The following is a 55917-nucleotide window of genomic DNA, read 5'->3' on the forward strand; positions in this document are numbered from 1 at the left end:
CAGCGGCGACGGGGCCTCCTCGATGACCTTCTGGTTGCGGCGCTGGATCGAGCATTCGCGCTCGAACAGGTGGACGACGTTGCCATGCTTGTCGCCCAGCACCTGGATCTCGATGTGGCGCGGGCTTTGGATGAACTTCTCGATGAAGATCCGGTCGTCGCCGAAGCTCGCCTTGGCCTCGGCCCGCACGGCCGGGAAGCCTTCCTCGACGTCCTGGCGGGTCCAGGCCACGCGGATGCCCTTGCCGCCGCCACCGGCCGAGGCCTTGATCATCACCGGATAGCCGATCTCCTCGGCGATCTTCACCGCCTCGGCGGTGTCGGCGATCTCGCCGATGTGGCCGGGCACGCAGGACACGCCCGCCTTCTGGGCGAACTTCTTGCTCTCGATCTTGTCGCCCATGGCCTGGATGGCGCCGGGGTTGGGACCGATGAACACGACGCCCTCGTCGGCGCAGCGCTGGGCGAAGCCGGCGTTCTCCGACAGGAAGCCAAAGCCCGGATGCACGGCTTGCGCCCCCGTCGCCTTGCACGCGGCGATGATCTTGTCGGCCACCAGATAGCTCTGATTGGCCGGCGAGGCGCCGATATGCACCGCCTCGTCGGCCATCTCCACCGCCAGCGACCCCGCGTCCGCGTCCGAATAGACCACCACCGTCGCGATCCCCAGCCGGCGGCACGTCTTGATCACGCGCACCGCGATCTCCCCTCGGTTCGCGATCAGGATCTTGCTGAACATCCGGTGTTTCCCGCAGGGTTATCGTCTTGTTGGACACCGGTTATCAGGCCCGGACGGGTTTGCAACCTCGCCCCCGGAGCGCTACACCTCTCCTCGAGGCATGACACCGGTTACCGAGAGTAGGGTTCCGCGATGTCCGCCCACGGGAGGAGACGGTTCCGATGAAGGCGATTTTCCTGGGCTCGGCTTGCGCGCTGATCCTGGCCCAAGCGGCCAACGCGGCGCGGACGACCGACGAGCCGGCGCTGCTGTTCAAGGCCTCGGGCGACAAGGGCCTCGTCGCGGACGTGGCTGGCGGCGACCCGGTTCCCAACTTCGCCGACAAGGTCACGTCCATCCCGAACGGCAAGATCGGCAAGGGCTTCCACGCCGAGGACGAGGGGATCGTCGCCTGGAACGCGCCGGGCAATATCCAGGCCCAGCGCGGGACCCTGGCCTTCTTCTGGCGCTCGGGCTACCCGGTCGGCGTCGCTCCGTTCGTGATCTTCCGCGTCGGCTACGCCGATCACACCAGTTGGGACATGGCGTTCCTGCGCATCGACTGGAACGGCCACGGCTTCGACGCCTTCGTCACCGACAACGGCCTGGCGCGCACCCGCGTCTCGTTCAAGCTGGACAAGGCCCCCGCCCCCGACGCCTGGACGCACCTGGCCTTCACCTGGGACGAGACGACCGGCGTTCAGCTGTTCGTCGACGGCAAGCTGGCCGCCAAAAAGCAAGCCCAGGCGGTCTATGACGCGGGCCTGGACCAGTTCGGCGTCGCCGGCCGCGTGATCGCCCCGCACCAGGTGCAGAGCCGCTACAACTTCACCCGAGGCGGCGACCTGGACGAGATCCGGGTCTACGACCGCCCGCTGGAGGCAGCCGCCATCGCCGCCCTGTCCCACGGCGAGGCCCCGACCGCCTCGGCCGAGGTCCCGACCCTGGCCGATCCGGCCATCCACGCCGCCTGGCGTCAGCGCTACGGCTGGAACAAGAGCCCGCCGCCCTACCTGGCCGACGAGAAGACCACCATCCGCAAGGTCGAGTTCGCCGACGCCAAGGACATCAAGGAATGGATGTGGAAGGCCACCGACGGCATTTCCGAGACCACCTGGCCCGGCGTCTACAACCGCTCGCGCCTGCCCGGTCGTAACGACTATTTCCAGTTGCCCGACTGGAACGTCTATGTCGACGGCGGCAAGGCCCTGACGCTCAAGCTGCCCGACGAGCCGATCAACCGACTGGAAATCCAGGGAACCGCCTATGGCGACCTCTCCTGGGCGGCCAAGGCGGGTGAGAAAGGCGCCTCGGTGGGGACCCGCGCCAAGGACCAGGAGCGCACGGTCAATACCCTGGCCAAGCCGCTGACCGGCGGCGTGCTGACCTTCACCAACGTGGCTCAGGAGACCCCGATCCAGGAGATCTGGGCCTATGACGTCTTCGCCGGCGCCGAGCCGAAGGACGCGTTCAAGATGAGCTACACGGTCCGCGCCGACGTGGCGCCGGACTATCTGAACCTGGCCGCGCTCAACGCCTATATCGCCGGCCGCCACCCGGCGGGCGAGCGCGCCACGGTCGTGGCCCTGCCCGAGGGCGCGCCCAGCCGCAAACGGCGCGACAGCGATCTCTCCGGCTCGCCAGCCGTTCGGGGCCTGCCGATCGTCCACGTGCTGATCCCGTCGGGCTTCGGCGACGCGCCTCCGGCTCAGGCCCTGGCCCGCAACTGGGCCTATGGCTGGGAGAACGCCCGCGACGGCCTGGACGGCGTCGCCATCGACATCCCCGCCCTGCCCGGCGCGGCGGGGACGCTGATCCCGCTGAACATCCAGGTGAAGGATCCGATCTGGCCCGGGCGGAACATGATCGACGTCAGCGTCTCGGTGAAGGCCGGCGAGCCGCGCACCGTCTGGCTCGACCTGCGCGACCGCATCCTGACGCCCGACAGCCTGTACCTGACCCTGGCCGCCGACAGCGCCGAGTTCGGTCCCAAGGCCCTGGACGGCGCAAAGATCCGCCTCGTCTTGAAGGACCGCGACCAGGCCAAGGTCGAGCATATCCAGGATCGCCTGAACCAGGTGAAGGACAACTGGGGCTTCCTGGTCGAGGAGCACACGACCTCCAAGCGCCAGGGCCTCTATCGCCGCCTCTACGCCGACATCACCGACCTGCTGCGCGTCGATCCCGACAACAAGATCGGCCGCGAGTACTGGGGCGACATCACCTATGGCAGCCAGGGCTGGCCGGCGTTCGAGCAGCCGAAGCCCCCGGCGGGCGAGCCCCTGTGGGCCTTCCGGCAGCTCGAGGACCTGAAGCTGGTCAGCAAGTTCGTCAACTGGTGGGTCGACGAGCGCCAGTCCGACTTCGGCGACTTCGGCGGCGGCATCTCGGACGACACCGACCTCCTGCAGCAATGGCCCGGCCTGATCCTGATGGGCGTCCAGCCCGACAAGCTGACGGCCTCGCACGATCGGCTGGCCGACGCCGCCTACAAGAACGGCATGTTCACGAACGGCCTGTCGACCATCGTGACCGACGAACTGCACGCTTACGAGGACGGCATCAATTCGAACTCGGAGGCGATGTACATTCACTACGGCGAGCCCAAGGCCGTCGAGCGGCTGTTCACGACCGTCAAGGCCCTGCCTCGGATCATCGACAAGAACCCGGCCGGCCACATCCACTTCAACACCAACTGGTACAATGGCGCGATGTCGTACCGGGAAGGTCCGTGGGAGTGGCAGAAGCCCTATTCGTTCGGCGTCACCCATCCGCCGATCCTGATCAGCGACTTCAACAACGACCCGACCTCCCGCGCTCTGGTCCTGGGCCTGGCCGATGGCTATCTGGCCCACGCCAAGAAGGACGGCGCGATCCCCAACGAGATCAACTGGCGCAGCGACGCCGAGCGCGGCGGCACGGTGCTGCAAGGCTCGGGGGCCGACGGTCCGTTCCAGCTGTTCTGGCAGGCCTGGCGCCTGACCGGCGACCAAAAGTACCTGGCCCCGATCCGTTGGCGGATCGGCAAGGCAGGCGTCAAATCGCTGCAGAGCATCAACGAGAACGCTCTGATGGAGCTGGGTCTCGGCGAGGCCAACAAGGACGCGATCCTCAAGGCCTCGGGCAAGGGCGCCGGCGCGGAGCGCTACGCGGCCTGGAACCTGACCGGCGACAAGACCTATCTCGAGGCGCTGTATGCCGACGAGATCCAGTGGAACAGCCAGCATCTCTACATGCACACCGAAGGCCACTGGTGGTCGGACCGCGTGGAGCTGCCCTCTGACATCCTGCAACGCTCGCGCCTGGGCGGCATCGCCAACAAGCGCGGCCAGATGACGCCGGGCCACACCGTCTCCTGGCGGTTCGACGGCGCCGACGGGACGGACGTGGCGGTGCTGATCAAGGACGCCACGAAGACCGGCTTCAAGGTCATCGCCTACAACTCGGCCGACAAGCCGGTGACGGCGACCATGACCGGCTGGAACGTCGCGCCCGGCCAGTGGAGCCTGACGCAAGGGATCGACGCCAACGGCGACGACGCGATCGACGGCGCCGGTCAGACTCGCGCCCTGCCCTTCGAGCGCAGCCTCGGAACGCAGGTGGTGCTGCCCCCTCGCCAGACGACGATCATCGACATGAAGCAGGTGACAGCCGGCGACGATCCCGCCCAGCGCGCCGATCTCGGCGTCGGACGGGGCGACATCGCGGTGAACGGCGCCACCGTCACCGCCACGGTCCACAGCCTGGGGGCCCAGGACGCGACGGCGGCCCGGCTGGAGCTGGTCGACGCCTCGGGCAAGGTGCTGGACTCCGCCCCGACCCCGGCCCTCAAAGCCCCCAAGGACCTGCTGCCCAAGACCGCCTCGGTGAAGCTGAAGATCCCGGCCGGCGTAAAGGCCCAGGGCCTGCGGGTGCGGATCGTCACCAGCCAACCCCAGAACACCCGCCTGAACGACGAGGTCGTGCTGCCGTGAGGACAGGATCCCGGCTTCACACGGAAGTCGGGATCACCGACTCGAGAACTCCCGGGCGAACATCGCCTCGAAGCCCGCGAGCATCTCTTCAGCCTCCGGCGCGACCAGCCGCGCCACGGCGGCGGCGAAGCTCACCGGCGCCAGGCCCGAGGCGCTGACCACCTTGCCGTCGGTCACCGCGCGCGGCGTGTCCACATAGTGCTCCGCGCCGGGATAGTCGGCCACGGCCTTGGCCAGCCACTCCTGGCCGTTCGAGGTGTGCTTTCGCCCGTCGAACAGGCCGGCGTGGGCCAGGGCGGTCGTGCCGGCGCAGATGCCCGCCACCGGCTTGCCGTCCGCGAAGGCTTGGCGCAGCAGCGCGGTCACGGCCTTGTTCTCGCCCTCGGTCCAGGCGTCGCTGCCGATCGCGATGAAGAGGTCGGCGTCGCTCAGCACCGGATCGTCAAAGCGGTAGTCGGACGCGGCCAGGATCCCGCCGATCGAGGTCTCGGGCTCACCGTCCGGCGTGGCGATCTCGATCTGGACCTTCAGTTCGCGGCGCAGCAGGGCCAGCACCGGCCCGGCCTCCCAATCGGCCCAGCCCGGTTGCAAAAGTGCGACGGCGACGGTCATGGGATCTCCTAGAGCGTGAGGCTGAAAGTGGGAACCGGTTTCAGCTTATCTCACGCTCTAAACATTTGATTTAGAGCCTTTTTGACGCCTGAAATCGATTCCGATTTCAGGCTAAAGGCTCTAGGCTCTCTACCGGACGAGCGCTTGAACGCTTACATTGGCTGTCATGACAGATGCAGCCATCCTTTCAACCGCCGGTTTCGACTTGACGCCGCCGACGGAACCCGAACGCGAACGCCTGGAGGCCGACCTGACCGCCGAGGAGGCTCGCGTTCTCCTGCACCACGGCACCGAGGCCCCGTTTTGCGGCGGCCTGCTGGGCGAGAAGAACCCCGGCGTCTACGCCTGCCGCCTCTGCGGCTTGCCGCTGTTCAAGCACGAGACCAAGTTCGAGAGCGGCACGGGCTGGCCCAGCTTCTACGCGCCGTTCGCCGAGGACCACGTGGTCGGCGTGCGCGACACGTCCTACGGCATGGTCCGCATCGAGACCCGCTGCGCCCGCTGCGACAGCCACCAGGGCCACGTCTTCCCGGACGGCCCGGCCCCGACGCGGCTGCGCTACTGCATCAACTCGGTGTCGCTGCAATTCGTGAAGGCCGGCGATCCCCTGCCCGATCCGCTGCATCGGGGCGACAAGATCGGCTGAGGCGGGCGCGCCCCGCCCCAGCTTTTCTCAATCCCCATCGAATTGATATGAATTGAGACGAACGGCGGGAGCGGGCATCAGCGTTTCGACGGCCCAAGCCTATCGAGTTGCGCATGATGATGCCTCCGCCCTCAACCTTCGAGCCCGCCGAGGCCTTTCGCGGCTATCGCGAGGATCCGCCGATCCTGATCGTGCCGGGGCTTTACAACTCCGGTCCGGACCACTGGCAGAGCCATTGGGAACGGACGCTGCCGAACGCCGAGCGCGTCGAGCAGCAGCACTGGGAGCGCCCGCTGCTGGGCGACTGGACGATCAGCCTGGCCGAGGCCGTGCGTCGGCGGCCCGGCGCGATCCTGGTGGCGCACAGCCTGGGCTGCGCCCTGGTCGCCCACTTCGCCCAGGTGACCGGCGGACGTGGCGTCGGCGGGGCCATGCTGGTCGCGCCGGCCGACGTCAATCGCGAGGGCCCGGCCGGCCGCCTCTTGGTCGGCTTCTCGCCGATCCCCCGCCAGCGCCTGCCCTTCCCCAGCCTGGTCGTGGCCAGCCGCAACGACCCCTATGTCGAGATCGAACGCGCCGAGGCCTTCGCGCGCGGCTGGGGCTCGGAGTTCGTCGATCTGGGCCGCGCGGGGCACATCAATGTCGAGTCGGGCCACGGCGCCTGGTCGCGCGGGCGGAGCCTTCTGAACGGCCTGATCCGCAAGGTCGCCGTCCAGGAAAGCGAAACGCGCGCGCCAAGGCGCCCCTGAGGGCGCGGCCGGCCAGATATCGAAAGACAGTTGGTGCGGGCGGTCGGGGTCGAACCGACACTCCTTTCGGAACCGGATTTTGAGTCCGGCGCGTCTACCAGTTTCACCACGCCCGCAGGCTTCGCATCGGCGAAGGGTGGCCTTCCTAGCAGGCGTCGACGGCGATTTCCAGTGTCGCGATGCGCGGTCTACCATTTGCCGCGATCGGAGATTCCCCATGCTTAAACCCGGCCCCCGCAACCTGATCACCGACGTGCCTGGCCTTCTGGTCGGATGCGTCGAGGACGAGGCCGCGCGCACGGGGACGACGATCGTTCTCTGTCCCGAAGCCTGGACGGCGGCGGTGGATGTGCGCGGCGGCGGGCCGGCGGTGCGCGAGACCGATACGCTGCGGCCCGAGAACAGCTTCTCCAAGGCCCACGCCATCTGCCTGTCCGGCGGTTCGGTGTTCGGGCTAGGCGCGGCCGATGGCGCGACGGCGGCGCTGTCGGCGCGAGGGCATGGGCTGAGACTGTCGCCCGGAACCCCAGCCATCCCGATCGTGCCGTCCGCCTGTCTGCACGACCTGGCCAATGGCGGCGACAAGGCCTGGGGCCTAACCCCGCCCTATCGCGAGCTGGGCATGAAGGCCGTGGCGGCGGCCTCGGCGGACTTTCCGCTGGGCTCGGTCGGGGCCGGGCGCGGCGCGATGGCGGGGACGCGCAAGGGCGGGCTGGGCTCGGCGTCGATCGACCTGGGCGATGGCCTGATCGTCGGCGCGCTGGTGGCGGCCAATCCGATCGGCTCGCCCTACATGGCCGACGGCGAGACCTTCTGGGCCTGGCCGTTCGAGATCGACGGCGAGTTCGGCGGCCAGCGGCCGGGCGACCTGGCGGCGGCGATCGAGCCCATTCCCGACGATTCGAAGCTGGCCGCGCGCCTGAAGGCCGGCGCAAACACCACCCTGGCCCTGGTGGCGACCAACGCCGATCTCAGCACCGCCGAAGCCCAGCGCGTGGCGATGATGGCCCACGACGGCATGGCCCGCGCGGTGCGCCCCGCCCACACGCCGTTCGACGGCGACGTGGTCTTCGCCCTGGCCTCGGGCGCGGTCGCGCTGGGCGCCGATCCCATGCGCCGCCTGCTGCTGGCCAAGATCGGCTCGGCGGCCGCCGACTGCCTGGCGCGGGCGATCGCCCGAGCGGTCTTCGAAGCGGCCCGCTGACAGCGCCAAGGCGGTGGCTGAAGGCTTACGGCGGGCTGATCGTCTCGCCGCCGGTCAGTTGGATCGCCGCGGTTTCCAGGTGGTCCAGCAGGCGCTTGAACATCGCGACCTCGCTGGGCGCCAGGCCCGCCAGCAGGGTCGCCTCGTAGGCCAAGGCCAGCGGCGCGATCTCGGCGAACAGACGCCGGCCCGCGGCGGTCAGTTCCAGGATGTGAGAGCGGCGATCGGACCGGACCGTGGTGCGAGCCACCAGCCGACGAACGACCAGTTCCTGCGCCGCGCGGCTGACCCGGACCTTGTCCATGGCCGTGCGCGTGACGGCCGTGTGCTGGGTCAGCCCTCCCTCGGCCAACACCGACATCAGCCGCCACTGGGGGATCGTCAGGCCAAAGCGGTCCTCGTAGGCGCGGGCGATCAGGCGGCTGACCGCCGCCGAGGCCGTGGCCAGGCGATAGGGAACATAGTTCGACAGGCTGACATTGGCCTCGGGCGCTTCCAGCGCGCCAGACGTGATCGGAGAGACCGTAGCGGTCATGTCCCTTCCTTTCGTTCCTCCGGCGGCGCGGCCGCCTTCGGAGGAGCGGCCTTCGCCAATCCATTCGCGTCGAATCCAGCCGGAACCGACGCACAACCTGATCTGAGCCCGGACCCGCGACGCCTCAACGTCGCGGCGAACCCTCTCGAACGAAGTCACAGTTTCGCACGCCGCTTGGGCAGAGAATAGCCGTCTCGCCCACGTGAACGGCGTTCCTGTGCCTCGGGACCTCAGTGATGGTCTTCGGAGCCGCCCGGCTTGGGCTTCGACGCGGGCTTGGTCTCGGTCAGGACCTTCTGGCAGGCCTCCAGCTCGGCCAAGCAGTTGGGGCGGTTCCAGAAATCCGAGAACTCGGCCACGGCCAGGCGCAGCAGCTGCATGTATTCCTTGTGCTCAAGTCCCTTGGGCGCCTCCTCGCCGCGCTTGGGATGCTCCACGCGCGGCTTTTCGGGCGACGGCGCGTTGGCGATCACCACGGTCTGGGGCGCCAGGATGGTCACCTTGCGCGTCAAGAGGCCGATGTTCGCCGCGCCATCCTTCTTGGCTTCCTCGGCCTCATGCGAATCGTGGCCACCTCCCGCCGGCGCGCCATGGTCCCTGTCTTGGCCCTTGCCATGGTCGGCGCCATGGCCGGACTTGCTGTCGTCCGTCTTCTTCGCCTCGGGCGGATCGCCCTTGAGGGCGTCGCCCAGCAACTTGAAAGCCTTGGCGCAGGGGCCGCCAAAGGCCAGCAGCGGACCGACGCGAAGGTTCACCTCGTCGATCAGTTCCTGGGTCTTGACCACCAGTTCGCCGGAATGGGCGCTGCTGGCGGCGACGCATTTGGCCTTCACGGCCTCGTGGATGATCCTGGGAACATCGCCCCGCTTCTCGCCCTTGTCGCCCCGCCCGGTCAGGCGGCCGGCGAAGAAGGCCAGGCCCGCGATGGCCAGGCCAGCCAGAATCAACAGGAACAGCAGGGTCGGGTCGAAGACCGGCACCGGCTGATCCACCGGAAATTCAGACTGGTACACCGGAACCCTCCACGCTCGGCGTCACGACGCGAACATGGTTAACGCAACAGCGTTACGGATGCACGGCCAAGGTGCTCAGGCGTGGCGAGAAATGACCTTCGAAACGCGGGCGCCGTGGTCGTAGCGCGACGGCCCGCCATAGACGGTCACCTCGCAGAGGATGTCGCCGCCCGGCTCGGAGGCCCAGATGTAGCTGCGCTCGACCTCGACATAGCGACCGGCGGGCGAGACCCCCTCGAAGGTATCGCCCCACGGCACGATCCCTTTCAGGTCCCGCCAGCTCAAGGTCATGGCGCGCGCCAGTTCGTCGCGCGCCATCGCTTCGAGATCGGGATCGCTGGTCGAGCCGCTCACCGCGCGGATTTCAGGCTTCCGCGTCGTCGCGGAAATAGGGCTCGACCTCGCCCTGCAGCTTGATGGTCATCGGATTGCCCTTGCGGTCCAGGGTCTTGCCGGCCGCGACCCGCACCCATTTCTCGCTGACGCAATATTCCTCGACATTGGTCTTCTCGACGCCCTTGAAGCGGATGCCGATGCCGCGCTCCAGCAGGGCGGCGTCGTAGTACGGGCTGTCGGGATTGACGGAGAGGCGGTCGGGCGGCGTGTCGCTCATGGTCTTTCGGCTTTCGTCTGGGCGCGTCGGCCCTGATGTCCTGGCCGGCGGTGATAGCCACGAAACGCCGAAAATCCAAATCCCGCGACGAAAGCCGGTCTTTAAGCCCCTTATAGGGACAAGACCGGCGGCCGCGAGGAGTCTCAGTCCTTGTCGTCTTCCTTGATCGGGTCGGCTTTCGACACCACGCCGTCGTTGTTGGTGTCGTGATGCATGAACATGCGCCAGCCGGAATAGTCGAACTCGGCCTTGGTGATCCCGCCGCTCTTGTCGCTGTCGAGCACGCCGAACCGGACATCGGCCTGGCGCATCTGGCGCGCGCGCTCCTCGGCCTTGTCGGCGGCCGAGTCCTTGGAGGCGGCCAGGCGCGCTTCGAGCCGGCCCTTGAATTCGCCGATATATTCTTCGCGCGACAGAACCCCGTCCTTGTTGGCGTCGATGCGGGCGAACTCGGCGGCGCGGGTGGCGGCGAACTCGTCCTTGGTGACGACGCCGTCGCCGTTCTGGTCCTGCTCCTTGATGAAGGTGTCGCGGTCGTGCGAGGCGGCGTGGGCGACGCCGGCGAACAGCGATGCGGCCAGCGCGGCGGCGACCAGAATCTTGGTCATGGGGCTATGTCCTAGCGGAGGGATTCGAAGGTCAGGGCGTAGGTGAAGCTCTGGGCGGGCTGGCCGGCCGGCGCGACGCGGTAGCGGGTTTGGATCTGGTAGATCCCGGACCGACCGACCTTGACCGCGAAGCGGCCCTTGGCGTCGCTGGTCACGGTCCTCGGCGCGACCTTGGCGTCGGCGTAGCGGTCGTCGGCGGCGCTCAGCGTGATCGGCTGGCCGGCTAACGGATGGCCGTCGAACAGCACCTCGAACACCGCGTCCTGGCCGGTGGCGATCTTGCTGGGATGGGTGATCGGATGAAATTCCAGCCCCTTGCCGATCGGCGCCAGGGCGGCGTCGTTCGGCGCGCCGCGCGAGACATAGACCTCGGCCAGGGTCATGCTTTGCATGTCGATCGCGTCCGGCGGAGCCTTGCCGTCCTCGAAGAACCGCCACTCGCCCGCGACCTTGGCGGCCTTGGCGACGCGTCCGGCGCGCTGTCCGCTGGTGATCCGATAGGTCCCAGGCCTTTCGACCGGCGCTTCGACCAGGGCGACCTCGTTCAGATAGATCGGCTTGAGCGGAACGCGCGCGCCGTCCGGGCCGATCACGGCGTAGGCGTCCGATTTCATCGCCACCTCGGGCGTGAAGAAGCTCTCGGTGAAGGACCCCTGCACCATCACGACCTTGCGGTCCGAGGCGTCGAACACGGTGGGCAGCAGATAGGGCGAGTGGGCCTCGGCGGCGGCGGCCAGGCCCAGCAGGAGCGCGCCGCCCAGCAGGCCGACGCGAAGAGAACGGATCATCGGGAACACCCCAGGGCGCCGCGCCAAACCGCGGCGGCTTCGAGATATTGCGATTAGTTCTGAGAATCAATTGCAAATAACTTGACCAGCGAATCGCGTCGCCTTAGGCCCTCGCCATCAATTGCGAATAATTCGCATCTAGACGCTATCGAAGGGGATATCGATGTCTCGCCTGAAGCTGGCCGCCCTGGCGGCCGCCTCGACCGCCGCCCTGCTCTCCGCCAACGCCCACGCCGCCGACATCGCCGCCCCGGCCGACGCGACCGAGGTCGACAAGGTAACCGTCACGGCGACGCGATCGGAGAAGCCGGTCTCCCAGGTTCCGGCGACGGTCACGGTCTTTTCCGCCGACGAGATCGAGGACGGCCTGGTCAAGGACATCAAGGACCTGGTGCGCGACGAGCCCGGCGTCTCGGTGCGCGCCGCACCCGCCCGCTTCACCGCCGCCGGCGCCTCGACGGGTCGCGACGGCGACACCGGCTTCAACATCCGAGGCCTGGAAGGCAACCGCGTACTGATCATCGTCGACGGCGTCCGCGTGCCCGACGGCTTCGCGTTCGGCGCCCAGGCGACCGGGCGCGGCGACTATGTCGATCTGGACGTGCTGAAGTCGGTCGAGATCGTGCGCGGCCCGGCCTCGGCCCTCTACGGCGCCGACGGCCTGGCCGGCTCGGTCAGCTTCATCACCAAGGATCCGTCCGAAATCCTCAAGGCCGGGCAGACGGTCGCTGGCCGGGCCCGCGTGGGCTACGCCTCGGCCGACCGGAGCTGGGCCGAAAGCGCTGTTCTGGCCGGTGCGCTGTCCGACCGATGGCAGGCCATGCTGGCCTACACCCGCCGCGACGGTCACGGCCAGAAGACCGCCGGCTCCAACGACTCGGCCAACACCGACCGCACCACCGCCAATCCCGAGGACGACACGTCCAACGCCGTGCTGGGAAAGCTGATCTACAGCCCCAATGACCAGAACCGCTTCCGCCTGACCGTCGACCACCTGGACCGCGACGTCGACTGGACCGTGCTGTCGGCCATCGCCAAGCCGCCCCTGGCCGCGACCAGCGTCTTGGGCCTGACCGCCTTCGACCGCCTGAGGCGTAACCGGGTCGGCCTGGACCACCGCTTCGACGGCGGCGACGGCCTGATCAAGGCCGCCCGCACCACGCTCTACTGGCAAAAGAGCACGACCCGTCAATTCTCGGCCGAGGACCGCAACACCGCCGCCGACCGCACCCGCGACGCCACCTTCAACAACCGCGTGTTCGGGGCCGGCGTCGAGCTGCACAGCCGCTTCGGGACCGGCGCGTGGACCCACGAGGTCGTCTGGGGCGGCGACGCCTCGATCACCCGCCAGGACGGGACGCGGAACGGCACGGTCCCGCCGGTCGGCGAGACCTTCCCGACCAAGGCCTTCCCGACCACCGACTTCACCTTGGCGGGCCTCTACGCGCAGGACGAGATCAAGTCCGGCGCGGTGACCATCTATCCGGCCGTTCGCTTCGACTACTATAAGCTGGACCCCAAGGCCGATCCGCTGTTCCCGGCTGCCGCGTCGGGTCAAAGCAAGTCGCACGTGTCGCCGAAACTGGGCGTGGTCTGGGACGCCAACGATGTCGTCACCGTGTTCGCCAATGTGGCGGCCGGCTTCAAGGCCCCCTCGCCGATCCAGGTCAATACGGGTTTCGCCAACCTGGTCGCGAACTACAAGTCGATCTCGAACCCCGACCTGAAGCCCGAAACCAGCGAGACCCTGGAAGGCGGCGCGCGCCTGCATCAGGGACGTTGGCGCGCCGCCGTGACCGGCTTCACCGGCAAGTACCACGACTTCATCGACCAGGTTCAGGTCGGCGGAACCTTCTCGCCCAGCGACCCGGCCGTCTATCAATACGTCAACCTGTCGGGCGTGAAGATCAGCGGCGTCGAGGCCAAGGGCTCCGTGGACCTGGGCGGCGGGTTCTCCGCGCGGGCGGCGGTCTCATACGCCAAGGGGTCGTCGAAGACGAAAGGCGCGCGCGCGCCGCTGGCCACGATCGATCCGGTCAAACTGACCGGCGGCCTGGCCTACCGCGACTCGAGCGGTCGTTTCGGCGGTGATCTCTCGGTCATCCACGCCGAACGCAAATCGGCCAGCCGGGCCGGGGTCGCCTGTACGGGCGGCTGCTTCATGCCCCCGTCCTTCACAGTCGCCGACCTGACCGCCTGGTGGGCGGTGACCGACGCGGTCACGCTGCGCGGCGGCGTCTTCAACCTGACCGACCGGAAGTACTGGTGGTGGAGCGACGCGCGCGGCCTCTCCGACAGCTCGGTCGTCAAGGACGCCTATACCCAGCCCGGCCGCAACTACGGGGTTTCGCTGGCGCTGAAGTTCTGACCAGGAACGCGGATTCCTGTCCGAACCCGTTCGCGGACTCGGGCCGGAGGCGGCGCGCGCGGGCCGGGAAGCCGCGCGCGCCGACATCCTTGCGGACAAGCCCCGCTGGCCCTGCTAGCTAGACGCGTCACGTCATCGGAGTCCGCATGCTGCGTCGCCTCTACGACTGGGTGATGGGCCTGGCCGCCTCGCGCCACGCCCCGCTCAGCCTGTTCGCCGTCTCGTTCGCCGAAAGCTCGTTCTTTCCGATTCCCCCCGACGTGATGCTGGCTCCGATGGTGCTGGCCAAGCCGGAAAAGGCCTGGCGCTACGCCCTGCTCTGCACGATCGCGTCGGTCCTGGGCGGCATGTTGGGCTGGGCCATCGGCTATTTCCTGCGCGACTTCGGCCTATGGATGATGTCGATCACCGGCCACGCGGGCGGGCTGGAACAATTCCAGTGCTGGTACGGGAAGTATGGCGTCTGGGTGATCCTGGCCAAGGGCCTAACCCCCATCCCCTACAAGCTGGTGACGATCGCCTCGGGCCTGGCCGCCTTCAGCTTCCCGATCTTCGTCGCGGCGTCGGCCGTGACGCGCGCCGCGCGTTTCTTCTTGGTGGCCTTCGTCGTCAAGCGGTTCGGCCCGGCCATGATGCCGGTGATCGAGCGCCGGCTAGCGCTGTTCGCGGCGATTTTGATCGGTCTCCTTGTCATCGGCCTCGGCGCCAGCCACTTCCTGGGAGGCGGCGGCCACGGCGGCGCCTGCGGGGCATGACGATGACGAGCACCGATTCCGAAACCACGAGCGGCGACGCCCCCTCTCCCATCACGCGGCTGATCGATTTCTTCACCCGCCACTGGCCTTTGACGGCCTTGCTGAGCAGCGCGCTGATGCTGGCCATCGCCCATGCGTTCGAGCGCTTCGGCGGCCTGGCGCCCTGCCACCTCTGCCTGAAGCAGCGCGAGGTCTATTGGGTGGCCGGAACCGTCGGCCTGGTCGCCGTCATCCTGCAGCGCACGCCGCTATGGCCGCGCGCGCGCCGCGTCGCGGACTTCGCTCTGGCCGCGATCTTCCTCTACGGCATGGGCCTGGCGATCTATCACGCCGGCGCCGAGTGGAAGTGGTGGCCGGGCCCCGCGACCTGCTCGGGCGGCAGCGCCGCGGCCGCGTCGAACCTCGAGGCGATGCTGAAGGGAACGGCGACGATCAAGGCTCCGGCCTGCGACAAGGCCGCCTGGGTGTTCCTGGGCCTGTCCATGGCGGGCTGGAACGCGCTGATTTCGCTGAAGCTGGCGGTCTGGTCGGTGATGGCCGGTCTGCGCAAGCCGGAGGTCGTCGAATGAGCCGCCCCATCCCTCCCCGCCCAGGCCAAGGCGCCCAACGCGCGCGCCTGGCCGAAATGCTCCGCGTCGATCAGGCCGGCGAGCTGGCCGCGGTCCACATCTATCGCGGCCAGGCGGCCGTCATGCGCCAAGCGCCCGGTCGCGAGCGCATCGCCAGCCAGTTGAAGGAAATGGAGGGCCACGAACAGGTCCACCTCAGCCGTTTCAACGATCTCCTGAGCGAGCGCGGGGTTCGCCCGACCCTGATGTCGCCGGTCTGGCGCGCCGCCGCCTTCGCCTTGGGCGCCGGCACCGCCCTGCTGGGCGACAAGGCCGCCCACGCCTGCACCGAGGCCGTCGAGACGGTGATCGAGAAGCACTATGCCGGACAGATCGAGGAACTGAAGGACCGCGACCCGGCCTTGGCCGCCGAGCTTTCCCAGTTCCGCGACGACGAGCTTGCCCACCGCGACCTCGCCGTCGAGGAAGGCGCCCACGAGGCGACGGCCTATCCCCTGCTGACCGCCGTCATCCAGGCGGGCTGCCGCGCCGCGATCAAGATCAGCGAGAAGATCTAGACCCGTCGCGGTCACGCTTGGCCTTGGCGCCCGGCGTGCGCGGGCCTACCGATACGCCCCAGCAAGATTTTCGCGTTGGGGAGTCGTCCACTTGTCGTTTCGCACCCGCGTCCTGGCCGCCTGCGCGGCCTCGTTCCTGGCCCTGTCGACGGCCCAGGCCGCAGAGCCGCTGAAGACCAGCGCCCTCTCGCTCGACACCGGCGGCCCGATGCCCGTCGAGCAGCAGGCCCTGGGCTTCGAGCGCGCCGACCTGAAGTTCAAGATCTTCCCCGACAAGAAGGCCATCGAGGGCGAGGCGACCCTGACCTTCACGGCCAAGAGCCCGCTGGACAAGCTGGTCCTGGACTTCGACCGCGTCTTTACGATCCGCAAGCTAACGATCGACGGCAAGACGCTGAAGCCCTCGGCCTGGACCAATCCCGAGGGGCGGATGACCATCACCCTGCCGCGCAAGGTGGCCAAGGGTCGCCAGGTCACGGTGGTGATCGCCTATGACGGCGTGCCGCTGGAGGCCAAGAAGGCGCCTTGGGACGGCGGCTTCGTCTGGGCCAAGACGCCCGACGGCCAGCCCTGGATCGCCACCGCCGTCCAGGGCGAGGGCTGCGACCTCTTCTGGCCCTGCATCGACTATCCGACCGGCGAGCCCAAGCTGGTCGACCTGCACATCACCGTCCCGGCTCCGCTGGTCGCGCCCGCCAATGGCGTCTTCAAGGGCATGACCGAGAAGGACGGCTGGCGGACCTACAACTGGGAGACCAAGAACCCCAACACCTACGCCATCGCCCTGGATGTCGGCCCGTTCGAGGAACTGACCGCCACCTACAAGAGCCGGTTCGGCGACAGCTTCCCGATGTCGTTCTGGCACTTGAAGGGCGACGGCGAGAAGGCCAAGGCGCTGTTCGCCGAGTTTACGCCGATGCTGGACTTCTACGAGCAGATGATCGGCCCCTACCCGTTCCGCGACGAGAAGATGGGCGTGGTCGAGACTCCGCACCTGGGCATGGAGCACCAGACGATCAACGCCTACGGCAACGGCTACCGCAAGGACGTCTACGGCTTCGACTGGCTGCTGCAGCACGAGTTCGCCCACGAGTGGTTCGGCAATCAGGTCACCGACCTCGACAACGACGACATGTGGATTCACGAGGGCTACGGCAGCTATATGCAGCCACTGTATTCCCAGTGGCTGCATGGCGACATGGAGTACATGGCGCGCCTGAACCAGATGCGGGTCGACACCCGCAACAAGTCGCCGATCGTCTCGGGAAAGCAACTGCGCGAGGACGACGTCTATAACGGCGACCACGGGCCGGGGAACGACATCTACTACAAGGCCGCCAATGTCCTGCACACGCTGCGAGCGCTGATCGGCGACGAGGACTTCTTCAAGATCACCCGCATCGCCGTCTATGGCCGTCCCGATCCGAAGCCTGGCAACTTCACGACCCGCTATCTGGGCACCAAGGACTACATCAAGATCGTCAACGACGTGACCGGCAAGGACTACGGCTGGTTCTTCGACGTCTATTTCTACGAGCCGCAGCTCCCCGACCTGATCCAGACCCGCGAGGGCGGCGATCTGGTGCTGAAGTGGAAGACACCGAAGGACAAGCCCTTCCCCATGCCGGTCGAGGTCAAGGTCGGCGACAAGATCGTCACCGCGCCCATGACCGACGGTACCGGCCGCGTGAACGTCGGCGACACGGTCCCGGTCATCGTCGATCCGGCCTCCAAGATCCTGCGCCGCGCGCCGTATCTGGAGCAGTACCACGCCTGGAAGGCCGCCAAGGACGAGGCCGACAAGGCGGCCGCCGCCCAGAAGCAGGCCGAGACCTCGAAGAAATAGGTCGGGTGGGAGGCGGCCGTCGCGGTCATCTCCCACTAACCCTGTTGTTTCACCAAATATCGCGACCTTGACCGTTAGACGTCGGCGTCCTTGCGGAGGCCGCGTCCATGTTCAAGCCCGTCCATATCGTCTACGCCGCGCGCCTGGCGCTTCTGCTGGGGTCCGTGACCGTGGCGGTGCTGACGCTGGGTCCGTTTCAGGGCGCGGAGTCGCATTTTGGGCTGACCGACAAGGAAGCCCACGCCCTGGCGTTCGGCGGCCTTCTGGCGGTGTCGTTTCTCGCCTTCCCCCGGATGCGCCGCAACGACCTGGCGATCGCCGCCCTCGTGCTGGGCGCGGCGATCGAGGTCGCGCAGTCCTTCACGGGTCGCGACGGAAACGTCGCCGACTGGCTGGCCGACGCCTTTGGGATCGTCGTGGTCCATGGCGCCAGCCTGATCGAAGGCGCTCGAAAGCTGGCCCGTGATAAGGGCCAACTCACCTTCGGCCAGATCGTCAAGCTGGATCGCCGCCGCCAGCAACGTCGCGACGTGACGGCCCTCGAACCCCAACTGACCGGCGCGCTCAGCTTCGCCGAACGCGCCTCGCGCCGGTTCCCGGCGCGTCAGTCGGGCGCGCTGATCAGGTAATGCGCTTGACGCTGACCGGGTCGCTGCCCGGGAAGCTTTCCTCCAGGCCCTCGTCCAGCAGGGCTTCCTGACGGCTCTCGGACGCCTCGACCTTGTCGGCCAGTTGGTCGTGCTTTTCGTCGTCCTTCAGCGGCTGATCGGCGCGCCGTGCGTGCGGGGCGTCGAAATGCTTGTCCTCGGGGCGGATTTCGCTCTCCGCGGCCATGTCGGCCGTGGACGAGGCCGTGCCGTGGGTGAAGTGGCGATCCTCGCTCTTGTCTTGTGGGCGGTTCATGACGGGTCTCTCCAGGAGTCTGTGTCCTGAAAAACCCTCCCGCCGACATCCGGGTTGCATGGGACGCGCCGGCGCCGCGCCGTGATACGGCCTCGGAACCTCCCGCGCGCGACGCCGGAACCTTGACCATCACGACGCATTTACCGTTCAGCGCGGCGGTCCTCCCCTTCCGTCTCGCGCGCACGGCCCGGGACAGCCATTCCTCGACGCCAGCCCGGGCCGTTTTCGCGCTTCAAGCCTCCAGCTCGATGTCCCAGTACAGATAGTCTAGCCAGCTGACGTGCAAACGGCCTGGCGGGAACTTGCGCCCCCGCTCCTGCAGTTCGTGCATCGACGGGCGGCGGGCGTTGTGGAACGGCAGCATCCCGGCTTCGCGCGGCGTGCGCCCGCCCTTGCTGAGATTGCAGGGCGCGCAGGCGGTGAGGATGTTCTCCCAGGTGGTCCGGCCGCCGCGCGAGCGGGGGATCACGTGGTCGAAGGTCAGCTCCTCGGTCGAGCCGCAGTACTGGCAGCTGAAGCTGTCGCGCAGGAACAGGTTGAAGCGGGTGAAGGCCGGCGGGCGCTCTTGCGGGACGTACTGCTTCAGCGCCACGACGCTGGGCAGCTTCATCTCGAACGATGGCGAGCGCACGACCTGATCGTAGCTGGCCACGATGTCGACGCGGTCCAGGAAGACGGCCTTGATCACTTCCTGCCAAGGCCAGATGGACAACGGATAGTAGCTGAGCGGCCGAAAATCGGCGTTGAGAACCAGAGCCGGCATGCCGGATGGCGGGCGGGTGAGGACCTGCATCAGATCCCCCTTGCGAGGCGAACGGCGAAGCGTTCAGCACCTCGGCTGAAAAAGTACGCGACAGGACTGAAGACGGGCCTCCTTCCTACGCAATTCTGGGAATCGGCATTCATTCCCGAACGCGAGGAAAGGATGGGCCAAGTCAGCGACAGAACCAAGACATCCCGTCGCATTCCCTCAGAAAGGCGCGATCTCCCGGCGCTTCACCGCGCCATAGCACGCCCACAGCAGATGCGCGGCGACGCCGCGATAGGGACGCCAGAGCTCGGCGCGAGCATAGGCCTGCTTCTCGGTCGGCCGCACCTCCGACCGATCGACCCAGCGCATGGCCTCCTGAAGCGCCACGTCGCCGCCCGGGAACATGTCCATCCGGCCCTGGGTGAACATCAGATAGACCTCGGCGGTCCAGCGGCCGATCCCGGTGATCGCCGTCAAGGCGCCGATCGCCGCCTCGTCCGACAAGCCCGGCAGCGCGTCGAAGTCGCAACTTCCCGTTAGATGCGCCTGGGCAATGGCGTGGGCATAGCGAGCCTTGGGGCGCGAGAGGCCCAGCGAAAGCAGATAGTCCTGATCGTGCGCCATCACCCGCTCGGGGGTCATCTCCGGCAACCCCGCCTCGACCCTCGCCCAGATCGCGGCCGCCGAAGCCAGCGAGACCTGCTGCTGGACGACCATCTTCAGAAGACCCGGAAAACCGCCCAGGCCGACGCGCCAGGCGAACGGCGGGGTCACGGCCTCGATGGCGGCCAGGGCCGGATCGGCGGCGGCCAGGCGCTGGCGGGCTTCGAGCAGGACCTCGGCGGTCGGCGGAACGAACATCGCCCGCAAGGGAGCCCGCCCCGCCGCCGATGGCAATCCGGTTCTTGCTGAACCTGAGCGCTCTAATCGATCGCGGTGATCTCGATCTCGCCGCCCGGCGCGGGCGAGACATCGCCCACCGCCTTGCCCAGCAAGGCCCGCGCGATCGGCGCGACATAGGAGACCGAGCCCTTGGCGGGGTCGGCCTCGTCCTCGCCGACGATGCGGAAAGTCTGCACGCGGCCGTCCTCGCGCTCGAAGGTCACGCGGTCGCCGAACTGCACGACGGTCTTGGCCGGATCGCGTGTCATCAGCTGGGCGGTGGCGCGGCGCGCCGACCAGTAGCGCAGGTCGCGAGTGGCGCGGGCCATGGCCGTGCGATCGCCATCAGCCGCTCCGCCCGCGCTCTGGGCCGAGGCATAGGCGGCGCGCGCGGCGGCCAGCTCGGTCTCGATTTGGTCGAGGCCCTCCGGCGTCACGAGATTGGGATGGGTCGAGATCGGGCGATCGGGCAGGTCGGCCGCGAAAGCCTCGCTGTCGCCTTCCTTGGTGAAGGCGACGCTCATCGGAAAATGTCTTGGATCATAGAAAAAGCCTGCGACGCCTACGGATGAAACGGCGTCGGAAGGCCTAACGCGTCCGGGTCTGGTTAGCTCCGCCAAGGCCAAGCTTCAAGTCGACCGAACGCCGCGGCGGGCGCTTCCGGGGGATCGGAAGTCGCTCCGCCGACCGCGAACAATCTCTCTTACAGCACCACGCCGGCGACGGCGGCGGCGACGCCCAGGGCGATCACGAGGAAGTAGCCGGCGGCCAGACGGTCAAAGGCGGTTTCAAAGGCGTTCAGCGTGCGTTGCATGAGGTGTCCCTCCATCTTGTGTGTCCCGAACCCCCGATGGGCTCTGACCGGCGCTCGCCGGATCAATCTGGACGGCGTTTAGATATCATCGATCTGAACGGCGTCAAGATAATCTTTACAGCGTTTGGATGAAATTTTAGAAAGGCGGGGTTAGAGTGAGGCCGATGAGCAACGCAGCCGCCGAATCCCGCCCCTATCACCATGGCGACCTCAGCCGCGCCCTGGTCGACGCCGCGCGCAAGATCCTGGAGAGCGAAGGCCCGGCCGCCCTGTCCTTGAGGGCCGTGGCGCGCGAGGCCGGGGTCAGCCCCGCCGCGCCTTATCACCACTTCAAAGACAAGAACGAGCTGCTGGAGGCCGTGGCTCACGAGGGCTGGGAGGCTTTGGATGAAGCCCTGGCCAAGGCCCGCGTCTCGACCGACGACAAGCGGGCGCGGATGAGCAACATTGGCGTGGCCTATGTCTGCTTCGCGCGCGACAATCCCGCCCTCTATCGGGTGATGTACGACCGCTCGCGCGACAAGGACGCTCTGCCGGAAAAGGCGAAGGAGGATGGCGCCTATTGCCAGGTCCGGGAGACGATCAACGAAATCGGCGGCGGCCATGTCAGCGATATCGATCTGGAGCTGGCCACCATCGCGGCCTGGTGCGCGGGCCACGGCCTGGCCGAGATGATCGGCTTCAAGCACTTCGCCGGCCTGAAGGCCCAGCTGGGCGGCGAGGAGGCCTTCCTGCGCGCGGTGTTCGAGCATCTGGGCATGTTCGCCAAGGTCATCGATCGGGCCTGAGGTCGCCGTGGCCTTCGTCACCCGGTTCGCGCCCTCGCCGACGGGTCTGCTGCATCGCGGCCACGCCTTCTCGGCCCTGACCGCCCATCGCGCGGCGCGGGAGGCTGGCGGGCGCTTCCTGCTGCGCATCGAGGACATCGACGCCACGCGCTGCCGCCCCGAATACGAGGCGGCGATCCTCGAGGACCTGGCCTGGCTGGGCCTTGAATGGGAACAGCCCGTCCGCCGACAATCCGAACGCCTGGCCCGCTACCACGCCGACATCGAGGCCCTGCGCGAACGCGGCCTGGTCTATCGCTGCTTCAAGACCCGCCGGGAAATCGACATCGGCCGCGCCCCCCACGAACCGGCTGTTCCCTATATCGGATCCGCCCTCCCCGCCGACGAGGAGGCCGAACGCCTGGAACGCGGCGAGGCCTTCGCCTGGCGGCTGTCGCTGGCCGCGGCGCGCTCGGCGCTGGGCGGCTTCGAGGGGCTGAGCTTTCTTGAGCAAGGCGCTGGCCCCGGAGGCGAGACCGGCCTGATCCAGGCCCGCCCCGAGACCGCCGGCGACATCGTCCTGGCCCGCAAGGACGTCGGCGTCGCCTATCACCTGGCCGTGGTCCATGACGACGCGGCCCAAGGCGTCAGCCACGTGATCCGGGGCCATGACCTGTTCGAGGCCGCCCATATCCAGCGCCTTCTACAGGCCCTGCTGGACCTGCCGACGCCGATCTATCGCCACCACGGCCTGCTGGTCGGCCCGGACGGCAAGCGGTACGCCAAGCGCGACAAGGCCCAGACGCTGCGCGAACTGCGCGCGATGGGGATGAGCCCGGCGGACCTTTGGATCGCACTGGGCGTAGCGCCCTGACGCCGTCAGCGCGTCCAGTAACGATATCGATAAGCCGGCGCGAAGCCTTCGGCGGCGTAGAGGGCGATGGCCGGGGCGTTGTCGGCCTCGACCTGAAGCCAGGCCTGATCGGCGCCCAGCGCCATGGCCTCGGACAGCAAGGCGCGAAGAACCCGCCGCGCCAGGCCCTTGCGACGGTGATCGGGCGCGGTGCGCATTCCGAAGACGCCGACCACGCCAGCGCTGATCGCCGCGCAGCCGATCGCGGCGGGCGCGCCGGCGATGTCCAGCCGGGCGAAGCGGGCCGGCGCGGGGATGCGGTTCAGCGCCTCGATGCGCTCGCGGCCATCCTCCGGATCGCCGGCCGTGGCCGTGAACACCGTCTCGAAGGCCGCGTCCGGCGCGGCGGTCACCTGAACGTCGGGATCGCCGGCCCCGCTCGTCGGCCCCAGCATCACCTGGGTCTCCTTGGTCGCCGCGTAGCCCCGCGCCGCCAGACGCTGGGCCAGATCGGCCGGCGCGACGAGGCCATCGGTCAGCTTGAAGCGCGGCGGCAGGCCTCGCGCGGCGAACCAGGCCTCCGCCGCGTCCAGCGCCGCCTCGGGATCGCGATCCGGCGCGGCCAGAGGCCAGCAGGCGTTGATCCGCATCGAGCGGCCGGACGAGGCGTTGAGCCGCCAACCGCCCAGCCTGGCTCGCTCGCGCGCCGGCCAGGCGTCGTCGGCCAGCGGTTCAAGGGCGGCGGCGTCGATCACTCGGCCAGCAGCTTTTCGACCAGGCCCTTGGCCTCGGGGCTGGCCCAGTCGGCCGGACCGGTCATCCGCGCGCGCTCGCGGCCCTGCTTGTCGTAGATCACCGTGGTCGGAAAGCCGCCAGCCTTGGGGTCCAACGCGAACGACATCCGATAGGACGGATCGCGATAGGTCTTCAGCGGCGGGTTGGCGGCCATTTCCGCGGTGACCAGGTTGAGGTCGCTGTCGCGGTCGACGCTGATCGGCAGCACGGTCAGCGGCTGAGTGGCGTAGGCGGCTTGCAGCTTGGCCAGGGTCGGCATCTCGGCCTTGCACGGCGCGCACCAGGTCGCCCACAGGTTCATGACCACCACGCGCCCCTTGAAATCGGCCAGGGTGGCGGTCTTGCCGTCGAGGCCGGTGAAAGGCGTGGCGGGCGCGGCGCGCGGCCCGGCGGGCACGTCCAGCTTTTCCAGCGACGCCTTCTTGAATTCTCTGAGGTCGGCGGGACCATGGGGTTTGAACGAAGCGGCGGCGATGACGTATAGAACCGCCGCCACGCCGACGAGGATGACGCCCCCCAGCGCCATCCTCATGGGATTGCGCTTCTTGGCCGCCGCCTCCGATTGGACTTCGCTCATATGACCGACAACGCCTCCGATACGCCCAAGGCCGGGAAGGGCCAGGGTCAAGCCATGTGGGGCGGTCGCTTCTCGGCCAAGCCCGCCGAGTTGATGCAGGCGATCAACGTCTCCATCGGCTTCGACAAGCGCCTGTGGGCGCAAGACCTGGCGGGCTCCCGCGCCCATGCGCGGATGTTGATCAGCCAAGGTGTGATTGCAAGCAGCGATGGCGAGGAAATCCTCGAAGGCCTGGCCAAAATCGAGGACGAGATCGCCACGGGGACCTTCCCGTTCCGTGACGAGTACGAAGACATCCACATGAACATCGAGGCGCGGCTGCGCGAGCTGATCGGCCCGACGGCCGGCCGGCTGCACACGGCCCGCTCGCGCAACGACCAGGTGGCCGTCGACTTCCGCCTGTGGGTGCGCGACGCCGCCGACCGCACGGTGGGTCAGTTGGAAGCGCTGCAAAAGGCCCTGCTGGCCCAGGCCGAGGCTCACGCCGACGCCCTGATGCCGGGCTTCACCCATCTGCAGCCGGCCCAGCCGGTGACCTTCGGCCACCATCTGATGGCCTATGTCGAGATGTTCGGCCGCGACGCCAGCCGCTTCCGCGACGCCCGCGCCCGGATGAACGAGTGCCCTCTGGGCGCGGCGGCCCTGGCCGGCTCGCCATTCCCGATCGACCGCCACGCGACCGCCGCGGCGCTGGGCTTCGACCGCCCGACCGCCAACTCGCTGGACAGCGTCTCGGCGCGCGACTTCGCCCTGGAGGCCCTGTCGGCCGCCTCGATCACCGCCACGCACCTGTCGCGCCTGGCCGAGGAGATCGTGCTGTGGACGACGCCGATGTTCGGCTTCATCAAGCTGACCGACGCCTTCACGACCGGCAGCTCGATCATGCCGCAGAAGAAGAATCCCGACGCGGCCGAGCTGATCCGCGCCAAGGTCGGCCGGATCCTGGGCTCCCTGACAACCCTGACCGTGGTCATGAAGGGCCTGCCGCTGGCCTATTCCAAGGACATGCAGGAGGACAAGGTCCCGACCTTCGAGGCCTTCGACGCCCTGGAGCTTTCGCTGCTGGCCATGGCCGGCATGGTCGCCGACCTGACCCCGAACACCGAAAACATGGCCAAGGCGGCCGGCGCGGGCTTCTCGACCGCGACCGATCTGGCCGACTGGCTGGTGCGGACGCTGAACATGCCTTTCCGCGACGCCCACCACGTGACAGGCTCGGCGGTGAAGACGGCCGAAGGCCTTGGCGTTGATCTGGCCGATCTTACCTTGGAGCAATTCCAGGCGATCGAGCCCCGGATCACCCAGGACGTCTACGCCGTCCTGACCCCGGCCGCATCGGCGGCCAGCCGCATGAGCTATGGCGGGACCGCTCCCGCCCAGGTCCGCGCCCAGATCGCGCGTTGGAAGGAACTGCTGGCATGACGCGCTCTAACAAGAACATGGGCCGCCCCCTGACCGCCCTGGTCCTGGTCGCCCTCGCCGCGACCGCCGCCGCTTGCGGCAGGCAGGGCGAGCTGGAACGCCCCGCGCCGCTGTGGGACGCCCAGAAGAAGGCCGCCTGGCAGGCCGAGCGCCGCGCCGCCTCGGCCCAGGCCAACCAGCCCGCCCGTCCGGGCGGCGACCAGGAGATCCGTGACCCGGCCTCCAGCAACCGCACGGTCCGCCAAGCCCCGCTGCCCGGCCAGAACGATCCGTTCGGCGGCCAGACCGCCAAGGGCTTCCCCGGCGCCACGCCCAACTAAGGCCTTCCGTTGAACCACTTCGAATACGGCCCCGAGGGCCTGGCCTGCGAGGGCGCGCCCCTGGCCAAGATCGCGGCCGAGGTCGGCACGCCGGTCTATGTCTATTCCCGCGCCACGCTGGAGCGGCACTTCACCGTGTTCCGCGACGCCCTGATCGCGGCCGGCGTCGTCGATCCGCTGGTCGCCTATGCCGTGAAGGCCAATTCCAACGTCGCGGTGCTGAAGGTGCTGGGCGACCTCGGCGCCGGCGCCGACACGGTCTCGGAAGGCGAGGTCCGCCGCGCCCTGGCGGCCGGCATCCCGGGCGAGCGCATCGTCTTCTCCGGCGTCGGCAAGGCCCGACGCGAGATCGAATTCGCGCTGAAGGCGGGCGTGGCCGAGATCAACGTCGAGTCCGAGCCAGAGCTGAACCTGATCGCCGCCGTCGCCGCCGAACTGGGCGTCCGCGCCAAGGTCGCCTTCCGGGTCAATCCCGACGTCGCGGCCGGCGGCCACGCCAAGATCGCCACCGGCAAGTCCGAGAACAAGTTCGGGGTCTCGTTCGCCGAGGCCGCGCGTCTCTACGCCAACGCCAGCAACAACGCCAACCTCCAGCCTGTCGGCGTGGCCTGCCACATCGGCAGCCAGATCACCGACTTGGCCCCCATGCGCGCCGCCTTCACGAAGATGCGGGGCTTGGTCGAGCAATTACTGGGCGAAGGGCTCTCGGTCGAGCGGCTGGACCTGGGCGGCGGCCTGGGCGTGCCGTACTTCAACCATCCCGAACCGCCCTCGCCCGCCGAATTCGCCGCGATGGTCGGCGAGGTCACCAAGGGCCTGCCCGTGCGCCTGGCCTTTGAGCCTGGCCGCGTGATCGCCGCCAACGCCGGGGTGTTGGTCGCCGAGGTCATTCACGTCCATGAACGTCCGGAAGGCCGCAAGTTCCTGGTCATCGACGCGGCCATGAACGACCTGGTCCGCCCGGCCATGTACGACGCCTTCCACGATATCCGCCCGGTGGTGAAGCGCCCTGGAGAGACGGTCTACGACGTCGTCGGTCCGGTCTGCGAGACGGGCGACACCTTCACCCGCGACCGCCCCCTACCGACCTTCGGCGCCGGGGACCTGCTGGCCTTCATGTCGGCTGGCGCCTACGGCGCGGCCATGGCCAGCGAGTACAACACCCGCCCGCTGGTCCCCGAGGTTCTGGTCGACGGCGACCGTTACGCGGTCATTCGCAAGCGGCCGACCTATGACGAGATCCTTGCCCGCGACCTTATGCCCCACTGGATATAGGTAATTATACGGACGCGAGAGCGCGTTCCGCGACACGCGCGATTAACCACCGCCGCCGCAGAGTGCGCGCCGACCTCGGGAGGGCGAAGTTGGCGTTGGCGAACCTGATCGAATTCGACAGCATCGAGGCTCAGCGTAAGCTTGGCGGCAATCTGGTGCTGGCTTGCATCGCGGCCTTGGCGCTGATCACGCCGGGCGCGGCGCTGTTGGCCGGACGCGCGCCCCTGCCGCTGTTCGGCGGGTCGCTGCTGCTGGCGGGCCTGGCTTGGGGCGGCTTCGCGATCTGGCGCGACAACGCCGCTCAACGGATCTCGACGGCTCTGACCTTGATAGGTCAGGTCAGCCTGTTCATCGCCGCCTTCCAGGGCAATCCGCTGCAGGCCGACGCCCGCATGGCCTATCTGGCCGCCCTGGCCCTGCTCGTCGCCTATGGCGACTGGCGCGCCGTCGCCGCGGGCGCGGCGGCCATCGTCGGGATCGAGCTGGCCATGGCCGCCCTGGCCCCACACGTCCTGATGGGCGGCGAGGTCACGGTCCTTCGCCTGGCCCTCGACGCCGGCGTCACCATGGCCACCGCCTGGTCGCTGATCTGGCTGACCGCCGGCGTGTCGCGTCTGTTCGTCACCGTGACCGCCCGAACCGACAGGGCGCTGGACGCCGCCGCCCGCGCGGACGCCGCCAACGCCGAGGCCGAGAGCCAGCGCGCCGCCCGCGACGCGGCCAATGCCGAGCAGGCTCGCGCCAAGGCCGTGCTGGAGGCCGAGCAGACCCAGGTCGTCGAGGCGCTGGCCACCGCTCTTGGCCATCTTTCGCGCGGCAACCTGACCTGGCGACTGGAGCAGTCCTTCGCCGCCCGCTACGAATCGCTGCGCGCCGACTTCAACGACGCCCTGGCCAAGCTGCAGGCCGCCATGCGCGAGATCGCCGGCAACGCCGCCAGCATGACCGCCGGGGTCGCCGACATGTCCCGCGCCTCGGACGAGCTGGCCCGCCGCACCGAGCATCAAGCCGCCAGCCTGGTGCAAACCACCGCCGCCCTCGGCGAAATCACCGTCGCCGTCCGCAACACCGCCGACAGCGCCAGCCAAGCCAACGCCGCCGCGGCCTCCGCCCGCCTGGAGGCCGAGCGGTCGGACCCGGTGGTCAGCGAGGCCGTCGAGGCCATGACCCTGATCGAGACCTCCTCGGGCCAGATCGGCAAGATCATCGGCGTGATCGACGAGATCGCGTTCCAGACCAATCTGCTGGCGCTGAACGCCGGCGTCGAGGCCGCCCGCGCGGGCGAGGCCGGCAGGGGTTTCGCGGTCGTCGCCCAGGAAGTGCGGGCCCTGGCCCAGCGCTCGGCCAACGCCGCCAAGGAAATCAAGGACCTGATCAACGTGTCGGGTCAGCAGGTCAGCGCCGGGGTCGAGCGCGTCGGCCGCACCCGCGAGGCCTTGCAGCGGATCATCGCCCGCGTCGCCGAGATCGACGCCCAGGTCAACGCCATCGCCGCCTCGGCGCGCGACCAGGCCCAGGGCCTGGGCGAGGTCAATACGACCATGGGCGAGATGGACCGCGTGGTGCAGCAGAACGCGGCCATGGTCGAGGAGACCACCGCCGCCGCCCACGCCCTGCGCAGCGAATCCCAGGAACTGGCCGACCGCGTCGACCTGTTCGAGATCGGCCAGGCGGCGACCGCCCGCCAGAAGCGAGCCGCCTAGACCTAGAGCCTGCCCGCTTCAAATGGAACCATTTGAAGCGGATAAAAAGGCTTTAAATTCAAATCTTTAGAGCGCGTTCGAGCGGTTCAGTCGCTCACACCTAAACCTAACGCACCCTAGTCCAGGGCGCCGATGTAGGGCAGGCCTCGGCTCTTGCCCTCGTCGTCGAGGCCATAGCCGACCAGATAGCGCGCCGGCGCTTCCCAGGCCACGAAATCGGGCTCCATGCCGCGCGAGGTCGGCCAGGGCTTGCGCGCGAACACGGCGGTCAGCACCTCGCTGGCGCCGGCGTCCTTGACCAGGCGCGCCGCTTCCGACAGCGACAGGCCGGTGTCGAAAACGTCGTCGACGACCAGCGCGCGACGACCGATCAGCGGACGTTGCAGATCGGCGCGGACCTCGCAGCGGCCGGTGCTCTTGCGCTCGTCGTGATACGAGGCCAGCCACAGGGCGTCGAACCGCACGTCGCGTCCCGCCCGGTAGAGGGCGCGGGTCAGGTCGGCGGCGAACCACAGGCCACCGGTCAGCAGGCAAACCACGACAGTGTCGTCGTCGATGCGGGGCGCGATGGCCTCGGCCAGCTTTTGGACCCGCTCGGCGATCTCGGTGTCCGAGATCAGGACTTCAGGCTTCTGGCGATCATTCATGGTGGGCGGGTTCTTGAGAGTCGGAAGGAGGAGCAGCCTCCCCGCTCTCATGTCCCGGGGTGTCCTGTCCAGCCGCTTCCTGCGGCGCGGCGGCGTCCTGGGCCCCTCTGAGGGCCAGTTCGGGGTGCTCGCCCCCCTTTTCGGGGACCTTCAACGCGGCCTTCACGGCCTGAGCGGCTCCGGCCTCGGTGGCGAAGCCGATCTGCAGGTCCTTGGCCGTGCGCGGCGGATCCAGGAACGTGATGGCGAAATGGCGGACCTCGCCGGGCGGGATCTTCGGATCGTCGGCGGCCGCCAACTGGCCCGCCACGCGCTTGGCCTTGGCGTTCAGCAGCTCCACCCGCAGCGGCGGCGAGACGACGGCGTGCTCGGTGATATTGCGGATCTCGCCCGTGATGGTCACGGCGGCGCGACCGTCCTGCATGGACGGCTTGGCCTTCAGGCTGTCGCGATTGATCACCAGGCCCACGGTGTTCACCGGCAGACCGACGGCGGCGTAGGCGCCGGCGGAGCCAGGCAGGATCTTGACCACGTCGAGACGGAAGATCAGGGCGGCGACCACGATCACCGCCATCGTGGCGGCCATGCCGGCCCAGACGATGCCGGTGGTGGTCGCGGCGCGTAGTCGCCGCTCGGCGTCGGCGCGGGCGCGGAAGACCTTGGGCAGCTCCTCGCCCGGCAGGGCGCTGACCGGCGGCTCGACCTCGGCTTCGGCCTCGGCGACGGGCTCTTCCAGCGATCCGGCCCCCTCGGCGAGATCGGCCAGGGTGGGCGTTTCGGGCTCGTCGAACAGGTCCAGCGGCTCTTCGTTACGGGCCGTCCAGCGATGACCGCACGAGGCGCAGCGCACGACACGACCCGTCGGCCCGACCTTGGAGTCGTCGACGAAATAGCGGCTGGCGCACTCCGGACAGGTCAGTATCATGGCCGCGAATCGAACGATCCCCACAACTCTCTCCGGGGTCGCCGATTTTAACCCTGATGTCCAGAAAGCCCAGTGACGCGCCTTGCGGATCGACACAGAACAGGGCGATGACGCCGTTCCGGTTGTCCGCTTCGAAGGCGTCTCAATGCGCTACGGCCGGGCGCCGGAAACCCTCAGGGATATCAGCTTCTCCCTGGATCCAGGCTCGTTCCATTTCCTGACCGGCGCCTCGGGCGCGGGCAAGAGCTCGCTGCTCAAGCTGATCTACCTGGCCCACCGTGCGTCACGGGGTCGCGTCGAGCTGTTCGGACGCGACGTCAGCCTGACCCATGCCCGAGACCTGCCCTTCCTGCGCCGCCGCATCGGGGTGGTGTTTCAGGAGTTTCGGCTGCTGGAGCACCTGTCGGTGTTCGACAACGCCGCCCTGCCGCTGCGCATTCTGGGACGAAAGCCCGCCACCTATCGCGACGATGTCGCCGAGCTGCTGACCTGGGTCGGCCTGGGCGAGCGGATGCACGCCCTGCCCGCCACCCTGTCCGGGGGCGAGAAGCAGCGCCTGGCCATCGCCCGCGCCGTCGTGGACCGTCCCGACGTGCTGCTGGCCGACGAGCCGACCGGCAATGTCGACCCGGCGATGTCGCTGCGCCTGCTGCGCCTGTTCGTCGAGCTGAACCGGCTGGGCGCCACGGTGCTGATCGCCACGCACGACGACGAGTTGGTGGCCCGCGCCGCCCAGCCCGTCCTGCACCTCGAGCACGGTTCTCTGATCGCCTCGGGCGCGCGCCGATGAGCGCGCTCTTCAGGGTGGATCGCTGGAGACCGGGCCCGCTGCTGCCGCCGCGCGACTCCCGCGACGGCGCGCTGATCTTCGTGGTGGCCGTGCTGTGCTTCCTGGCCTGCCTGACCGGATTCGCCGCCCTGGCCTCGAACCGCGCCGCCCACGGCTGGACCGCCCAGCTGACCGGCTCGGCCACCGTCGTGGTCCGCGCCCGGGCCGGCGAGACGCCCGACAGCGCGGCCGCGCGCGCCGCCGAGACCCTGGCCGGGGTCAAGGGCGTGACCGAGGCCCAGGCCCTGCCCCGCGAAAAGGCCGAAGCCCTGCTGGAGCCCTGGATCGGCAAGGCGGCCCTGGTCGACGACCTGCCGACGCCGCGCTTGGTCACCCTGGACCTGGCCCCGGACAATCCGCCGACCGCCGAGGTCCTGGACAAGGCGCTGAAGACCGCCGGCGTCGACGCCACGGTCGACGATCACAGCCGCTGGATCGCCGATATCGAGCGCGCCGCCAATCTGGCGCGACTGGCCGCCCTGGGCGTCTTCGTTCTGATCGCCGCGACGACCGCCGCCGTGATCGCCTTCGCCACGCGCGCGGGCTTGGCCGCCCGCCGCGACGTGATCGAGGTCCTGCACTTCTCGGGGGCCGAACAGAGTTTCATTTCCAGCCTGTTCCAGAACCGGTTCGCGGCCATGGGCGCGCTGGCGGGCTTGCTGGGCGGGGCTGGCGCGGCCATCATCGGCGCGTTGGCGCGCTGGCTTGGCGGCGGCGCGGGACTGGCCCCGGTTCTGCCCCTGGCCTGGATCGATCTGGCCGCCGCCCTGCCCTGCCCGCTGGCGGCCGCCCTGATCGCCGGCCTGTCGGCGCGTCTGGCGGCGTCGCGGATCGTGGGGGACATGCCGTGAAGACACTCGCCGCCTTGCTGATCGGCCTGATGATCTGGGGGCTGGGCCTGCTGGCGTTCACCACCCGGGTCGACCATTCCACGCCCGCGCCCGCGCCGCCGGTCGCCGACGGCGTGGTCGTGCTGACCGGGGCGTCGAACATCCGGCTGGAAGCCGCCACCAAGCTGCTTGAGGACGGCAAGGGCAAGCGGCTGCTGATCTCGGGCGTCAACCGAGAGGCCACCCGGGCCGACGTTCAGACCGTGACCAAGGCCGTGAAGCCGATCTACGACTGCTGCGTCGACCTGGGGTTCTCGGCCGCCAACACGGTCGGCAACGCGCGCGAGACGGCCGAGTGGGCGGCGTCCAAGGACTATGACAGCCTGATCATCGTCACGGCCGACTATCACATGCCGCGCTCGATGCTGGAGCTGCGCGCCGCCATGCCGGGGGTCAAGCTCTACCCCTATCCGGTGAGGACCGACCTCAACGCCCATCGCTGGTGGAAGACCAGCATCAGCGCCCGCCGCATGATCGTCGAATATTGCAAGTATCTGGCGATCCTGGGCCGCGAGGCGTTCCTGGGGCTGGGTCCCAAAGACAAGGCCGCTTCGTCGGCGAAGGACGACCATTGATCTATTTTCGCTCGTTCGTGTTCCAGCTGTTCTTCTGGCTCTGGTCGGTCGTTTGGGCGGTCGGGATGATCCTGACGTTCCCGCTGCCGCGTCGCGCCAACACCTGGTGCCTGCGAACCTGGTCGGGCGGCATCTTCTGGGGCCTGCGCTGGCTGGCCGACGTCAAGGTCGAGGTGCGGGGCGAGCAATATCGGCCGACCGGGCCGGCCCTGGTCGCGCCCAAGCACCAGTCGATGTTCGACGTCTTCAGCCAGTTCTACCTGCTGCCCGACGCCTGCTTCGTGATGAAGAAGGAACTGTTGATGGTGCCGCTGTTCGGCTGGCATGGGCTGAAGGCCGGCATGATCGTCGTCGATCGCGACGGCCACTCGGCGGCCCTGAAGAAGCTGGTCCGCGACGCCGTCGACCGGATGAAGGAAACCCGCCAGGTGGTGATCTTCCCCGAAGGCACCCGCGGCGAGGTCGGCCAGCCCGGCGACTATAAGCCCGGCATCGCGGCGCTCTATCGCGAGCTCAACATGCCCGTGACGCCCGTGGCCCTGAACTGCGGCAGCCACTGGGACAAGGGCTTCCTGCGCAAGCCGGGCACGATCGTCTTCGAATATCTGGAGCCGATCCCCGCCGGCCTGAAGCGCGGCGAGTTCATGCGCGAGCTGCAGACCCGCATCGACGCGGCGACCAAGGCCCTGGAGGACGAGGGGATCTGATTTTCTCCTCCCCGTTTCACGATTGAGGCGCGGTGCTCTCGATCGCCTCGACCATCTTCAGCAGCTTCTCCATCGCCACGTCGCGCACGCCGCCCTCGCGCAGGTGCAGGACGAGGTCGCGCAGATAGTCGATGTTCGGCCCCGACAGCCCCTTGGCCCCGGCGATCAGCGCCGCCTGCTGCTCCAGGGTCAGCGCGCCGGCCCACTGGCTGTGCTTCATGTCCGACAGGAAGACGAGCGCCGGAACCTTTCGCTGGCCGTCCGAGCCGTCCGCGTCCAGCTTCACCTCGCGGGAGGTCTCGAAATAGGTCTCGGTCGGTTGCTCGCGTTCGCGCAGATAGGCGTAGACGCCCGGCCACTCGGACGCCGCGACGCGATAGGCCATGCCGCGCACCGCGCCGCCCGGCGCCAGGCCCAGCACCAGGCCCGGCCGCTCATAGGTGCCGCGATGATGGACCGAATAGATGCAGAAGGCCCGTCGCCGACCGTGGAGCACGGCCGTTCTTCGGTCTATGAACGGGAACCCGGGCCGCCACATCAGCGATCCGTATCCGAACACCCAGCGATCCTCGCCGCCGCCTTCCAAATCCATCATCGATCCCGACCGGACGCGCCCATAGATGACCCATAACGACGCCGCCCCGTCCCGCAAAGCCCCCCAGAAGGCCCATCGCGGCCGCCTGTTCGCCCCGTTCATCCTCGCCGCCCTCGTCGCGGGCGGCTGGAGCTATGGCTGGTTCTGGCTGCGTGGCCAGGCCGAGCAGCGGATGGACGCGGCCTCGGCGTCGTTCAAGGCTCGCGGTTATGACCTGTCTTGGCGCGAGCGAACCTTCACGGGCTTTCCGTTCCGCATGGATGTGAGCCTGGCCGACGCCCGCGTCGCCGAGCCGTCGGGCTGGGCCCTGCGCGCGCCGGAACTGAAGGGCGAGGCCGAGATCTACGATCTCAGCCACTGGGTGATGGTCGCGCCGCAAGGCATCGTGCTGACACGGCCCGAGGCGGGCGACGTCACGATCACCGGCCAGGCCTTGCGCGCCAGCGTCTCGCACCCCGGGGAGCGCCCGCCGCGCATCTCGGTCGAGGGCGCGAACCTGACCTTCGCTCCGGCGCCGAACGCCAAGCCCTTCCCGCTGCTCTCGGCGGCCAACATGCAGCTGCACCTGCGCGCCGGCCCCGACGACCAGGGCGCGATCCTGTTCAAGGCCGACGGCGCGCGCGCCGATTTCGTTGGCCTGCTGGGCCGGATCGTCCAGGATAAGCAGGCCTCGATGGTTCTGGACGCCCGACTGACCAAGGTTTCGGCGCTGCGCGGCCACAGCTGGGCCGACGCCGTCCGGGCCTGGACGACCGCCGGCGGCGCCATGACCCTGCAGGACAGCCAGGTGCTGGCCGGCGACGCCGAGATGAAGGGCAAGACCGGCGCCCTGACGGTCGATGCTGACGGTCGCCTGCAAGGCGCGCTGGACGTGTCGATCAAGGAGCGCCCCGACCTTTCCAAGCCGCTCAAGACCCGCGAACAGATGCTGGCGGCCGCCGCCGAGGCCATGGGCCAGGAGCCGGTGATCCAGGCCAGCCTGAAGTTCGGCGACGGCCGCACCCGGCTGGGCGAGATCGATACGGGACCCTCGCCGCGCATCTTCTGATCGATCGGCGATCGTTCGAGCGCGCAATTTTCTTCCCCGAGGAGGCGGACTATTGCGTGTTCGGCGGCAAGGACTATGGTCCCGCCTCCAATTTCGGGGAAGAACATGGGCAGCGACACGACGGCCGCCACGCCGTCTCTCGAAGAGGTCCGATGGCGGCTCGACGCGATCGACACGGAACTGCTGAAGCTGCTGGACGAACGCGCCAGCCTGGCCGGCGCCGTCGCGGCCGCCAAGCGGGCTTCGGGCGACACGGGCTTTGGCCTGCGCCCCGGCCGCGAAGCCCACATCGTCCGAAAGCTGCTGGAAACGCCGCGCAGGGGCGCCTCGGACGCCCTGGTCATCCGCATCTGGCGCGAGATCATGGCCGACAATCTGGCGCGCCAGGGGCCATACCACCTGGGCGTCTTCGGCGGTCGCGATCCGGCCCGCGCGGTCGAGCTGACCCGCCTGCGCTTCGGAACGGCCCCGCGCCTGTCGATCGCCGCCACCGCCCAGGACGCCTTGGCCATCGCGCGCTCGCCCTGGGGCGTCGGCGTCCTGCCGCTGGCGTCGGACACGCCGTGGTGGGGACGCCTGCTGGCCGAGCCGAAGCTGAAGGTCTTCGCCGCCCTGCCCTGCCTGGCCAGCTGGGGTCCCCAAGCCGCCCTGGCCGTCGCCGAGGTCGAGGTCGAGCCGACCGGCCACGATCAGACCTTCTGGGTCACCGACTCGACCAAGAGCGTCTCGGCCATCGTCGAAACGCTGAGCCAGACCGACGTCGCCGCCGAGCTGATCGCCGAGGCCGGCGGCCTCAGACTGTTCTCGCTGTCCGGCTTCTTCCAGCCCGATGACCCGCGTCTGGCCCGCGCGCCCGGCGCCCTGACGGGCGTCATCGGGGCTGCGCCCGAACAGTTCGACGTGTAAGAGACGCCTCGTCCCCAAGGGGGGTCATAATTCAGAGTACTCCGATGACCGCCGATCGCTTCGCCGCGCCCCGTCCCGTTCCCAAGCCCGGAATCATGGACATCCACGCCTATGTCGGCGGCAAGTCGAAGATCGAAGGCATCGCGCATCCGATCAAGCTGTCGAGCAACGAAAACATCCTGGGCAGCAGCGACAAGGCCAAGGCGGCCTATCGCGACGCCGTAGACCGTCTGCACATCTATCCCGACGGCAAGGCCAATATCCTGCGCGAGGCCGTGGCCGAGCGCTTCAAGCTGGAGCCCGAGCGCCTGACCTTCGGCGACGGCAGCGACGAGATCTTCGCCCTGCTGTGCCAGGTCTATCTGGAGCCGGGCGACAACATCGTCCAGGGCGAGCACGGCTTCGCCGCCTACGCCATCGGGGCCCGCGCCTGCCAAGGCGAGGTGCGGATGGCCAAGGAGATCAACCACCGCGTCGACGTCGATGAAGTGATCAAGTGCGTCGACGAACGCACGCGCCTCGTCTTCATCGCCAACCCGGCCAACCCGACCGGCACCTGGCTGACCGGCGAGGAGATCCGCGCCCTGCACGCGGCCCTGCCGCCGTCGGTCGTCCTCGTGCTCGACGGCGCCTACTCGGAATTTTGCAGCGATCCGCGCTTCGAGGACGGCCTCGACCTGGCCCGCACCGCCGAGAACGTGATCGTCACGCGCACCTTCTCCAAGCTGCACGGACTGGCCGCGTTGCGGGTGGGCTGGGGCTACGCGCCCGAGCACATCATCGCCCCGATCGAGCGCATCCGCCCGCCGTTCAACACCTCGATCCCCGGCCAGGAGGCCGCCGTGGCGGCCCTGTTCGACGACGAGTTCCAGGCCCGTTCACTGGCTCTGGTCGAGCAATGGCGTCCGTGGCTGGCCCAGCAGTTGGGCGGCCTGGGCCTCGACGTCACCCCGTCGGCGGCCAATTTCGTCCTGGCGACCTTCCCGACCACGCCGGGCAAGACCGCCCAGGAGGCCGAGGCGTTCCTGGCCTCGAAAGGCTACCTGGTCCGCGCCGTGGCCAACTACAACCTGCCGAACTCGATCCGCGTCACCATCGGGCTCGAAGAGCATAACCGGGCCGTGGTGGAGCTGCTGGCCCAGTTCATGGGGCGCTAGATGTCGGCGCGTCTCCCGACCTCCCCGGCGAATGCCGGGGCCCAGATCGAACCCACAGCCGCCTTTTGTTTGAATGGGGACAAGAGGCGCATCATCCCAAACCGCTCAGCCTGCATCTGGGCCCCGGCATTCGCCGGGGAAATCGGTTTGAAGTGAGCCTTATCCATGTCTAACCCCGGCATCCTCTATCCCAAGCTCACCGTCATCGGCTGCGGCCTGATCGGCGGCTCGGTGATCCGCGCCGCGCGCCAGCATGGCGTCGTCGGCGAGGTCACCGTGGCCGACGCCAGCGAGGCCCATCGCGCCCGCGTCGTCGAGCTGGGCATCGCCGAGCACGTCACCGGCGACATCGCCGAGGCGGTCAAGGACGCCGACCTGGTGGTGATCGCCACCCCGGTGCTGTCGATCCCCGAGATCGCCGCTCAGGTGATCCCGGCCATGAAGCCGGGCGCGACCCTGACCGATGTCGGCTCGACCAAGGCCAACGTCGCCGAGGCCTTCCGCGCCCAGGACGGCGGGAAGATCTTCGCCATCCCAGGCCACCCGATCGCCGGCACCGAGCAGTCGGGTCCGGACTCCGGCTTTCCGGAACTGTTCGAGGGCCGCTGGACGATCCTGACGCCCCTCGACAGCGACGACGAGCACTACGCCGCCGCCGTCGCCCGCCTGTCGGCCTTCTGGCGCGCCTTTGGGGCCCAGGTCGAGCTGATGGACGAAAAGCACCACGACCTCGTTTTGGCCGTCGTCTCGCACCTGCCCCACCTGATCGCCTACACGATCGTCGGCAGCGCGGCCGACCTGGAGAACGTCACCGAGAACGAGGTCATCAAGTACTCGGCCTCGGGCTTCCGCGACTTCACCCGCATCGCCGCCAGCGACCCGACCATGTGGCGCGACATCTTCTTGGCCAACAAGGACGCGGTGCTGGAGATGCTGGGCCGCTTCACCGAGGACCTCCAGGCCATGAGCCGCGCCATCCGCTGGGGCGACGCCGACACCCTCCACGCCCACTTCACCCGGACGCGCGCGATCCGCCGGGGCATCGTGGCGGCGGGGCAAGAGAGCGCCCTGCCGAACTTCGGGCGGGACCGGGGGAAGAGCTAGGGGCCGGGCGAACGCCAACGGGAACGAGCATCCAGTGGAAGCCGTTATCCGCGAGGTGATCCCGGCGCGTAGTGCGACCCCGACCCTTGCGAACGGAAGATACCGATGCGCGACGCGGTACGACGCCGGTTCCTCGAGCTGCTGTGCTCGATCTACATCTACAACGAGCATCGCGGCTATACCGCCATCGACCGGATGCTGGCGGCGATCCGCGCCAGTTGGCCCGATGACGAGGCGCTGATCCGCAAGGTCGAGAGCCACCGCGCCGACGAGCGCAAGCACTATCTGATGTTCCGTCGCTGGTTCGAACGACGCGGGGTGATGCCCTTCGATATCGACCGGACGTGCGGCCATATCGATCGCTTCGTCGAGATCGTGTTCGGCTCGCCGATAGACGCCCTCGACTATCGCCTGATCGGCCGCGAGGACGTGTTCGAGCGGCTGTGCCGGGTGGTTTCGCTGACCGAGAAACGCGGCCACCGCCAGGTCGAGATCCTGCTGCGCGACCCCAAGGTGCGGGACGACGCCCAGCTGACCAAGATCTTCCGCGTCATCGAGCAGGACGAGCCCAGCCACTGGGCGCCCTACGACGGATGGCTGCGCGATCACGGACGGCGCGAGGCCAATGCCTGGGAGCGGGCGATCGACAGCTTCGTCCACGGCGAGCTCCTGGTGTTCAAGCTGCCGGTGCTGTTCCTGGCCCCGCGCCTGCGCCGCCGGTCGACCTGGCCCGACCAGCATGACGACGCCGGGGCGCTGGATCAGGTCGCGGCGCTGGCCTGATCGGCGCCAAGCCGCAGCCGTTTTTCCGTCCGTCCGCGAAATAAGCCCGCAACATTCGCGCCGAAGACTGGGAACAGGGACATCTCACCCTGGAAGGAAACACCCTCTATGCGCCGCACGCTCCTCGTCGCGCTTGCAACGCTTACTACCCTGGCCGGCGGCGTCGCCCTGGCCCAGGACGGTCCGCCGCGCGGAATGCCGGCTCCGGAAGACATCTTCAAGCGCTGGGACACCAACAATGACGGCGTCGTGGACCTGGCCGAATGGAAGGCCGCCGGCCGTCCGGAAGAACGCTTCGCCATGATCGACGCCAACAAGGACGGCAAGATCACCCTCGACGAACTGAAGGCCGCGTTCGAAAAGATGCGCCAGCGCCGGATGCAGCAAGGCGGCGGCGAAGGCGGTCCGCCTCCCGGCCCGCCGCCAGGTGGAATGCCACCCCAGAACTAAAAGAAGCGCGCTCCTACCGACGCTGCGAGCGCCGCCCGGCTTGTCCCGGGCGGCGTTTTCCATTTAGGCCAGCAGCCGCCGCCATTGTGTCGCGAACGGTAGGGTTCCGGGCAGCAGCAGGTCGGCGTGGAAGCTCCTCGGATCGAAGTCCGGGCGACGGCGCGCCGCCTCGCGGATGCGGACGATCTCCAGCCAGGCCAGACCCTGACCCGCCACGCCCCCCGGCCCGATGGCGGCCCGCTCGACGTCCTGGGCGATCGGCGCGAAGACCGGAGGCGGTCCCTGGACGCGCGCGAACCAGGCCTCGGCCCTCTGTCGGGTCCAGCCCTTGACGTGCAGGCCGGTGTCGACCACCAGCCGCCCGGCCCGAAACAGCATCCATTGCAGATAGCCCAGCTCGGCCAGCGGATCGTCTTGGAAGGCGCCCTCCTCGTCGGCGAGCTGCTCGGCATAGATCGCCCAGCCCTCGAGGAATCCGGGACAGGCCAGGCGCGCGCGCAGCGGATGCGCGCCGGCGCCCTCTTCCAGCGGGATCTGCAGCATATGGCCCGGAACCGCCTCGTGATGGACGACGCTGGGCAGGGTCCAGCTAGGCCGACGCCGAATGTCGGCCAGGTCGACATAATAGATCCCCGTGCGTCGGCCATCGAAGCTGGGCGCGTCACGATAGCCCTGCCGGGCGGCGGCCTCGTCGGCGCGAGACATCCGCGAGATCCTCGCCGTCAGGGTTCCGGACGGCGTGGCGGCGAAGGACTTGGGCAAGCGCGCCTTGGCCTTGTCCAGCCAGACGTTCATGTCGGCGACCAGCCTGTCGCGCCCGGTCTCGTCGTCGGCGTATAGCCAGCGCGGATCGCGCGCCAGGGCGGCGAAGCGGTCGCCCAGAGGGCCGGCGGCGATCCCCCGCTGGTCAAGCAGCCGCGCGGCGCGGGCGCCAAAGGTCTGGACCGCCGCGAGGCCTCGCCGGTGCGCCTCCTCCGGGTCGATGGCCGTGCCCAGGTTCTGCTTCAGAACCAGGGCGTAGTATTCGCGTCCCCACGAAAAGCGGCCAAGGCCCGCCCCTGACCCAGCCTTGGCCCTGAGGCTCGCCAGCGCCTCGCCCTGCCGCGCCAGCGCCCCGGCCAGATCGGCCGGCGCGGCGCCAGCGGCGGCGGTCAGGCCAGCCAAAACCTTGTCGATCACGAAGGCCGGCGGGACCACGCCATGGTCGGCGGCGTCGGCGCGCACCCGATCCGTTTCGGCGTCCAGCTTTCTGGCCAGGGTCAGGGGCGCGTTGCCGCTGGCCTTGATCGCGTCGGCCGCCTTCAGCCAGCTCCCGGCGCGGGTCGTGACCGCGTAGGGCGCGCCGGGGCCGGCGCCAAACGGGAAGCGGCGGGCGAACGCGGCCTCGATTTTGGAAGCCTGGAGCACGGCGTCGTAATCCAGGCGCGCGTTGGCCGACAAGCGATGGAGATCCGGAAAGGCCGCCAACGCCGCCGCCCGCTCCGCGCCCGACGCGCCGCGTTGGACCATGCCGTCCAGCAGCCGCCTCAGCGCCCCGTCCGCGGACTGGGCCAGCGCCGGCCCCGCGCCGCCCGCCATCGCCGCCGCGCCGACGGCGCCCCCAAGAGCCTGGCGGCGGTTAAGCATGGCGTCCTCCCGGGGATCGTGTCGGTCGACAGTTCTAGGGAACCTGACACCGGTGTCTAGACATCAGAGAGGGATCTGACCGACGCCTCAAAGGCCGAGCGAGGCGCGCAGGAAGCCGTCGGCCTTGTCCAGCATCCGGGCGCGGGCCGAGCTGTCGTCGAGCTGGTGATCCAGGCCTGGATAGACGACCAGTTCGACCTTGCCGCCGGCGCTCTTCAGGCGCGAGGCCATCAGGCGGGACTCGCCGACGCCGACGTTCACGTCCTGGTCGCCATGGAACATCAGCACCGGCGCCTTGATCTTTTCCGCGTTCTGCGCGGGCGAGCCTTCCTTCACGTGCGGGCCGTGGCCGATGCGGGCGTCCTCGACCTTGAAGTTGGTGAAGTCCCGGGCCTCCTCGCGGAAGGCGTCGAGGTCGGTGACCGGCGCGATGGCCACCACCGCCTTGAACAGGTCCGGGTCCAGCACCGACGACTGCAGCGCCGCGTAGCCCCCGTAGGACCAGCCGACGATCGCCAGCTTGCCCGGCGCGGCGATCCCCTGGGCGCTCAACCAACGACCGGCGTCGTTCACGTCGCCGATGGCGGTGCGCCAGGACTGGAAGCCATTGTTCTCGAACCAGGCCTCGCCATAGCCGGCCGATCCGCGAAAGTTCGGCTGCAGCACCGCGAAGCCGCGATTGGCGAAGTACTGGGCCAACCAGTCGAAGCCCCATTCATCCCGGCTTTCGGGACCGCCGTGCGGCATGACGATGGCGGGGATGTTCTTGCCGTCCGAGCCCGGCGGCAGGGTCAGGTAGGCCGGGATATCGGTTCCGTCGGCGGCCTTGTAGGTGATCGCCTTGACCGGCGAGAGCTTGTAACCCGCCAGTTCAGGCCGTCCGGGCATCACCTCGGCCAGGCGCTTGGCGGCGCTGTCGAACAGGTAATAGCGCCCCGGGTCCACGTCCGTGCCAGCCCAGAGCAGCAGCTTCGTCCCGTCCTGGCTGGCGTCCACGAAGCGGATGTCCGGCTGACCCAGGGCCTTGGACAACGCCACCGCCGTCGCCTTCAGCTTCGGATCGAAGAACTCGACCTGCCGGCGATCGGTGGCGTAGCTGGCGCCCACGACCCGGTGATCGCGGCCCACCCGGATCAGGCGATCCACATCGACATCGCTCCGAGAGACCAGCACCTCGCGCTTGCCCGAGCCGTCCAGGGCGACGCGAACGACCGCCAGATGGCCGTTGACCCATTCGAAGCCATAGGCCGCGTTCAGCGCGCGGTCGACGTCGGTGGGCTCGAAGCCGGTGCGCGCGTCCCCGTCATAGCTGGACAGCGGCGTCCAGGGTCCGCCGCCGGCCGGGCGATAGAAGTAGTTGACCTTGTTGGTCATGTAGCCGCTGGTCGCCCTGGGGCGATGCCCGTAGATCCGCACCGCGCCGTGCTGGTCCGAGATATAGACCTCGACCGCCTCGCGAGGCTGCTCGACGATCGTGCGTTGCAGCGTGTTGGTGTCGACCTTCTCGACGGCCAAGCCGCGCTTCTGGTTGGCCAGCAGCGTGCCGGTCGAGTCCTCCTCATGGAACGCCCGGCTCATCAGCACCGAGCCGCCGTTCGGGTCATCCGCGAGCCAGTCGATGACGCCGCCGCCGAACTGGCGATATTCCAGCGTGTAGTTGTTGGACGTCGCGCTCAGCTCCTGGACCTTGGTCCCGTCGGCGTTCACGGCCACCATCCGCGTGAAGACCATGCGGACGGCGTCCTGCTTGGTCACCATGTAGATCTGGCACACCAGACGCGTGTTCGAGGCCCAGCCGCAGTCGGTCAGCCTGTCCGGCCGGCCCGATGACGTGAGGATCGGCTTGGGCTGGCTCTTCCCATCCAGGCGCGCGACGAACAGAGCATTGGCCTGGCCATCGGCGAGCGGCTGGATCAGCGCGATCGACTGACCATCGGGCGAAAGGCTGGCGTCCAGCACCGCCGGCCGCGCGCCGAAAGCCTTCGCGGCCGGATCCTCCGCCGCCACCGCGACGCCGGCCGACGCCAGACAGACCAGACCGAACACGACGCCCCGAGCGAACTTCGACATAGGATACTACTTTTGATGAATCCCCGAACGGATCGCCACTAGAGGTCAAGCCGACCGGGAAAATCAAGTCGCCGAAACGTCCGCTTGAGCCGGCGGGCAAGGCGGGCTAAACGAAGCATCCCTTCGGCGGGCGTAGTTCAGAGGTAGAACGTCAGCTTCCCAAGCTGAATGTCGGGGGTTCGATTCCCCCCGCCCGCTCCAAGGCTTTTCCCCTCCCTTCTTGAAACGCGGAATTCGCGACCCCGCGCGCCGGCCAGGGCGTCGCGTGGAAAAGCGGACGCCGGCTTTCCGCGAGAGCGACGCCTGAGCAGCAACCCAGCGCGAGCCCCGCGACGGCCAGATCCCAGCGCGCAGCCGTAACCGTCGCAAATAATTCGCAAAATTCCCGGGGCTCGAACTGTCCCCGATCGCCGCTCCGGCGGCTCCCCCGCGTGACGGCCGATCGCGCCGTCGGACCTGGGGAAAGCCTGCAAGGGATCGGCCATGCGCAAGACGCACAAGTTTTATCTGCTGACCACGACGGCCGCGGCCGTCTGCCTGCTGAACGCGCCGATGGCGCTGGCCGCCGACACGGCCGCCGACGCCGCGCCGGTCGCGACCGCCGGCGACGACAACCAGCTGGAGGCCATAGTCGTCACCGGCTTCCGCGACAGCCTGATGCATGCGCGCGACATCAAGCGAAAGGCCGTCGGCGCTGTCGATGTCATCGTCTCCGAAGACATCGCCGCCTTCCCCGACCTGAACCTGGCGGAATCGCTGCAGCGCATTCCGGGCGTGACCATCTCGCGCGACAGCGGCGAAGGTCGCCAAATCACCCTGCGGGGCCTCGGCCCGGACTTCACCCGCACCCAGCTTAACGGCATGGAAGTGCTGGGGAACACGGCCTCGGGCATGGACAACCGCGGCGGGGTCAGCCGTTCGCGCGCCTTCGACTTCAGCCTGTTCGCCTCGGAACTGTTCGACCGCGTCACGGTGCAGAAGTCCTACGCCGCCGAACAGGACGAGGGCGGTATCGGCGGCACGGTGCAGCTGTCGACCGCGAAACCCTTCGATTACAAAGGCTTCAAGGCGGTTCTGTCGGCCAAGGCCCAGCAGAACAGCAATGTCAGCGGCAAGACCTCGCCCCGCGTCGTGGGGCTGATCTCCAACCGCTGGGGCGACTTCGGCGCGCTGGCCTCGATCGCCTACAGTGAGAGCGACTCCAACGAATTCGGCTATCGCAGCTTCAACTGGGGCCCGATCCGCGCCAATCCCGGGAATATCGGCTCGGGCGTCAGCGCCGCCGACGCCGCCCGGCTGACGGCCGCCACCGCGACCATCTACGCCCCGCAGGCCGACACCTATTCGACCTGGTACGATCACCGTAAGCGCCTGGGCGCGACCGTGTCCTTGCAGTACGAGCCCGGCGACAAGCTGAAACTGGCTTTCGACGGGCTGTACAGCCAGCTCGAGAACAGCCGCCAGAACTTCGCCCTGGCCACCTCGGGGGTCAACAGCCTGACCGGGAACATCACCGGCACGCAGGTGATGCAGAGCGCCGTGATCCAGGGCAACACCCTGATCGCCTCCAGCTATACCGGCGTTGATCTGCGCAGCGAGTTCAACCGCGAAGAGGACAAGACCAAATTCTATCAGCTGGGCCTGAGCGGCTCGTACCAGGCGACCGAAAAGCTGCTGTTGTCGGGCCTCGTCGGCTATTCGAAGTCGGACTACCACCTGCCGGTCCTCGACAAGGTGTTCCTGGAGTCGAAGAACCACGCCTTCAGCTTCGACGACCGTCCGGAAATGCCGGTCAACACCTATGACGCGGGCCTGACCGATCCCAGCAAGTGGGACCTGATGCGGATGGACACCCAGGAGAACCGCATCTCCTCGGAGTACAAGAACGCCAAGTTCGACCTGGACTACGCCCTGAACGCCATCTCCAGCGTCAAGGGCGGCGTCTCGTACAAGAAGTTCGTCAACAGCGGCGCGCAGTGGTCGGACAAGGAGTTCAAGAACGTCCCGGCCAACACGATCATCTCGAACGACCTGAAGCTTGTCGTGCCCTACAAGTCGCTGGGCGCGTACATCGTGGGCAATGTGGATCCGGTCTACGCGGCGATCGGCCAGGTCCGCGATCTGGAAGCCCAAGGCGCCAAGTTCGCCACCCCCGGGACCAACTACACCGTCACCGAAGAGACCAAGGCCGCCTATCTTCAGTACGAGCTGAACACCGAGATCCTGGGCAAGGGCGTCCGCGCAAACGCCGGCGTGCGCTACTATTCGACCGAGCTGACCTCGGACGGCACGCTGAACACCGGGACCAGCCTCCAGCCGGTGTCGATCCAGCATAAGTACAGCGGCTGGCTGCCGGCCTTCAATGTCGCGGTCGACGTCAACGAGGGCATGGTCGCCCGCTTCAGCGCCAACCGCGACATCAGCCGCCCCGCCCTGGGCGACCTCGCCGCCGCCGGCTCCCTAACGACCGCGCCGTTCGGGGGCACGATCAGCACCGGCAACCCGAACCTGACGCCGTTCACCTCGGACTCGGTCGAAGGCTCGCTGGAGTTCTACGACGGCAAGGTCGGTTCGTTCACGATCGGCGTCTTCTACAAGAAGCTGAAGTCGTTCATCACCGCGCAGACCAGCATCATGCCCTACTCGCAGACGGGCTTCCCGCTGTCGTTCCTGCTGCCGGGCCAGGACGGCACGATCCCCTATAACGTCAGCCACCCGGTGAATGGCCCGGGCGCCGACATCCAGGGTCTGGAAATCGCGTTCCAGCGTGACTTCACGTTCCTGCCGGCGCCGTTCGACCACCTGGGCGTGGTGGCCAACGGAACCTATGCCGACGGCTCCTCGCCCGTGATCATCAGCGGCAATTCGGTGAACCTGCCGCTGTTCCAGCTGTCGAAATACACGGCCAACGCCACGATCTACTACGAGACCGACAGGTGGGGGATGCGCCTGTCGAGCGCCTATCGGGACAAGTACCTGGACGGCGCTGGCGGCAACGGCAACATCGGCAGCGGCTACAAGGCGACGAACAACATCGACTTCGCCGCGCACTACAACGTGCTGCCGAAGCTGAAGCTGACTCTGGAGGGCCTGAACCTCTCCAATGAGCACAGCATCCAGTACACCGACGTCAACGCCAAGCGCACGACGGTCAATGTCAGCAGCGGCCGCACCATCCTGGTGGGCGCCACCTACGAGTTCTAACGCCTTCGAAGATCCCCTGAACTCGCGGGCCGTCGTCCCAGCCGGGGCGGCGGCCTTTCTTTAGGTGGCCGTGGAGCGACGCCGGGCGGTCCCGGCGACGCCATCCACGGAACCTTCAAATTAGTGACATGCGCCTTTTGTAGAGGGTTCCCCAGGCCGCCAGGAAGCTTTGCTGGCGTCCGACTTTCGGGGACCTTGATGGCCGCACGGCGCGCCTGGCTGTCGCGATCGGGGGCGAGCCTTCTGGCGGGTCTGACCTGCGGCGTCGTGGCGGCCCCCGCCTTCGCCGCGCCGGCCCAACACTTCGCCATCGCCCGAGGCGATCTCGCCCAGGCTCTCAACGCCTTCTCCCGCCAGGCCGACGTGCCGGTCATGACCCTGGCCGACATCCACAACCGCACCAGCCAGGGCGTCAGCGGCGTTCTGACGCCGGAGCAGGCGCTGAACCGGCTGATCGCCGGCCAGAATCTGCGCGCCGTGGCGGCCGGCGGCGGCTTCGTCCTGCGCGAGGCGCCCCCGCCTTCCTCGCCCCCCGCGGTCGTCCGTCGGGCGACACCGCCCGAACCGGCGATCGAGCTCGATACGGTCGTCGTCACCGGCTTTCGCGAGACCCTGCTGCACGCGCGCGACCTGAAGCGCCGCGCCACGGGCGACACCGAGGTGATCCTGGCCGAGGACATCGCCGCCTTCCCCGACCTGAACCTGGCGGAATCCCTGCAACGGGTGCCGGGCATGACCATCTCGCGCGACACCGGCGAGGGTCGCCAGATCGCGTTGCGGGGCCTGGGCCCCGACTTCACGCGCGCTCAGCTCAACGGCATGGAGGTCTCGGCCTCGACCGCTTCGGGCATGGACAACCGGGGCTCGGTCAGCCGCACGCGGGCCTTCGACTATTCGATCTTCGCCAGCGAGCTCTTCAACAAGGTCACGGTCTGGAAGTCCTACGCGGTCGACCAGGACGAGGGCGGCATCGGCGGCACGGTCGCGCTGCGCACGGCCAAGCCGTTCGATTATCCGGGGGACAAGCTGGCCTTCTCGGCCAAGGGCCTGACCAACAGCGCCACCAGGACGGTCAGCCCTCGCGTGGCCGCCTTGGTCTCGCGGCGATGGGGCGACCTGGGGGCGCTGGTCTCGGTGGCCTATAGCGAGAACGACGCCAACGAATACGGCTATCGCAACTGGGGCTGGACGCCGGTGACGTTCGGCGCGGCCAATGTCGCCGCCACGGTCGATCCCGTCGTCGCCAATCGACTGATCAATGCCACGGGCGCGGGCCGCGTCGTCGCCCCGATGGCCGAGAGCTACTCGACCTGGTTCGACCATCGCACGCGGCTGGGCGTCACGGCGTCGCTGCAATACGAACCCGGAACCCGCGTGAAACTGGGCGCCGATCTGTTGTATGGTCGCCTTTCCAACGATCGCGACGAATTCTCGCTGGCCGCCGCCGGCGACAATCCGCTGACCGGCGACGTCAAGGGAACCCAGCGCCTGCGCGGCGCCGTGATCCAAGGAAACAGTCTCGTCCAGGCCGACTATTCCGGCGGCGTCGATCTGCGCACCGAACATAAGCGCTCGGAGGACACGACGGTCTTCCTCCAGGCGGCGATCAACGGCGAGATCCAGGCCGCCGACAAGCTGAGGCTGCGCGGCATGGCCGGCTATTCGAAGTCGGACTTCGAGGGGCCGGTCTTCGACAAGATCTTCCTGCAGGCCAGCGACAAGGCCTTTTCGTATGACCTGCGCGGCGGCAAGGCGGTCAACACCTACGGGTTCGACCCGGTCGACCCGGCGCAATGGAGCCTGATGCGGGCCGACACCCGCGAGGATCAGGTGATCAACCAGTTCACCACGGGGCGCTTCGACGTCGACTACCAGGCCGCGCCGACACTCTCGATCGAAGGCGGCGCGCAGTACAAGTCGTTCCGCAATGACGGCTACACGCGTCGCGGCCGCTCGGACTATCCGACCGGGACGTCGGCGGCCCAGGCGGTCAAGGAACTGGTCTTCCAGAAATCCCCGAGGCTCTACATCGTCGGCGACGTCGACGCGACCTTCGCGCGCCTGGGGGTCAATCGCGATCTTTCGACCGCCGACGATCTCCCCGGCTCCGATTTCTCGATCACCGAAAAGACCTGGTCGGCCTATCTGATGATGCGCGCACACGGCGAGACCCTGGGTAAGACCTGGCGCGGCGACCTCGGCCTTCGCTACTATGACACCGACCTAACCTCGGACGGACTGGTCAATACGGGTGTCCAGACGCGGCCGGCGGTGATCCACGGCCGATACGACGGCGTGCTGCCCGCCCTGAACCTGGCGGTGGATCTCGGCCCCTCGGTGGTGGGCCGGCTGTCGATCAATCGCAACATCAGCCGCCCCAGCCTGGCGGACCTGCGGGTGGCGGGCAATGTCAACTCCGCGCCGTTCGGCGGCACGATCACGTCCGGCAATCCGAACCTGCGCCCGTTCCTGGCCGACGCCATCGAGGGGACGATCGAGACCTATCAGGGCCGCGCGGGCTACTTCGCCGTCAGCGTCTTCTACAAGCGTATGGCCTCGTTCATCACCACGGCCACCAGCGCCGTAACCTATGGCTCGACCGGCTATCCGTTGCAGTTCCTCGCCCCAGGCAACGGGCCAGACACCATCTACACGTTCGTGCGACCGGTGAACGGCGACGGGGCTTCGATCAAGGGCCTCGAACTGGCTTGGCAGCGCGATTTCACCTTCCTGCCCGCGCCGTTCGACAAGCTGGGCTTCGTGGGCAATGTCACTCGCGCCGCCGGCCGCTCGAACGCCATCGTCGACGGCCAGTCGGTGATGCTCGACCTCTTCCAGCTGTCGCGCTGGACCTCGAACGCCACGCTCTACTACGAGACCTCCGGCTGGGGCGCGCGGATCTCGTCGGCCTATCGCTCGGGCTATCTGGACAGCGCGGGCGGCAACGGTTCGATCGGCGCCGGTTATCTGGCCAGCAACAACATAGACTTGGCGGCCCACTACAACACGACCGGCGGTCTGCGGATCGTGCTGGAGGGCGTCAACCTGACCGACGAGCCGATCACCCAGTATTCCGACATCACCGAAAAGCGCCTGACCGCCCGAACGGTCAGCGGCCGCACCTTCACCCTTGGCGTGACCTACGAGTTCTAGAGCGTGATAGCCGAAAGTGTGAGCGGTTTCGGCGGTTATCACGCTCTAAATGTTTGATTTAGAGCCTTATTTTTCCGCTCGAATGATTCCATTCGAGCGGATAAGGCTCTAGGAGCGAGCGCCGACACCGTGACGAAAAAGCTGTTCTCGCTGTCCCCGTTCGCGCGATCCGCGCCTCTACCGTCCATGGACGCGCGCGCCACCCTGCCGATCGGAAACGCCATGAAGGACGTCCTCGAGGCGCTTCGGCCCCACGAGCGCAAGCTCGCGGCCTACATCGCGCGGCGCTCCAAGGACCCCGCGCGCGCCGAGGACATCTTGCAGGAGACCTTTCTCACCGTCATGCGTCAGGCCGGAAAGCAGGAGATCACCCAGCCCCTGGCCTATGCCTATCGCGTGGCGGACTCGCTGATCTACGCCCAGGCCCGCCGCGACCGGCGCGAAGAGCCGATCGGCGACGAGGACTTCGGCTGCGAGATGCCTCTGCCCGACGCGGTGCTGGAGCACAAGCAGCGCGCCGCAGTGTTCGAGGCGGCGCTGAAGCGGCTGTCGCCCCTGCGCCGCGATATTTTCATCCGCCGTCATCTCGACGGTCAGTCACGACAGGCCATCGCCGACGATCTGAGGATCAGTCTGGAGTCGGTCAAGAAACACCTCGTGCGGGCCATGACCGAACTGGCCGGCGCGATGCAGGACGCGGCGGTCAACGCCGCGCGAGAAGGGAGCGGCCGCGATGCGCGCTAACGACAACTGGCGGCTGCCGTCCGAAGAGGAACTCGAGATCGCCGCCGACTGGGCCGATCGCCTGCCCGAGTTGACCGCCGCCGAGCGTAGGGAGCTCGAATCCTGGCTCGCTGGCGGTCCCGGCCGCGCCGCCGCCTTCGCGCTGATGCGCGACACCCGGCGCGACACTGCCCTGGTCGAGGCCGCCGAACGCGTGCGCGCCGCGCCTCGCGCCAAGCGCTTGCCGCGCCTGGGCCTGATCGCGGCCGGCGTCGCCTTGGCCGCGGGCCTGTCGGGGGCTTTCCTGGTTCGCCCCTATCTGACGGCGACCGAAACGCCGCTGGAACTGACGACGCCCTTGGGCCAACGCGCCGAGCATCGGCTGAGCGACAAGTCCGTGGTCAGCCTGGCGGCCGACACCGGCGTCTTCGTCCGCTACAGCCACGGCGCCCGCGACATCGACCTCAAGAAGGGCGACGCGATGTTCCAGGTGGCGAAGGACAAAACCCGCCCCTTCAACGTCCAGGCCGGCGACACAACGGTCACCGCCGTCGGCACCACCTTCGAGGTCGAGCGGGTCAGCGACGCCGTCCAGGTGCGGGTCTTCGACGGCGTGGTGCGCGTCAATCGCGACGGCGCCGAGCGCAGCGTCAGCAAAGGCGAGTGGCTGATGCTGGTCGCCGATCGCGCGCCGGTCCAGGGCCGCCTGGACGCCGAAAGCTACCAGGCCTGGCGCTCGGACTGGCTGGACGCCGACGCCATGCCGCTGAAGTACGTGATCGCCCGCCTGAACCGCTACACGGCGCAAAGCGTGTCGTTGCACGACCCGTCGCTGGGCGACCTGAAGGTCACCGGTCGCTTCAAGCTGGATCGCCCGGCGGAGTCGCTGACCATGCTGGCCGCCCTGCTGGACATGCGGGCCGACCCAGCCGGCCGCCGCGTCTATCTCACTCCGAAGCGATCGGCCAAGGCCGAGCCCAAGACTTAGCCGCCCCACCCGCTTCATTGACCTTCGGCGGCTTCGAGCGCACGATCACCTCAAACAGACGTTTGGGAGAGAAACGCCATGGCCGACGGGGAAGACCATCCGCGCGCCCAGTTCCATGCCATGACCGAGGGCACGGCCGAGGACTGGAGCATCATCGCCGGGGCGTCGATGCAGTTCGGCCGCGAGCTGCCCACCCGCTTGGTCGCGCATCTGAATCTGTTGAAGGGCGACTGCGGCGGCTTCCCGGTGGACCGTCTGGAGCACAGCCTGCAGACCGCCACCCGCGCCCACCAGGCCGGCGAGGACGAGGAGTATGTCGTCTGCGCCCTGCTGCACGACATCGGCGACATCCTGGGCCCGCGCAATCACGCCGACATCGGCGCGGCGATCGTCCAGCCTTTCGTGTCGGAGCGGAACCACTGGATGGTGGCCAAGCACGCCATCTTCCAGGGCTATTACTTCTTCCACCACCTGGGTCTGGACCGCGACCTGCGCGAGCAGTATCGCGGCCACCCGGACTTCGAACACACGGCGAAGTTCTGTCACCTGTATGATCAGGCGGCGTTCGACCCGAACTTCAAGTCGATGCCGCTGGAGGCCTTCGAGCCGATGCTGCATCGGGTGATGAGCACGCCCAAGCGCTCGCTCTACATGAACACGCGCGCAGCGGAATAGCCGCCTACTCCACGCGCTCGGCGGTGACGCCCAGCTTGGCCAGCTGAGCCTGCACGCTGTCGGGCCCCACCAGATGACCCGAGCCGACGGCGACGAAGCTGACGCCCTTGCCGGCCAGCTTGGTCTTCAGCTGCTGGGCCCAGTTCCGATTGCGCTGGACGATCAGCAGGTCATAGAGCGCCGGATAATCGCCCTTCATCTCCGAGACGAAGATCGACTCCAGGGTCTTGGTGTCGCCGGCGGCCCAGGCGGCCACCATCTGGTCGATCTTGCCCACGCCCTCGTCGGCGTCCTTCAGGCTCTGGGCCAGGAAGTCGGCCTCGGTCTTGGGCGGCAGGTCGGCGAAGAAGCGGATCTGCTGCTCGGGGGTCTCCAAGGCGTTCTCGGCCTTCCCGGCCGCGACGGCGTCCTTGACCAGCACCTGCTCGACGCCGCTCTTGGGGTCGTAGCCGGCCTTGATCACCGGGGCCAGGGACAGCGACACCGCCGCCATCCAAGGCCGCATCATGTTCAGCACCTGAGGCGGCACGCCGCCCAGCTGGGCCAGTTCGCTGGCGTGCTTGAACTGGTCGGGAGTGATCTTGCCAGACAGCGGATGCTCGCGATCCAGGCCGTAGGTCATGACCAGGGGCTGCATCACGGCGGGATCGTCGGCGCCGATGATCTCCAGCGTCAGATCGCCGCTGTCGGCCAGGGCCTTGTCGATCTTGGCCGAACGCCACTGGGTCTCGGGCCGCAGCACGTGGATCGTGCCGAACAGATAGATCGTCGAGTCCTTGTCCTTGATCGCCCACAGCGCCGGTTCGGCCTGGGCGACGCCCGACCAGACGAGCCCGAGGGCCAGGATGGCGACCAGGCTCAGGGCGAACCGGCGCGCCGACCAACGAAGCTTGTCCAGCATGGATTTTCCTTCCGACCGAGCCCTATCCTTGGAGCGCGTCGCCGGCGGGCGCAAGGACCGCCGGCGTTCGAAAATCAGTCCTTCAGGAAGGCGTCCACCGCCTCGGCGAAGGCCTTGGGCTGGTCGAACATGATGAAGTGACGGCTGTCGTCGATCCGCTTCAGCTTGACGCCGGGCAGGTCGGCATAGGCCTTGGCGTAGATGCCGTCGACCATGGCCACGGGCGCGCCGATCGACGGGTCGAACGGATAGAGCAGCGTGGTCGGCGTCTTGATACCGGCCAGGCCGGCGCGGGCGTCGGTGGTCATCAGGTCGTACATCGCCCGGGCCACCGCGCCGCGATCCGAGGTCTTGGACCATGCGATGACGGCCTTCAGGCCCTCGGGCGACTTGACCATGCCGGGCAGCACCGCGCTGGCCTGCTGATCCTGGAAGGCGGCCTCGTCCATGGCCAGCACGGCGTCGCGCAGGGCGGCGGCGCGGGGCTTGGCGCTTTCGGCCGTGACGCTGGACGACATGGCCGCCGAGAAGAACGGCAGGCTGTCGACGATCAGCAGGCGACCGACATCCTCGGGGTGTTGCTCGGCCAACTCCAGGCCTGTGAAGCCGCCCATGGAGTGGCCGATCACGGCCGGGGCCTTCAGATGGTTGGCCTTGATATAGGCGTCGACGGCCTCGACCACGGGCTCGACGACCGGGCCCTGGGCGTTGCCAGCCACCGGCGCGCCGGCGAAGCCCGCGACCTGGACGACGTGGACGCGGTGCGTGGCTGAAAGCTGCTTCACCGTGGCGTCCCACACCGCGCCGGACGAGGCCAGACCCGGGATCAGCACCACGTCGGGACCCTTGCCCGAGACGCTGACGGTGATGCGGTCGGAAGACGGGGCGGCGTGGGCGCGGCCGCCAAACACGCCGATCGCGGCCAATATGGCCAGGAAGATAACCAGAAAGCGGTTGCTAAACGGCGTATCGTACATCGCGCTTCTCCTTGAAATTCAGGCGTGCGGAAGGCTCCGGCGCGACGCGCCGAGCGGACGGATGGGAGGTTGGTGGGAATGTCGGCGTCCCTATCGGCGGGACGCCGGGTTCTCAGGCTTCGTCCTGGAAGATCGCTTCGATCGGCTGCTCGAACAGCCGGGCGATCTTGAAGGCCAGCGGCAGGCTGGGGTCGTACTTGCCCGTCTCCAGGGCGTTGATGGTCTGGCGGGAAACCTCCAGCCGTTCGGCCAGATCCGCCTGGCTCCAGTCGCGCTCGGCGCGGAGCACCTTGAGGCGGTTCTTCATTGGTACCGCCTCCGAATGAGCGGCTGGCTCGCGCCCCAGGCCGCGCAGAACAGCGGGAAGACCAGGAAAGCCGGCGGCGCGGGGACCACCTCGGCGTTGCTGAGGAAGCCCCAGACCGTCGACACCGCCAGCACCGTGGCCAGGCCCCAGAGCATCGCCTCGACGCTGACCGCGCGCTCGAACTCGTCCGGCTCTTCCTTGAGGTAGAGGCCGATGATGCCTAGCACGCCCAGGATCGGAATGGCCGGCGCCACGGCGACCAGCCACAGCAGCGGTCCGGTCAGGCCGCCGTGCTTCAGCAGCATGACCGAGCCCAGCAGCGTGACGGTATAGATGATCATCGTGATGGACAGGCGGCGACGATAGCGCTGCATCGCGGGGCCGGGCCGGCATTGCTTGATCCTGGCGCTGCCGAAATAGACGTAGGCCACGAACACCATGCTCCAGACGAAGACGGCGATCACCATCGCCGCGCCGCTGAGCACGTGCGAAAGCCCCAGGGCGACGATCAGACCGGTCAGCACGACCACGCCGACCATGAACAGCGCCGTCCTGGGCCAGGTCGGTTTCTCATTTTCCATGACAAGCACCCCTCTCTATTTGACAAGCACACTTGTCATCCATGGGCGAGGCCATGTCAAGCATCATTGTCATATTGTCAGGCGTTGCCGACTAAACGACGGAGACCCTTGACCTTTAGGCGCGCTTCAAGCGGCTTCCCGGCCCAGAAAAGGATCGATCGTCAGAGCGTCGGCGGTCAGGCCGCGCCAATGAACCGCCTCGAAGCGCCTGGCCGGAAAGGCCAAGCGCAGAACGCCGGAACGCTGGCGCGGGACCAGCTCCCAGCCATACCGCGAGAAGCGGTCGCCGAAGTCGGACCAGCGGATCACTCGTCCCTCGGCGTCCTGCCGCCAGACAGCCTTATCGCAGCCCGGAATGCGCCCGCACCGCTCCCAGGCCTCGACCCGGCCTTGCAGGATGACGAACGGGTCATGGGCGATAAGGGCCATACAAGGGGGCTCCAGGGGCTGCCGCTGTCCTTTCGCGGCGACGGAGCTGAGTCGCGCCCCGGAAGGACGAGACCTAGAATTTGTGTAACCGCACAGACTGTCCACCACATCTGGTGCGGCGGGTTGCCGCGCGGCGCGGACCGCAGCCGGCGGACTTTCGTCCCAGGACTATTTCCAGGCCTTGAAATGCTTGGACAGTTTCAGACCCTGGCGCTGGTAGTGCGAGCCGCCCTCGCCGTACAGGCGCTTAGGCCGCGCTGTCAGCGGCTCATAGACCAGCCGCGCCACCGTCTGGCCGTCCTCCAGCAGGAACGGCGTCTCGTGGCTGCGGACCTCCAGCACCCCCTTGGAGCCCGTGGCCAGGGCTTCCTCCGTGCCGAAGCCCGGGTCGAAGAACCCCGCATAGTGCACGCGGAACTCGCCCACCGACGGGTCGATCGGCGTCATCTCGGCCGCCTCCAGCACCGGGATCTCGATATTGTCCTTGGAGGCCAGGATGTAAAATTCGCCCGGATCCAGCAGCAGCTCGCCGTGGCGCGCCTCCAAGGGCTCCCAGAAGTCGCGCGGATCGTGACCGTCCTCGTGGTCCAGGTCGACGACGCCCGCGTGGCGTCGGCCGCGGAAGCCGACGACGCCGGTGTCCGACAGCAGATCCACCCCGACGCTGCGCGTCGCCAGCTTGGCCGGCTCGCCGCGCTTGAGGCGCAGCTGGTTCAGCCGCGTGCCCGCCCTGACCAGCACCGAGAAGGTCTGCGGCGCGATCTCGATATAGAGCGGCCCCGTATAGCCGGCGTCGACGTCGTCGAAGGCGCGCGAGTGGTCGGTCAGCAGGCGCACGAACACGTCCACCCGCCCGGTCGAGCTCTTGGGGTTGCCGCGCGCCGACACCGTCATCGGCAGGGTCAGGCGCTCCTGGATCTCGGCGATATAGACGCAGCCCTTTTCCAGCACCGCGCCCCGAGTCAGGTCCAGCTCGTGCATGGCCACGTCCTTGAGCCGCTCGGGCACCTTGCGCGACAGGCCGGGCAGGAACGAGGCGCGGATGCGCCAG

General features: G+C 68.2%; 56 protein-coding genes, 2 tRNA genes and 1 pseudogene (1 of these 59 only partly in view). 32 read left to right on the plus strand and 27 right to left on the minus strand.

What is annotated here, in order from left to right:
* The coding region (locus OR37_RS15980; RefSeq protein WP_004622121.1) for an ATP-binding protein at positions 1–738 on the minus strand (738 nt) is incomplete at its 3' end.
* Positions 739–780: 42 nt separating this feature from the next.
* On the opposite strand from OR37_RS15980, the pseudogene OR37_RS15985 reads away from it, so the two are divergent.
* Positions 781–4691, plus strand: a pseudogene (locus tag OR37_RS15985) (LamG-like jellyroll fold domain-containing protein).
* 33 nt (positions 4692–4724) lie between these two features.
* Here the strand turns inward: OR37_RS15985 and OR37_RS15990 are convergent.
* Complete coding sequence (locus tag OR37_RS15990) at positions 4725–5303, minus strand: type 1 glutamine amidotransferase family protein (protein ID WP_004622123.1); 579 nt, start codon at positions 5301–5303, stop codon at positions 4725–4727.
* A gap of 166 nt (positions 5304–5469) precedes the next feature.
* On the opposite strand from OR37_RS15990, the gene msrB reads away from it, so the two are divergent.
* Both msrB and OR37_RS16000 read left to right on the plus strand, forming a co-directional pair.
* Entirely contained in the window at positions 5470–5949 is a 480-nt protein-coding gene (gene msrB, locus OR37_RS15995; RefSeq protein ID WP_004622124.1) for a peptide-methionine (R)-S-oxide reductase MsrB, read from the plus strand.
* 119 nt (positions 5950–6068) lie between these two features.
* Positions 6069–6698 carry an alpha/beta hydrolase gene (locus tag OR37_RS16000; RefSeq protein ID WP_081612974.1) on the plus strand — a complete coding sequence of 210 codons (630 nt, stop codon included), beginning with the start codon at positions 6069–6071 and terminating at the stop codon, positions 6696–6698.
* Positions 6699–6729: 31 nt separating this feature from the next.
* On the opposite strand, the gene OR37_RS16005 is transcribed toward OR37_RS16000, so the two are convergent.
* A tRNA-Leu gene (locus OR37_RS16005) sits at positions 6730–6814 on the minus strand.
* A 101-nt stretch (positions 6815–6915) separates the two neighbouring features.
* Between OR37_RS16005 and OR37_RS16010 the strand changes: the two genes are divergently transcribed.
* Entirely contained in the window at positions 6916–7902 is a 987-nt protein-coding gene (locus OR37_RS16010; protein ID WP_004622126.1) for a P1 family peptidase, read from the plus strand.
* 25 nt (positions 7903–7927) lie between these two features.
* Here the strand turns inward: OR37_RS16010 and OR37_RS16015 are convergent, their stop codons facing one another.
* From OR37_RS16015 to OR37_RS16040, 6 genes are all read right to left on the minus strand, one after another.
* A complete protein-coding gene (locus OR37_RS16015) occupies positions 7928–8437 on the minus strand; it encodes a MarR family winged helix-turn-helix transcriptional regulator (protein ID WP_004622127.1) in 510 nt (169 codons plus the stop codon).
* Between the two features lie 230 nt (positions 8438–8667).
* Positions 8668–9450, minus strand: coding sequence for a hypothetical protein (locus tag OR37_RS16020; RefSeq protein WP_004622128.1), 783 nt, complete (start codon positions 9448–9450; stop codon positions 8668–8670).
* A gap of 75 nt (positions 9451–9525) precedes the next feature.
* Entirely contained in the window at positions 9526–9768 is a 243-nt protein-coding gene (locus tag OR37_RS16025) for a hypothetical protein (protein ID WP_035017568.1), read from the minus strand.
* Positions 9769–9814: 46 nt separating this feature from the next.
* Positions 9815–10063, minus strand: a complete 249-nt coding sequence (locus tag OR37_RS16030; protein ID WP_004622132.1) for a DUF3297 family protein — start codon at positions 10061–10063, stop codon at positions 9815–9817.
* A 143-nt stretch (positions 10064–10206) separates the two neighbouring features.
* Complete coding sequence (locus OR37_RS16035; RefSeq protein WP_004622134.1) at positions 10207–10671, minus strand: EF-hand domain-containing protein; 465 nt, start codon at positions 10669–10671, stop codon at positions 10207–10209.
* A gap of 11 nt (positions 10672–10682) precedes the next feature.
* On the minus strand, positions 10683–11459 hold the full coding sequence (locus OR37_RS16040; RefSeq protein ID WP_004622135.1) for a DUF4198 domain-containing protein: 777 nt from the start codon (positions 11457–11459) through the stop codon (positions 10683–10685).
* A gap of 163 nt (positions 11460–11622) precedes the next feature.
* Between OR37_RS16040 and OR37_RS16045 the strand changes: the two genes are divergently transcribed.
* The 6 genes from OR37_RS16045 to OR37_RS16070 all read left to right on the plus strand — a co-directional run bounded on the left by OR37_RS16045 (position 11623) and on the right by OR37_RS16070 (position 18183).
* The gene (locus OR37_RS16045) at positions 11623–13827 is read left to right on the plus strand and encodes a TonB-dependent hemoglobin/transferrin/lactoferrin family receptor (protein WP_004622137.1); all 2205 of its coding nucleotides are present in this window, start codon (positions 11623–11625) and stop codon (positions 13825–13827) included.
* A 146-nt stretch (positions 13828–13973) separates the two neighbouring features.
* Complete coding sequence (locus tag OR37_RS16050) at positions 13974–14582, plus strand: YqaA family protein (protein ID WP_004622139.1); 609 nt, start codon at positions 13974–13976, stop codon at positions 14580–14582.
* Entirely contained in the window at positions 14579–15151 is a 573-nt protein-coding gene (locus OR37_RS16055; RefSeq protein ID WP_004622141.1) for a disulfide bond formation protein B, read from the plus strand. Before OR37_RS16050 ends, OR37_RS16055 begins: the two co-directional genes overlap by 4 nt.
* On the plus strand, positions 15148–15708 hold the full coding sequence (locus OR37_RS16060; protein WP_004622143.1) for a demethoxyubiquinone hydroxylase family protein: 561 nt from the start codon (positions 15148–15150) through the stop codon (positions 15706–15708). The genes OR37_RS16055 and OR37_RS16060 overlap by 4 nt, the downstream gene beginning before the upstream one ends.
* 91 nt (positions 15709–15799) lie before the next feature.
* Positions 15800–17554, plus strand: coding sequence for a M1 family metallopeptidase (locus OR37_RS16065; protein WP_004622145.1), 1755 nt, complete (start codon positions 15800–15802; stop codon positions 17552–17554).
* A 107-nt stretch (positions 17555–17661) separates the two neighbouring features.
* Entirely contained in the window at positions 17662–18183 is a 522-nt protein-coding gene (locus OR37_RS16070) for a VanZ family protein (protein ID WP_004622147.1), read from the plus strand.
* Here the strand turns inward: OR37_RS16070 and OR37_RS16075 are convergent.
* The 5 genes from OR37_RS16075 to OR37_RS16095 all read right to left on the minus strand — a co-directional run bounded on the left by OR37_RS16075 (position 18176) and on the right by OR37_RS16095 (position 20904).
* Positions 18176–18457, minus strand: a complete 282-nt coding sequence (locus OR37_RS16075) for a hypothetical protein (RefSeq protein ID WP_004622148.1) — start codon at positions 18455–18457, stop codon at positions 18176–18178. The genes OR37_RS16070 and OR37_RS16075 overlap by 8 nt on opposite strands.
* A 232-nt stretch (positions 18458–18689) precedes the next feature.
* Positions 18690–19253 carry an HNH endonuclease gene (locus tag OR37_RS16080; RefSeq protein ID WP_081612970.1) on the minus strand — a complete coding sequence of 188 codons (564 nt, stop codon included), beginning with the start codon at positions 19251–19253 and terminating at the stop codon, positions 18690–18692.
* A gap of 174 nt (positions 19254–19427) precedes the next feature.
* Positions 19428–20069 carry a DNA-3-methyladenine glycosylase family protein gene (locus OR37_RS16085; protein WP_004622152.1) on the minus strand — a complete coding sequence of 214 codons (642 nt, stop codon included), beginning with the start codon at positions 20067–20069 and terminating at the stop codon, positions 19428–19430.
* A gap of 62 nt (positions 20070–20131) precedes the next feature.
* Positions 20132–20614, minus strand: a complete 483-nt coding sequence (gene greA, locus OR37_RS16090; RefSeq protein ID WP_004622153.1) for a transcription elongation factor GreA — start codon at positions 20612–20614, stop codon at positions 20132–20134.
* Positions 20615–20793: 179 nt separating this feature from the next.
* Positions 20794–20904, minus strand: coding sequence for a hypothetical protein (locus tag OR37_RS16095; RefSeq protein ID WP_004622156.1), 111 nt, complete (start codon positions 20902–20904; stop codon positions 20794–20796).
* A gap of 164 nt (positions 20905–21068) precedes the next feature.
* Here OR37_RS16095 and OR37_RS16100 point away from each other — a divergent pair, with 164 nt between their 5' ends.
* Together OR37_RS16100 and gluQRS are read left to right on the plus strand one after the other, a co-directional pair.
* Positions 21069–21692 (plus strand): TetR/AcrR family transcriptional regulator, encoded by a 624-nt coding sequence (locus OR37_RS16100; protein ID WP_004622159.1) that lies wholly within the window; start codon positions 21069–21071, stop codon positions 21690–21692.
* A gap of 7 nt (positions 21693–21699) precedes the next feature.
* Positions 21700–22545 (plus strand): tRNA glutamyl-Q(34) synthetase GluQRS, encoded by an 846-nt coding sequence (gene gluQRS / locus OR37_RS16105; RefSeq protein ID WP_004622160.1) that lies wholly within the window; start codon positions 21700–21702, stop codon positions 22543–22545.
* A gap of 5 nt (positions 22546–22550) precedes the next feature.
* On the opposite strand, the gene OR37_RS16110 is transcribed toward gluQRS, so the two are convergent.
* Entirely contained in the window at positions 22551–23279 is a 729-nt protein-coding gene (locus OR37_RS16110; protein ID WP_004622162.1) for a GNAT family N-acetyltransferase, read from the minus strand.
* Positions 23276–23896, minus strand: coding sequence for a TlpA family protein disulfide reductase (locus tag OR37_RS16115; RefSeq protein WP_004622165.1), 621 nt, complete (start codon positions 23894–23896; stop codon positions 23276–23278). Before OR37_RS16115 ends, OR37_RS16110 begins: the two co-directional genes overlap by 4 nt.
* Here OR37_RS16115 and argH point away from each other — a divergent pair, their 5' ends adjacent.
* From argH to OR37_RS16135, 4 genes are all read left to right on the plus strand, one after another.
* Entirely contained in the window at positions 23897–25318 is a 1422-nt protein-coding gene (gene argH, locus OR37_RS16120; RefSeq protein WP_004622167.1) for an argininosuccinate lyase, read from the plus strand.
* The gene (locus OR37_RS16125) at positions 25297–25638 is read left to right on the plus strand and encodes a hypothetical protein (protein WP_419144120.1); all 342 of its coding nucleotides are present in this window, start codon (positions 25297–25299) and stop codon (positions 25636–25638) included. Before argH ends, OR37_RS16125 begins: the two co-directional genes overlap by 22 nt.
* A gap of 9 nt (positions 25639–25647) precedes the next feature.
* Entirely contained in the window at positions 25648–26913 is a 1266-nt protein-coding gene (gene lysA / locus OR37_RS16130) for a diaminopimelate decarboxylase (RefSeq protein WP_004622171.1), read from the plus strand.
* Between the two features lie 89 nt (positions 26914–27002).
* A complete protein-coding gene (locus OR37_RS16135) occupies positions 27003–28616 on the plus strand; it encodes a methyl-accepting chemotaxis protein (RefSeq protein WP_004622173.1) in 1614 nt (537 codons plus the stop codon).
* Between the two features lie 116 nt (positions 28617–28732).
* Here OR37_RS16135 and OR37_RS16140 read toward each other — a convergent pair whose 3' ends face one another.
* Together OR37_RS16140 and OR37_RS16145 are read right to left on the minus strand one after the other, a co-directional pair.
* Complete coding sequence (locus OR37_RS16140; protein WP_004622175.1) at positions 28733–29314, minus strand: phosphoribosyltransferase; 582 nt, start codon at positions 29312–29314, stop codon at positions 28733–28735.
* A complete protein-coding gene (locus OR37_RS16145) occupies positions 29256–30212 on the minus strand; it encodes an MJ0042-type zinc finger domain-containing protein (RefSeq protein WP_004622177.1) in 957 nt (318 codons plus the stop codon). The genes OR37_RS16140 and OR37_RS16145 overlap by 59 nt, the downstream gene beginning before the upstream one ends.
* Positions 30213–30270: 58 nt before the next feature.
* On the opposite strand from OR37_RS16145, the gene ftsE reads away from it, so the two are divergent.
* The 4 genes from ftsE to OR37_RS16165 are packed head-to-tail and all read left to right on the plus strand — an operon-like array spanning position 30271 to position 33189.
* Positions 30271–30978 carry a cell division ATP-binding protein FtsE gene (ftsE, locus tag OR37_RS16150; protein WP_081612971.1) on the plus strand — a complete coding sequence of 236 codons (708 nt, stop codon included), beginning with the start codon at positions 30271–30273 and terminating at the stop codon, positions 30976–30978.
* Positions 30975–31868, plus strand: a complete 894-nt coding sequence (locus OR37_RS16155; protein ID WP_004622180.1) for a cell division protein FtsX — start codon at positions 30975–30977, stop codon at positions 31866–31868. Before ftsE ends, OR37_RS16155 begins: the two co-directional genes overlap by 4 nt.
* Positions 31865–32482: a YdcF family protein gene (locus OR37_RS16160; protein WP_004622182.1), complete on the plus strand. Its 618-nt coding sequence runs from the start codon at positions 31865–31867 to the stop codon at positions 32480–32482. Before OR37_RS16155 ends, OR37_RS16160 begins: the two co-directional genes overlap by 4 nt.
* Complete coding sequence (locus OR37_RS16165) at positions 32479–33189, plus strand: lysophospholipid acyltransferase family protein (protein WP_004622185.1); 711 nt, start codon at positions 32479–32481, stop codon at positions 33187–33189. The genes OR37_RS16160 and OR37_RS16165 overlap by 4 nt, the downstream gene beginning before the upstream one ends.
* Before the next feature lie 16 nt (positions 33190–33205).
* On the opposite strand, the gene OR37_RS16170 is transcribed toward OR37_RS16165, so the two are convergent.
* Entirely contained in the window at positions 33206–33781 is a 576-nt protein-coding gene (locus OR37_RS16170) for a gamma-glutamylcyclotransferase (protein WP_004622188.1), read from the minus strand.
* Between the two features lie 28 nt (positions 33782–33809).
* On the opposite strand from OR37_RS16170, the gene OR37_RS16175 reads away from it, so the two are divergent.
* The 6 genes from OR37_RS16175 to OR37_RS16200 all read left to right on the plus strand — a co-directional run bounded on the left by OR37_RS16175 (position 33810) and on the right by OR37_RS16200 (position 39232).
* The gene (locus tag OR37_RS16175; RefSeq protein WP_004622190.1) at positions 33810–34832 is read left to right on the plus strand and encodes a DUF2125 domain-containing protein; all 1023 of its coding nucleotides are present in this window, start codon (positions 33810–33812) and stop codon (positions 34830–34832) included.
* Between the two features lie 105 nt (positions 34833–34937).
* A complete protein-coding gene (locus OR37_RS16180; RefSeq protein WP_004622192.1) occupies positions 34938–35738 on the plus strand; it encodes a chorismate mutase in 801 nt (266 codons plus the stop codon).
* 44 nt (positions 35739–35782) lie between these two features.
* Positions 35783–36895, plus strand: coding sequence for a histidinol-phosphate transaminase (gene hisC / locus OR37_RS16185; RefSeq protein ID WP_004622194.1), 1113 nt, complete (start codon positions 35783–35785; stop codon positions 36893–36895).
* 165 nt (positions 36896–37060) lie between these two features.
* Positions 37061–37999 carry a prephenate/arogenate dehydrogenase family protein gene (locus OR37_RS16190; protein ID WP_004622195.1) on the plus strand — a complete coding sequence of 313 codons (939 nt, stop codon included), beginning with the start codon at positions 37061–37063 and terminating at the stop codon, positions 37997–37999.
* Between the two features lie 105 nt (positions 38000–38104).
* The gene (locus tag OR37_RS16195; RefSeq protein ID WP_004622197.1) at positions 38105–38782 is read left to right on the plus strand and encodes a hypothetical protein; all 678 of its coding nucleotides are present in this window, start codon (positions 38105–38107) and stop codon (positions 38780–38782) included.
* A gap of 108 nt (positions 38783–38890) precedes the next feature.
* A complete protein-coding gene (locus OR37_RS16200; RefSeq protein WP_004622199.1) occupies positions 38891–39232 on the plus strand; it encodes an EF-hand domain-containing protein in 342 nt (113 codons plus the stop codon).
* 63 nt (positions 39233–39295) lie between these two features.
* On the opposite strand, the gene OR37_RS20815 is transcribed toward OR37_RS16200, so the two are convergent.
* Both OR37_RS20815 and OR37_RS16210 read right to left on the minus strand, forming a co-directional pair.
* Positions 39296–40858: a DUF885 domain-containing protein gene (locus OR37_RS20815; RefSeq protein ID WP_004622202.1), complete on the minus strand. Its 1563-nt coding sequence runs from the start codon at positions 40856–40858 to the stop codon at positions 39296–39298.
* Between the two features lie 87 nt (positions 40859–40945).
* On the minus strand, positions 40946–42928 hold the full coding sequence (locus OR37_RS16210) for a S9 family peptidase (protein ID WP_004622204.1): 1983 nt from the start codon (positions 42926–42928) through the stop codon (positions 40946–40948).
* Between the two features lie 126 nt (positions 42929–43054).
* Here OR37_RS16210 and OR37_RS16215 point away from each other — a divergent pair.
* From OR37_RS16215 to OR37_RS16240, 6 genes are all read left to right on the plus strand, one after another.
* Positions 43055–43129 (plus strand) — tRNA-Gly (locus OR37_RS16215).
* 282 nt (positions 43130–43411) lie between these two features.
* Positions 43412–46132, plus strand: coding sequence for a TonB-dependent receptor (locus OR37_RS16220; RefSeq protein ID WP_004622207.1), 2721 nt, complete (start codon positions 43412–43414; stop codon positions 46130–46132).
* 198 nt (positions 46133–46330) lie between these two features.
* Positions 46331–49285, plus strand: a complete 2955-nt coding sequence (locus OR37_RS16225; protein ID WP_004622208.1) for a TonB-dependent receptor — start codon at positions 46331–46333, stop codon at positions 49283–49285.
* 129 nt (positions 49286–49414) lie between these two features.
* On the plus strand, positions 49415–50029 hold the full coding sequence (locus OR37_RS16230) for an RNA polymerase sigma factor (RefSeq protein ID WP_235046589.1): 615 nt from the start codon (positions 49415–49417) through the stop codon (positions 50027–50029).
* The gene (locus OR37_RS16235) at positions 50019–50996 is read left to right on the plus strand and encodes a FecR family protein (RefSeq protein WP_004622213.1); all 978 of its coding nucleotides are present in this window, start codon (positions 50019–50021) and stop codon (positions 50994–50996) included. The genes OR37_RS16230 and OR37_RS16235 overlap by 11 nt, the downstream gene beginning before the upstream one ends.
* 78 nt (positions 50997–51074) lie before the next feature.
* Complete coding sequence (locus OR37_RS16240) at positions 51075–51671, plus strand: HD domain-containing protein (RefSeq protein WP_004622215.1); 597 nt, start codon at positions 51075–51077, stop codon at positions 51669–51671.
* Positions 51672–51675: 4 nt separating this feature from the next.
* Here the strand turns inward: OR37_RS16240 and OR37_RS16245 are convergent, their stop codons facing one another.
* The 6 genes from OR37_RS16245 to OR37_RS16270 all read right to left on the minus strand — a co-directional run.
* Positions 51676–52572 (minus strand): TraB/GumN family protein, encoded by an 897-nt coding sequence (locus OR37_RS16245; protein ID WP_004622217.1) that lies wholly within the window; start codon positions 52570–52572, stop codon positions 51676–51678.
* A 74-nt stretch (positions 52573–52646) separates the two neighbouring features.
* Complete coding sequence (locus tag OR37_RS16250) at positions 52647–53549, minus strand: alpha/beta fold hydrolase (protein WP_004622219.1); 903 nt, start codon at positions 53547–53549, stop codon at positions 52647–52649.
* A 112-nt stretch (positions 53550–53661) separates the two neighbouring features.
* Complete coding sequence (locus OR37_RS16255) at positions 53662–53856, minus strand: helix-turn-helix transcriptional regulator (RefSeq protein ID WP_004622220.1); 195 nt, start codon at positions 53854–53856, stop codon at positions 53662–53664.
* Positions 53853–54437: a hypothetical protein gene (locus OR37_RS20820; protein WP_004622222.1), complete on the minus strand. Its 585-nt coding sequence runs from the start codon at positions 54435–54437 to the stop codon at positions 53853–53855. The genes OR37_RS16255 and OR37_RS20820 overlap by 4 nt, the downstream gene beginning before the upstream one ends.
* Positions 54438–54563: 126 nt before the next feature.
* Positions 54564–54866, minus strand: a complete 303-nt coding sequence (locus OR37_RS16265; RefSeq protein ID WP_004622224.1) for a hypothetical protein — start codon at positions 54864–54866, stop codon at positions 54564–54566.
* A 168-nt stretch (positions 54867–55034) separates the two neighbouring features.
* A protein-coding gene (locus tag OR37_RS16270; protein ID WP_004622226.1) for a 2'-deoxycytidine 5'-triphosphate deaminase crosses the window boundary here: on the minus strand, positions 55035–55917 show its 3' portion. 143 nt of this gene lie beyond the right edge of the window; 883 of the gene's 1026 nt are visible here — the last part of the coding sequence; its start codon lies off the right edge, out of view; its stop codon occupies positions 55035–55037.

Source organism: Caulobacter vibrioides OR37, from assembly GCF_000372645.1.
GTDB classification, from domain to species: Bacteria; Pseudomonadota; Alphaproteobacteria; order Caulobacterales; family Caulobacteraceae; genus Caulobacter; species Caulobacter vibrioides_E.

Excerpts from the sequence above, each read along its gene's own strand:
- OR37_RS15990 (WP_004622123.1), bottom strand. The coding sequence starts at position 5,303 with ATGACCGTCGCCGTCGCACTTTTGCAACCGGGCTGGGCCGATTGGGAG.
- msrB (WP_004622124.1), top strand. The coding sequence starts at position 5,470 with ATGACAGATGCAGCCATCCTTTCAACCGCCGGTTTCGACTTGACGCCG.
- OR37_RS16000 (WP_081612974.1), top strand. The coding sequence starts at position 6,069 with ATGCCTCCGCCCTCAACCTTCGAGCCCGCCGAGGCCTTTCGCGGCTAT.
- OR37_RS16010 (WP_004622126.1), top strand. The coding sequence starts at position 6,916 with ATGCTTAAACCCGGCCCCCGCAACCTGATCACCGACGTGCCTGGCCTT.
- OR37_RS16015 (WP_004622127.1), bottom strand. The coding sequence starts at position 8,437 with ATGACCGCTACGGTCTCTCCGATCACGTCTGGCGCGCTGGAAGCGCCC.
- OR37_RS16025 (WP_035017568.1), bottom strand. The coding sequence starts at position 9,768 with ATGGCGCGCGACGAACTGGCGCGCGCCATGACCTTGAGCTGGCGGGAC.
- OR37_RS16030 (WP_004622132.1), bottom strand. The coding sequence starts at position 10,063 with ATGAGCGACACGCCGCCCGACCGCCTCTCCGTCAATCCCGACAGCCCG.
- OR37_RS16035 (WP_004622134.1), bottom strand. The coding sequence starts at position 10,671 with ATGACCAAGATTCTGGTCGCCGCCGCGCTGGCCGCATCGCTGTTCGCC.
- OR37_RS16040 (WP_004622135.1), bottom strand. The coding sequence starts at position 11,459 with ATGATCCGTTCTCTTCGCGTCGGCCTGCTGGGCGGCGCGCTCCTGCTG.
- OR37_RS16045 (WP_004622137.1), top strand. The coding sequence starts at position 11,623 with ATGTCTCGCCTGAAGCTGGCCGCCCTGGCGGCCGCCTCGACCGCCGCC.
- OR37_RS16050 (WP_004622139.1), top strand. The coding sequence starts at position 13,974 with ATGCTGCGTCGCCTCTACGACTGGGTGATGGGCCTGGCCGCCTCGCGC.
- OR37_RS16055 (WP_004622141.1), top strand. The coding sequence starts at position 14,579 with ATGACGATGACGAGCACCGATTCCGAAACCACGAGCGGCGACGCCCCC.
- OR37_RS16060 (WP_004622143.1), top strand. The coding sequence starts at position 15,148 with ATGAGCCGCCCCATCCCTCCCCGCCCAGGCCAAGGCGCCCAACGCGCG.
- OR37_RS16070 (WP_004622147.1), top strand. The coding sequence starts at position 17,662 with ATGTTCAAGCCCGTCCATATCGTCTACGCCGCGCGCCTGGCGCTTCTG.
- OR37_RS16075 (WP_004622148.1), bottom strand. The coding sequence starts at position 18,457 with ATGAACCGCCCACAAGACAAGAGCGAGGATCGCCACTTCACCCACGGC.
- OR37_RS16085 (WP_004622152.1), bottom strand. The coding sequence starts at position 20,069 with ATGTTCGTTCCGCCGACCGCCGAGGTCCTGCTCGAAGCCCGCCAGCGC.
- greA (WP_004622153.1), bottom strand. The coding sequence starts at position 20,614 with ATGAGCGTCGCCTTCACCAAGGAAGGCGACAGCGAGGCTTTCGCGGCC.
- OR37_RS16095 (WP_004622156.1), bottom strand. The coding sequence starts at position 20,904 with ATGCAACGCACGCTGAACGCCTTTGAAACCGCCTTTGACCGTCTGGCC.
- OR37_RS16100 (WP_004622159.1), top strand. The coding sequence starts at position 21,069 with ATGAGCAACGCAGCCGCCGAATCCCGCCCCTATCACCATGGCGACCTC.
- OR37_RS16115 (WP_004622165.1), bottom strand. The coding sequence starts at position 23,896 with ATGAGCGAAGTCCAATCGGAGGCGGCGGCCAAGAAGCGCAATCCCATG.
- argH (WP_004622167.1), top strand. The coding sequence starts at position 23,897 with ATGACCGACAACGCCTCCGATACGCCCAAGGCCGGGAAGGGCCAGGGT.
- OR37_RS16140 (WP_004622175.1), bottom strand. The coding sequence starts at position 29,314 with ATGAGAGCGGGGAGGCTGCTCCTCCTTCCGACTCTCAAGAACCCGCCC.
- OR37_RS16155 (WP_004622180.1), top strand. The coding sequence starts at position 30,975 with ATGAGCGCGCTCTTCAGGGTGGATCGCTGGAGACCGGGCCCGCTGCTG.
- OR37_RS16170 (WP_004622188.1), bottom strand. The coding sequence starts at position 33,781 with ATGGATTTGGAAGGCGGCGGCGAGGATCGCTGGGTGTTCGGATACGGA.
- OR37_RS16175 (WP_004622190.1), top strand. The coding sequence starts at position 33,810 with ATGACCCATAACGACGCCGCCCCGTCCCGCAAAGCCCCCCAGAAGGCC.
- OR37_RS16180 (WP_004622192.1), top strand. The coding sequence starts at position 34,938 with ATGGGCAGCGACACGACGGCCGCCACGCCGTCTCTCGAAGAGGTCCGA.
- hisC (WP_004622194.1), top strand. The coding sequence starts at position 35,783 with ATGACCGCCGATCGCTTCGCCGCGCCCCGTCCCGTTCCCAAGCCCGGA.
- OR37_RS16190 (WP_004622195.1), top strand. The coding sequence starts at position 37,061 with ATGTCTAACCCCGGCATCCTCTATCCCAAGCTCACCGTCATCGGCTGC.
- OR37_RS16195 (WP_004622197.1), top strand. The coding sequence starts at position 38,105 with ATGCGCGACGCGGTACGACGCCGGTTCCTCGAGCTGCTGTGCTCGATC.
- OR37_RS16200 (WP_004622199.1), top strand. The coding sequence starts at position 38,891 with ATGCGCCGCACGCTCCTCGTCGCGCTTGCAACGCTTACTACCCTGGCC.
- OR37_RS20815 (WP_004622202.1), bottom strand. The coding sequence starts at position 40,858 with ATGCTTAACCGCCGCCAGGCTCTTGGGGGCGCCGTCGGCGCGGCGGCG.
- OR37_RS16210 (WP_004622204.1), bottom strand. The coding sequence starts at position 42,928 with ATGTCGAAGTTCGCTCGGGGCGTCGTGTTCGGTCTGGTCTGTCTGGCG.
- OR37_RS16220 (WP_004622207.1), top strand. The coding sequence starts at position 43,412 with ATGCGCAAGACGCACAAGTTTTATCTGCTGACCACGACGGCCGCGGCC.
- OR37_RS16225 (WP_004622208.1), top strand. The coding sequence starts at position 46,331 with ATGGCCGCACGGCGCGCCTGGCTGTCGCGATCGGGGGCGAGCCTTCTG.
- OR37_RS16235 (WP_004622213.1), top strand. The coding sequence starts at position 50,019 with ATGCGCGCTAACGACAACTGGCGGCTGCCGTCCGAAGAGGAACTCGAG.
- OR37_RS16240 (WP_004622215.1), top strand. The coding sequence starts at position 51,075 with ATGGCCGACGGGGAAGACCATCCGCGCGCCCAGTTCCATGCCATGACC.
- OR37_RS16245 (WP_004622217.1), bottom strand. The coding sequence starts at position 52,572 with ATGCTGGACAAGCTTCGTTGGTCGGCGCGCCGGTTCGCCCTGAGCCTG.
- OR37_RS16250 (WP_004622219.1), bottom strand. The coding sequence starts at position 53,549 with ATGTACGATACGCCGTTTAGCAACCGCTTTCTGGTTATCTTCCTGGCC.
- OR37_RS16255 (WP_004622220.1), bottom strand. The coding sequence starts at position 53,856 with ATGAAGAACCGCCTCAAGGTGCTCCGCGCCGAGCGCGACTGGAGCCAG.
- OR37_RS20820 (WP_004622222.1), bottom strand. The coding sequence starts at position 54,437 with ATGGAAAATGAGAAACCGACCTGGCCCAGGACGGCGCTGTTCATGGTC.
- OR37_RS16265 (WP_004622224.1), bottom strand. The coding sequence starts at position 54,866 with ATGGCCCTTATCGCCCATGACCCGTTCGTCATCCTGCAAGGCCGGGTC.